Below are 57,671 nucleotides of genomic sequence, written 5' to 3' on the forward strand. Positions count from 1 at the left end.
TAAGTAATTCTTCTTTAGATATAAATGAAAATAAAAATCTTATTGTACAAAAGATAGAGGAGTTATCTGCAATCTCTGAGGAAGTATCTGCCTCTGCAGAAGAAATAGTAGCTTCCTCTATGGAAATGAACTCTTCAACAGAAGAAGTTTCTTCTACAGCTGAAACTCTATCAAAAATAACTAAAGAAATGATAGAAACTGTAGATAAATTTAAACTTTAGTTCAATTATAGTTTATTTAGCCCCATAATTGAAAAATATTTAAATTAAAAATAAAGCCATGTATAAAAGGATATAAGAATATTTTATTCTCTCCTATTTATACATGGTTTTATATTATTCACGAACTATATAAAATTTTTTTGAATTAATATATAAACAATTTAATTATAGTTAATAATATAGTTAATTTTACCTAATTGGTTTAAACCTCTTTAACCTTAATGCATTTAATAGTACAGATACTGAACTAAAACTCATTGCAAGGGCTGCAATCATAGGATTTAATAATTTTCCTCCAAAAGCATACCATACTCCCATAGCTACAGGTATTCCCAAAGAATTATAAGCAAAGGCCCAGAATAAGTTTTCCTTTATATTTCTTATGGTTTTTTTACTTAAATCAATGGCTGTTGGAACATCCATTAAATCACTTCTCATTAAAACAATGTCTGCAGATTCTATAGCAACATCTGTTCCTGAGCCTATAGCTATTCCAATGTCAGCCATAGCTAGTGCTGGAGCATCATTTATACCATCACCTACCATGGCCACAACTCTTCCTTCCTTTTGTATTCTTTCAACTTCTTCTGCTTTATTCTCTGGAAGCACCTCTGCAATAACCCTGTCTATTCCTACTTCTTTTGCTATGGCTTCTGCTGTACTTTTATTATCACCAGTAAGCATAGCCACTTCTATACCCATATTGTGAAGAGTTTCTATAGCTTTCTTAGAACTTTTCTTTACTGTATCAGCTACAGCTATTATTCCTATTATCTTTTCACTATTTGATATAAACATAGGAGTTTTTCCTTCCATAGCTAATCTATTTGCATCTTCTTTAAATTCCTCAAGATTAATACCGTTGTCTTCCATAAGTTTAAGATTTCCTAGCAATAACCTTTGAGACTCTATTACTGCTTCTATTCCTTTACCTGATATAGCTTGAAATTTTTCTACACTTTTTAACTTTAATTTCTTTTCCTCTGCAGCAGTTACTATAGCTTCCCCTAAGGGATGTTCTGAAGCCTTTTCTGCACTAGCTGCAAGATTTAAAAGTTCAATCTCATTTATATCTTTAGTTATTATATCTGTTACCTTTGGTTTCCCTTCTGTTATAGTTCCTGTTTTATCAAAAATTATGGTTTGTATTTTGTGAGCCCTCTCTAGAGCTTCCCCACTTTTTATTAAAACTCCATTTTCCGCTCCTTTTCCTGTCCCAACCATTATAGCTGTAGGTGTAGCAAGCCCTAAGGCACACGGACAAGCTATAACAAGTACCGATATAAATATAGTCAAAGAGAAAACATAATCCTTCCCTACAATATACCAGACCAAAGCTGATATTATAGCAAGTCCTATTACCACAGGCACAAAATAACCTGAGATTATATCTGCCATTTTAGCAATTGGAGCCTTAGACCCCTGTGCTTCTTCTACAAGTTTAATTATCTGAGATAAAACTGTATCTGCTCCAACTTTTTCAGCTCTATATTTTACATAACCGTTTTTATTTATGGATGCACCAATAACCTTTGATCCAACAGTTTTTTCAACTGGAATGCTTTCCCCTGTAAGCATAGATTCATCTACAGAAGTAGCACCTTCAATAACTTCCCCATCGACGGGAAACTTCTCTCCAGGTTTAACTATTACAATATCATTAACTAAAACATCCCCTATTTTAACCTTAAGCTCTTTTCCATCCCTTAAAATTACAGCTGTTTTAGGAGCAAGGCCCATAAGTTTTTTTATGGCTTCTGATGTCTTTCCTTTAGTTACGCTTTCTAAATACTTTCCTAAGGTAATTAAAGTTAATATAGTAGCTGCAGACTCAAAATATAAGTCCATAGTATAGTGATCATATCCTTTACCTATTTTATATATGGCAAATAACCCATATATAATAGCAGCTAAACTTCCTATGGATATTAAAGAATCCATATTGGGGTTACCTGAAAATAATGACTTAAACCCAACTTCATAAAACTTTTTTCCAGCTAATACAACAGGTATTACAAGCAAGAGCTGAATTAGTGCAAAATTCATAGGATTCATATGTGGATTAATTATATCTGGAAGGTGCAACCCCATCATATGCCCCATAGAAACTATAAGTAGTGGAACTGCAAATATAGCAGAAACTAGAAATCTTATCCAAAGACTTTTTATCTCCTTATTTTTTTCATCTTCATGACTATGTTTTTTTATACTCTCCTCTTTCTCTTCAATAGCTCTATACCCTGCCTTTTCCACTACAGCAATTATATCCTTAGTTTTAATCTTATTATTATCATATTTTATAGTTAATTTTTCTGTGGCAAGATTTACAGAGGCCTCTTCTACTCCTTCTAACCTTCCTGTAACCCTCTCTACTGCCCTTGAACATGCAGCACAAGTCATGCCTTCTATTTTTAAAACATCCTTCTTCATTACTCTACCTCCTATTTGGTTAACTTTTCTATAATATCACCTATCTCCTTCATCTTATCATCAGCAGTATTATTTAAAATTGCATCCTTAACACAATGATCAAGATGAGCTTTTAAAACAATACTATTAGATTTTTTTAATAATGCTATACATGCCATTATTTGATTTGAAATGTCTATACAGTATCTATCATCTTCCATCATTTTTATAATTCCATCTATTTGACCTCTTGCAGTTTTAAGTAACTGCAGGGTTTTATGATTTTCACAATGCATATAACTTCTCCCTTCACCCTCCCCCCGTAGGGGGTGTCTATATATTATATATACCACTATAAATAATTATTGTCAAATAGTATTTATTTATATAATTATATTATTACTAAAGGTATTTTAAAAAATAAAAGGGATAGACTCCCTTACTTATAGGTTAAGAGAGTCTAACCCAATTCCTTATTAAACCTATTACAAAAGTTTTAAAACCTTAAATTATAAATTATAAATAATAATTTATATATTATATAACTTAAAATAAACTTATTATAATGATTTAACTCTTTTTCTTTACTGCCTTAATTATAGATAATAAAATTACAGCTCCAATTACAGAGACTATTGCACTCCAAATATTAAAACCTGTAACTCCTTTTCCACCAAAAAATCTAAATATAGCTCCACCTATAAAAGCACCAATAATACCTATTACTACATTGGCAGGAATCCCCATTTCAGATTCATTTCCTGTAAACATACTTGCAATCCATCCTGATAAACCACCGAGGATAATCCATGCTAAAAAGTTCATATAAATTCCTCCTCTATATTTTCTAAATTGTTTAGCAAAAATTTTTAAAACTTGAAAATGTTTATTAAACTACAATAGTGGTAAATATATAAATATAAATATGCATAGTATTAAAATTTAAAATTTATAATACTATGATATTGTAGTTTCTTAATGCACCACATCTTTTAGTCAGCATATTATAATTAAATTTCTTTGTAAAATTAATTTCTCCAAAAAAAAATTTATTATACATTCTATAGCCTAAAGAATTACAATAACATATACGTTAATTATAAAGGGGTATTTAAAGTCTTTAAAAAGATACATATTTATACCTAATATATTAAATAAGAGGAAGGGGATTAATTATGATTAAATCTGCAGAATACTTTATTAAAAACCTAAATATGAAACCTCATGCTGAAGGTGGTTATTATAGGGAATGTTTTATATCAAATGAAAATATATCTATACCCTTAGATACCCTAAATTTAAACGAAAAAGAAAAGAATTTAGAAAGGACTCTTTGGAGTAGTATTTATTTCTTACTTCAAAATGGAGAAGTATCACATTTTCATAGATTGCAATCTGATGAGATTTGGTATTATCATGGTGGTTCTCCTCTTACTATTTATATAATAAGCCCTGAAGGACAACTAACTAAAAAATTCTTAGGACTTGACATAGAAAATGGAGAAGCACCACAAGTTTTAGTCCCTAAAAACTACATATTTGGTTCTGCTATGAATCATGACGGTTATTCCCTTGTGGGATGTATGGTATCACCAGGATTTCATTTCGATGATTTTGAATTATTAAAAAGAGAAGATTTGTTAAAAATGTATCCTGACTATAGATACATAATAAATAAGTTAACTAGAGATTAAAGAGTTACAAAAACATATATAGTACTTAATATAAAAAAACAAGCTTTGTTAGACAATTTGTTGATATGATTATTGATATAATCACATATAATGAAGTTTTTAGAATTTGATTATTTATGTAGTAAATATTAAATTAAAAGTTTTAATATCTAAACATAGCTAATTTTAAGATTTTAGTAATATTTATGAAATAAATACTAGAAATTCTTAATGCATCAACCTGATGATTAAGTAACTTTCATATCAACATTTTCCCCTAACATAGGCAAAAGAAAAAATTTTCCTATGCCTTTTTAACTATAAATACATAGCAATAGGAATAACTTGTATAGCAGGATATTCAACATCAATTATGAAATTTTTAGGTGTTATTATATTATTTTCATTTAAAATCTCTAAATAAGGTTGTAGATAATCTAGAAACTCCCTATAATAATTAACCATTCCTGTTTTTGAAAGAAGGCATATATTTTCATTGTTTACAGGTGTCCTTATTACCTTTCCAAAAACCCTGCAATCTGTGTCACAAGTATCATATACATAAGAATTTTTATCTGAAAAATAATTTAAATTAACATTTAATACTGCACGACATTGCCCCATATCCATTACCATATTTATTGTGTTATTTTTGCATAGGTAAGAACTTAGAAGTTTTAATTGCTTTAATATAACTGAATAATTAGTACATGGTATATCCGTAATTAATTTATCTAACTCTTTACAATCATAGCACTCCAAAATATCAATAAGATTATTCACATCATTTAGTAAGCAAGTAGAAGACATACAACTGTTAAATTCAACATATTCACCACATTGCACTTCTTCATTTATAATATTTTCAGCTGTTATTTTTCTAAACATATTATCTTTAAGCATAGTATTTTTTAAATTATTAAATATAGAAAAATTTGTACTTATTTTCTTTAAGGTTATTTCATTTCTATTTGTATTTCTCCCTTCCACATTCCCCAAAAATTCATTATTTGAAAATCCTGAACACTCTTCTGTAAAATTACACTCTTTCTCAAGGCTAGGTATCACTTTACTTCCCGATAATTTTTCTCCGCAAGCTTCCCCTCTCTTATTAAGCTTTTGAAGCTTTAGAAGTTCAGCATTATCTCTACTGAATCTTACAGATGTACTTTCTATGGTTCCATTTATGAAAAAAGAATAAAGATCTAAAAGTAAACCTTTATTTAAATATATAGGCATAAAAAAATCACTTTTCAAAAAATATTCACTCCTTAACTATGTATCCTATAATTTAGTCCTCTTATATAGATTCTTAACTATATCTACATGGTATATTTAGGACTGCTTAGTATATTAAATATTTAATAATCCATATTATATATATGTCTTAAAACTCTAGTTTATTAAGCAAAAAGGTAACTAGTCCCCCAATTACTAACTACCTCCTATATCTTAAAACTTATATACTTAGGATTAAAATTTAATTTAAGAAATTAAAAGCTGATAACAGTTTCCTCTGTTATCAGCTCTAATTTTTTAAGTAAATTTTTATCTATTAAATAGAATTACATAAACCCTTTAATAATTCTAATATATGTTTAAACTTATCTAAAGAAGTTTTTCTATATATTCAATCATATCCATAGGTTCTGTAGTAGATTCAAATCGCTCCACAACATTTCCCTCTCTATCAACTAAAAATTTGGTGAAATTCCATTTTATAGAGTTTCCAATTAAATACTCTGGATATTCATCTTGTAAAAATTTATAAAGAATTTTACTACTCATATTATTCATGTCAAATCCCTTAAAAGGACATTGTTCAACCAGATATTTAAAAAGGGGATGTTGTTCTTTACCTCTAACATTTATTTTTTCAAATAGGGGAAAGGTTACTCCATAGTTTACCTCACAAAACTTCTTTACTTCCTTATTGTTTCCCGGTTCCTGTTCTGCAAACTGGTTACAAGGAAACCCTAAGATTTCAAAACCTTTATCCTTATATGTTTTATATAAACTTTCTAGATCTTTATACTGCGGTGTAAATCCACATTTACTTGCCGTATTAACTATAACTAAAACTTTTCCTTTATATTCTTCAAGTGTCATTTCTTCTTCGTATATAGATTTAACCTTAAAATCGTATATATTCATTTTAACTCACCCCACTTACATTATTTCTTCATCCCGTAATCTATACCAAATATGTCTATATTTCAAATTTAACATATTATTTCTATAATGTAAATATAATTTTCTTTAATTATTTTTTAAATTATTCTAAACTTTTAAATTACATAAACTTTATATTAAAACAGTCCTAAAAGTTTTGTCTCTTAGGACTGAATTTATATATTTATAACCTTATTAATTTAACTAAACAATCTAATTATATAAGTTTTTATTTAGATTAAATTTAATTACTTCTCTTCTACATAATATCTAGGATATAATGTTGTACCCCATATTGATACTTTTCTCTCTTTTACAAGTGGTACATTTTTAATATCTAAAACATCTCTCCACCATTCCCATGCAAGGCCTGTACACTCTTTTGCCTTTATAGATATATTTCTTGCATTTCCTTTTAAATATATTTCTGTGTTAAAATGAGCTGTTCTATCACTATTATTTCCTGACCAAGCCTTATGCTCAATTACTTCATTTCCTTGTTTATCATAACTAACTTCATCCCATGTTACTTGAAATTGAGCTACATATGCACCACTATGATCAAGTATTATTTTACCACTATCATATTCTGTTGCAGTTGTTTCTATATATTCTGTTTTATTATTTATAGTTGCTATCTTATTGTCTTTTAAGAATGTGCTAGTATACGAAAGAGGGTACGCTGGATTTTGTGGGCTATATACCGAATTATCTTTTATAACATTTCTTATTACATCAAAATCCTTAGTAACTACCTTATTATGTTCTTGAGCTCCTCCACCTAATACAGTAGCTGTAAATGAACTTTGATTTATTATATCCTTATATTCTGCATTGCTACTTATATCTTGATTTTCTATTAATGCCTTAAATGCTGCTTTAACCTTTGCACTCTTAGATGTTGTTTCAAGCTTTACATAAATTGTTCTTCCATATGCAACATTTGAAACATATGCAGGTGGATTATCCTTATTTACACCTTTTAAAGCTAAAGTGTTGTAAGTTACATTATCTCCAAATAAATCAGATGGGCGATTAGGTCCATCTACACTTACTGTGTAGAAAATTTGCTTATATGCTAAAACCATAGCCTTTTTTTCACCCTTATATATAGAATCAAAGTCTATATTTAAAGCTTTGCTTAGTCCTTTAAAATTACATCCAAACATTGTAGATAATTGTGATTTACTATACACCATAGTATCAGAATAATTTATTCTTGTAGGTATACTATACTTAGATGCATATTTAGAATTCCATGTTTCTAATAAAGAGTTTATTGCTGCATTAACCGAAGAATAAGTAGGAGAATTAACAACTTTTGTTCCATCCTCACTCATACCAGGTAGATCAATACTTATGGTAATAGGCTTTCTTTCACATGAAATTATATCTGGTTTATTTTCTATAAGATTTCTATTTGCTAGTTGTATAGCACCAGGATAAGTTCTATCGTTTATTGAATCCGTAATTGAAATATCTGCAGTAGAATCTGAAATATTTTTCTTTTCACGTTTTACTACAATAAACTTATCGGAATTTTCAAAACTTTCAGCCGGTACAAAACTTTCAACTTTTTCTCCGTTATATGATAATATCTTACGTGGGTCATAAGATAGCTCATAAATTTTTTCGTCTAACTCTTCACTGTTACTTTTAACTAAGTTATCCTTTATTTTTGTATTATTTTCATTCTGTATATTTGATTTTACTTGTCCGTCATTGCTAGATAATAAAATTCTTGATTCTTTATCCTCTTTATTCTGATTAATATCAGCATTTACATTATAATTGTATGCTAGCCCTGTTAGCCCAACAATTACCATTACTCTTGATATCATTGTTGCAATCTTTTTGGAATTTTTCATACTGCATGCCTCCTTTAGTCTTTAGCGAATTCAATAATTTTATTTTTAAAAATATTTTTTTATTTTTGAAATGAAATACTTAATTTAATTCTTTCTTTAATATAATTATACAACATATTCCAACTTTAAACAATATATTATTGTGAAATTTTTCCCAATGCATCTTTAACAAACAATATTGCACAAAATACTGTAACTAACTGTAAATTTAATACTGATTTTATAGAGCAATATGAATAATTATTTGGTTTTATATAAAATCTAATATTTTACTATGCTTTTAAGTAAATATAATTTATAATAATAGTAATTAAACAATAACTTTTTTTACTAAAGGAGATTATTATGGAACATAAACATGTACACGGTGGAAAATATGTAGGCGAAAGATTAGATGGAAAAATGCATGGTGAAGGAACTTTTTTATATAAGGATGGAAGCAAATATGTAGGTCAATGGGAAAATAACATGGCGCATGGACATGGTGTCCTAACTTGGGCATCTGGTGAAAAATATGTGGGCTTCTGGAAAAACGACTTAAAACATGGCTACGGAATTTATATTTGGCCTGATGGAGAAACCTATGTAGGCGAATGGAAAGATGATTTAAAACATGGAAAAGGTATTTATACTTGGAGCGATGGAGAAAGCCATATGGGTGAATGGATAGAAGACGAAATAATTAAATAAGTAAAAAGCTTTTAAAACATTTATAGGGACATGTAACTGCTCCTATAAATGTTTTTATTTTTTATAATTATTCTCTACTTCTGTGCTACCTTCATTCTTCCTACAATTAACTTAACCCATACTGCACATAAAATTAAAATAATTCCTTGAATATAAAAAACCATTGCGCTACCTAGGTTATCATAAATTAAAGCTCCAACTATTGGTCCTAAAGCTGAAGCTATGCCTGCTATCATACTTCTTATACCATAGGTTACTCCCCCTGTATCTCTTCCACAAAATTCACTTGTCATAACACCCCATACTGGCGATACTATTATATCTCCTAAGGAAATTATAGTATAAACTATGGTATAGATTAAAATCCCCTTAGAAAAGGGTATAAATAATGTAAATATAGCACTTATTAAAATTCCAATTGTCATCATATTTATATTCCCAAATTTATCACATAATTCTCCAAATTTTTGCGGGAAAATAATACTTAATAAAGCTGAAGGTATAAACATCATACTAATTTTACTAATACTACTAGTTATATTGTCCCTTATATACACAAAAAATATAGGTGCTGTCATAGAGCTTAAAAAGCATATTGTAAAAGTAAATATAAGATAAATAATGAAATTCTTTTTAAATACCTCCTTTAAAAGATTTTTATTTATTTTTCTTTCTAATCTCACATTATTATTTTTATTTAAAGTCTCTTTACCGTATTTAAAAGCTTTATAAATTCCTAAAATCACAAACAAAGCATAAATTCCAAATATATAATTTATATTTTCTATTATTTGATTAAAATAAAGATTGAAGCCAATGAAACTTCCTAATAATTCACCTTTGTTTAATATCTGTTGAACTCCTCCGAAATTTTTACCCCTTTCATTACTGGTGCTTACATCTGATATCATAGTATCTAAACTTATCCACATAAATGCAGCTGCTGCACTTTGTAAAATTCTACTTGCTAATATAAATTCATATGCTTTTCCTAAAAATAAAGTAATTAATGCACAAGCATATAATATTCCACCAATTAAAATTCCAGTCTTTCTACCTCTTAAATCAATTAATTTCCCAACGAAAGGTTTTATTACTATAGTAATAACAGAAAATACTGTATATATCATTGCCATTTCCATAGATGATGCCCCCATATCTATAGCATATATAGGTATCATAAATCCTATAAAGGATAAGGGAAAAGAAATATAATAAGCACCTTTAATAATTCCATTTAAATCTTCTATGCTTTTATTATTCTCCATAAAATCACTTACTTTCATTTTAACTTTATAAACAGACTTTCTAGTTTTAGATTAAGCTTTTAATCCCGCTAAAGTTAAAAAACTATTATCTGAGGAAGTACATGACCTTTACTCCAACTTTTAATAATATGAGAATATTAGAGTTGATAGTCCTGGGATAAAGTTCTTAATGTAATTTTACCTATTATACTCATTTAGTACATCTATCTTAAGTAATGCTTTATGGCATAAAAAATAGATCAAGAATCCTATAATCCTTGACCTATCTATTACTTTAGTCACATATTTATATTATTTAAATACAGTGTTAGCTGAGTTCTATCTCTTACCCCTACTTTACTTAAAACCTTTGAAAGATGATTTTTAACTGTTCCTTCTGATATAAATAATTTTTCTGCTATTTCCTTATTACTATATCCATCTGCTACTAAATAAGCAATTTCAGTTTCTCTCTCAGTTAATAGCCCATAAACACCTTCAATTTTCTTCTTTCTATTTGTATTTTCTTTTATTTTTTCTGATTTTCTTTTATTTATATTATTTTCATCTTCTATTATCTTGTCTGACTTTTCCTTATTTACATTATTTTCATTGTACATGCTTGAAAATTCTTTTACTACTATGGATGCTATTTCAGGCTGAAGAAGAGTTTGTCCTTTATAAACAGTTCTTATAGCATTTACTATATACTCACTTTTAGAATCCTTTAACATATATCCATCTGCACCATTACTTAAAGCTTTAAATACATACTCATCTTCCTTAAATGTAGTAAGTACAAGAATTCTAATTTCCCTATCTTTTTCTTTAATTATTCTAGTTGCTTCAACACCATCCATATTAGGCATACGTATATCCATTAAAACTATATCAACTTTATTTTTAGCTACAAACTCTACAGCTTCTTGTCCATCAGCACATTCCCCACATATATTTATATCATCATGTAAACTTAGCATTAAAGAAAGTCCTTCTCTTATTATGGCTTGATCATCTACTATAAGAACATCAATCAAAGTATCATCTCCATCTCTCTTGGTATGCTTATGTCCATCCTAAATCCCTTATTGGGTAAAGTTGTAAGTGCTACCTCTCCCCCAACTTCATCTATCCTATCAATAATTCCTTTTATACCATTACCATAAGTAATTTGCTCACAACCTAATCCATTATCCTTCAATTTAATATGTATTTGATTATTTTGATCTGTGATTTCTATATTTATTTCAGTGGCTTGTCCATGTTTTATACTATTAGTTATAGACTCTTTGATGGTTCTATACAATATGTTTTCCACATAGGGCAATAAGTTTTCCACATTTTCTGAATATTTAAAGTGAATTTGTATATTATCTGTGACTATTATGTTAGATATAAGCTTATTAATAGACTCTATAAATCCATCTTCAGAGTTTTCTTTAAGCGAATATACAGTATTTCTTAATTCCATCATACTTTCTCTAGCTAAATTTTGTGATTTATTTAAAATTTCTTTTGCTTTCTGTGGATTATTTTCTATAATTTTATCCACAAATTCAAGTTGCATTATAAGTGCTGTAAGAGAATGTCCCAAGGAATCATGCATTTCACTAGCCATTCTATTTCTCTCATTTTTAATAGTCAATGATTGTACTTCTTTTGAATACTTTTCTAGCTTATTGTTAGCTTCCTCTAATTCATAATTGAGTTTTTTTACCTTTTGTTTTTCGTCACTTTGCTTCTTCATATAATAAATCATTCCAGCATTACTTAAATACCAAAAACATAAGATTAAAACATCCAAGAACATTGCCTTATAAAGAACATTAGCTCCATATCTTATAAATATATGTATCATAATAGAAATTATATATAAGGAAAAATGAAAAATTAATAAGGGTTTACGATTCTTATTATAACAATAGAATATCTCACCTATACTATAATAATAATACATATATGTGTTTCCCCCCACACAAACAATTAATATAGAAAGAATTATCGTTGAAAAAATATATGATATTACATAACTTCTCCTATTTTTATAAAAATTACTTATTCTAAGATAATCATTTAAAATTAAAATAATAAATAGAATTAAAATGAAACTCAAATTGTACACATTTGATTTATACTTACTATAAATGTCGCAGAATATAACAATTATTAATATTCTTTTTATAATCTCATATATGTCTAAGTTATTTAAGCTTCTTTTCAGAAACCCATTTACTATTCCTTTATTAAAAGACACTTTTAAATTATCCCCCTTATGTTTCCGAATACATTTTCCTAGTATTCTCAATTTCCCTCTTTATTTCATCTACAAATTCAGGAGGTGAAGTTACCCTTACATTACTACCTTGACTTAAAACCCACATTTTTATCCCTGTTCCATATACCTCTGCTTGGACTGAAAATACCCCTTCATGCTCATCTATTACTTCCGCTGTAGGTAACCTATCTAAAACTGGTTCAATAGAACTACCATAGAACTCAAAACTTATTTTCATAAGCTCTCCTGTATACATAAATTGAACTCTTTTTCTAAATTCACCATCTTCAAATCTTTTTGAGTCCTCTATGTGAAATTTCTCCCCAACTTTCTTATAGGTTTTAATCCTATCAACCCTAAATACCACTGGATCATCATATTTAGATTTATTAAAATATGCAATCAAATAAAAATAATATTCTGAAAAAATTATAGCTACTGGTTTCAAGATTCTTTGAACTTCTCTGCCATTAGTTTTTGCATAATTTATTTCTATAATTTCTTTGTTTCTTATAAATTCACTAAGTTCCCATAGCTTTGATAGTAATCTACCATTATGTTGCAGAGGAACAAAATTAAACAATTCATTTCCTATAAGTTCTTCTACAGCTTTTCTTTGCTCACTACTTATTTCTCTTAATATAGATTTTACTAAATGATTTATTTCATCCTTACAAAAGGCTCTACTTTCTAATAATATTTTACTTATAGCTAGTACATCTTCTCTAGTTAAAATATCCTCTTCTTTTTTTGTAATGCAGTACCTCTTCTTCCTCCTTACATATTCTATATTCATATCACCTTTAGATTCCATATTATCTGCTAAATACATTCTAATATCTTCTATATCCCTCTGTATGGTTTTTGGATTTACATTAAAATATTCTGCCTCTTCCTTTTTATTTATAGATTCCCCTTGCATTAATCTATCATATAAATCTAAAATCCTATTTACCTTACAATCCTTTTCTTCTACCAAAATTATCACCATCTATCTTTATTTTATATAAAATTATTATATTAATACTTAATATATATTTTTTCTTATATTTTACAATATAATTATACACAAGAATTCAATAACTTTAAATGCTATAATAATCCTTTTTGGCTCTGTAGCTAAAGGAACTTTTAGAAAAGATAGTGATATTGATTTATGTATAATAAAAGATACCCTTGATAAAAGCAATTTTGCCCATAGCATTAATAATACAGGAGTGAAAATATATGGTTGATACTTTGAGTTATAAAGATTGGATAGAAAAAGCAGTAGCTAAATTTTAGCTACTGCTTAAACTTACATCACACTTACTTTGTTGAAATATAGCAGATTTTATTTTTCTAATTTAATTTTATAATAATCTGCTCATCTTCCTTAAAAATATTATCTTTATACAACAATTTTAATCCCTTATCCCCCTTTGGAGCTTCAAAAGCTAGTGTTCCTGTTATCTCTCCATTAGGTGCTAATTCACCAGAATTTAATGCTGTATCTTGATTTATTGTTGTAAAACTTTCATCCGTTATTTGTCCCTTGCTATTTTGAATTTTAACACTTACTATAACAAATTCATTTCCTTCCTTTGGCTTATCAAAGTCACTTCCATTACTTATCTCTACTTTAGTTATGCTAAGATGCATCCCTTTTAATTCAACAGTTTCATTCGCTGCAAATTCTTTTTTTATTTCTTTTTCTTCCTTTGATTTATCTGTTTTTGTAGTTTCTTTTGAAGCCTCTTTTTTAGGTTCATCAGGACTTCCACACCCTACTAACCCACCTAATAAAGATAGCATAATCATTGCAGTAATTAATACACTTTTACAGTTTTTCATATCCATATATCCTCCTTGAAACTCATATAATATAAAATAATCAATGAAATTTTATTAAGCCCTATTTTTCTTCTATGTTCTTTTTACTATATAACTCTTTATTTTTAATTAGATGAAATATTAGTAATCCAGCGAATATTAAGTTTAAAACGGACCATATTTGTAAATCCGCAAAAATTCCTACGTTTACCATGCCAACTATCCCACCTAATACATAAAATACTATAGAAGTTATAACTAAACTCTTTTTATTTTTAGATACAAGCAATATAATTCCAGCAATTAACATACATACACTTAGGAACATTCCAGAGCCACCACTTCCAGTACTATCATTAGTAATAGCTTCTCCTAAGCCTGCAGCACAAGATTGAAATGTAACAATAAAAAATAAAACAATACTTATAATCCCTAAAACTTTTTTCATTTCTACTCCCCCGTTTAATAGTATTTTTATAAATATTTTACATTGAGCTCATGTGAAAACACCTAAAAACGTCTCTCCCCTTAATCAAAGTAAAATACATTCTTTATATGTCTATTATAAGTATAACTATGGACACTTAATGTCTATGTATAAAAAATTTTATAAAATTTTTATACTTTTTATAGAAAAAAGTAATATAAATAAATACTTCTATAGTTAACATCTATTAGAAAAATACACTCTTAAAGTTTAAAATTAGAACATATAAATTTAAAAATATACAACAATAAACAAAGGGGGAATTATCTTATGCATAAAGATGATGAAATGACACCGATAGAAAGAATGGAGGGTTTTCTTACAGGAAAATCAATTGATCGAAGTTTAGCAATGCCTTTTACAGTATCTATGGCAGGTAAAGCTGCTGGAATGACGCACAGAGAAAAGCGTAGCAGTGCAAAAAATCAAGCTATGGCTCAAGTTGCATGCTATGAAAGGTTTGGTCATGACCTTATGATTATGGAATATGGTCTACATGGTGTTGGAATTGCACTTGGTAGCAAAACAAATAATCCTGAAGATGCAGTGCCCGCATTAATAGAATATGCATTAAATGATTTAAATGATGTGGGGAAACTAGACATGTCAAAATTAGAATTAAAAAATGATCCTTGGTTTAAATTAAATTATGATGCTTGCCAAATTGCCTATGAAAAAACTAAAAATGAGGTTCCTATAGGAGTTTTAATATCAGGTCCATTTACAGCTGCTTCTAGTGTGTACAAGACTGAAAATTTTTTAAAAGCTACAAGAAAAAATCCTGAAAAAGTTCATGAACTACTTAGATTTTGTACTGAAGCTTTAAAAATGATTTGTAGAGAATTCGCAAAATTAGGAGCAGTTACTGTTATTTGTGATCCAATTGCGTCTGGTACCATTTTAAGAACTTCTCAATATAGGGAATTTGCTCTTCCTTATGCTAAAGAAATAATAAAATCTGTTCATGATGCAAAAGGTATGGTTTGTTACCACATTTGTGGTGACACAAAAAATATGTTAACAGATATGCTGGAATCAGGTTGCAATATGATTAGTGTAGACAATAGAGTTGATTTAGAACATACTAAAAAAACTATTGGTGATAAAATTTGTATCTTAGGTAATGTAGATCCTGTTCAAACACTTATGCTAGGAACCCCTGACAAAATAGATCTAGCAGTTAAAGAATGTTTTCAAAAAGCATACGATAGTCCTTGTGGATATATTTTAGCCTCTGGATGTGATATATCACAAGCACCATTAGAAAATATTGATCAATTTATGGCTTCAGCAAGAAAATATGGCAAATGGCCTTTAAATCCTAGAAATTTTTAGAATCCCTTTTCTTGATATTAGTTATGAATGTATGATATCATTAAGTCTTACTAATAATATAAATAATGATGTAAAATGAAGGGAACTAAATAATGAATTTTAAAGACTTAAATATTAATGATAATATAATAAAAAAATTAAAATCCATGGGTATTACTGAACCAACTGCAATTCAACAAGAGTGTATAGGACATATTAAAGAAGAAAGAGATGTTATAGCCGAATCTCAAACTGGTACTGGCAAAACTCTTGCATTTTTACTTCCTGTCTTTGAAAATATTGTACCTGATATAAATGAAATTCAAGTATTAATCATAACTCCTACAAGAGAGCTAGCAATTCAAATAACTGAAGAGGCTATGAAACTTAAGGAAGCTAAAGATATAAATATCTTATCAGCATATGGTGGAAAAGACATAGGCTCTCAAATAAAAAAGCTAAAGAAAAGCATTCACTTAATTATAGCAACACCTGGCAGACTTCTAGATCACATATCCAGAGGGACAATTGATATTAGCAAATTAAAAACAATAATATTAGATGAAGCTGACCAATTACTCCTTATGGGATTTAAAAATGAGATTGAAACTATTATAAGTAAAACATCTAAAAAACGCCAAACATTATGTTTTTCTGCAACTATGAACTCAGAAGTTAAAAAACTAGCCTATAGACATACAAAAGATCCTATAATGGTTTCTATTAAAAAAGAAGAAATTACTCTTAGTAATATTAAACAAGAAGTAATAGAAACCACGGATAGAAATAAACGAGATGATCTATGCAAGGTTTTAGAAGAAGATAATCCATTTATGGCTATTATATTTTGTAGAACAAAAAGGCGTGCAGATGAACTTGAATTAGCTATTTATAAAAAAGGGTTTAATTGTGTTAAAATACATAGTGATATTCCTCAACCCAAACGTGAAAGAATAATGAAATCTTTTAGAAATGCAGATATTCAATATTTAATAGCTACAGATGTGGCATCTAGAGGATTAGATATAAGCGGAGTTAGTCATATATATAATTACGATATTCCTGAATCTCCTGAAATCTACATACATCGTATTGGAAGAACAGGAAGAGCTGGTGAAGAAGGATACACCTGTGTTTTTGTAACAGATAAGGATAAGAAAACCCTAGAAAATATAGAGAAGGCTATAGACTTCAAAATACCTAGAAGAAATTTAACTGCTAAATAACAAAGTATAAGAACTATTTAAAAATTATCTTATAATCAGCTGAAGTTCCTTATACTTCTAAATAACAAAGTATAAGAGGCTGTCGCATTAATAATAAACACCACAATATATCCTGCTAATTTTAAATTTGCAAATTAATATATTGTACGTAAATTTATTAGCGCACAGCCCCTTCAGATTATTAACCCCCCCATGTTGAAACCCATGGGGGGTACTTTTTGCTTAAATCTATAATTCTGTATAATAAATAGATATAAATAATAAAAGTTTTCTAGACTTTACATAAATAATTTTATAAAGTCCTCATCACTTACATTTAAAATGTAATTAGATATTCCGATATTTTTTATAATATCCTTTATCTCTAATATATCAAATCTTTTATCAATAAAGAACTTCTCCAATTCTCCTACAGGCTTTTCCTCAAAGAAATCACCGTATACTTTAAAATTCTTTATAACTCCATCAACCACATTCATATTTACAGATACAGTTCCTGCTTTAAATCTCATTTCTTTCTTATAATTAAATTTAGGTGAATTTCCGAAATTCCATTCCCAAGTGCTATATTTAGTTTCGACTAATTCATTTATTTTTTCAATATCTTCATCAGTCAAAATATAATTTTTAACCTTCTCATTCCTATCTTCAAAAATGCTTTGTACAAGTAATTCTTTAAATTCATTTACTGGTATATTTTTTTCAAGATGATCATTTATATTTGCAACTCTACTCTCCACAGATTTAATTCCCTTAGATTCGAACTTCTCTTTTTTTACCTTTAAGGCTTTAGAAAGCACTGTCAAATCACTCATAAGCAAGATTGTCCCATGATGTAGCAATTTATCTCTATGAAAATATTGTGCATTTCCTGAAAACTTTTTATTATTTATTAAGATATCATTTCTTCCGCTAAAAGTAGCCTTAACTCCAAGTTTATCTAAACAAGATATTACTGGTAGAGAAAAAAACGTAAAATCATTTCTATGTTCTCTTGCATTATTTTCAATTACAGTAAAGTTTAAATTGCCAAAATCGTGATATACAGCCCCTCCTCCTGATAACCTTCTTACTACTTTTATATTGTTTGAATCTACATACTCAAGATTTAATTCCTCATAAGTATTCTGATTCTTTCCAACTACTATAACAGGTTCATTTTGCCACAATATTAATATATCTTCTTTTAAATCCTTATGCTTTAGGAAATATTCCTCAAGAGCAAGATTAAAATATGGATTATTAGAATTATTAATTACGTTTATCATGTATATCCCCCTCTACTTGTAAATATTAATTTTAAAAATCTAGTTCTTAAGTTTAAGATACTACAAGCTTTATAATATATTCAAAATACAAAATACCCTTACTCTTTATTTTGTTTTCTTTTCATACCACAACCCTTAGGCTCTACATAATCAAAACCAAATTGATAGTACAATTTATCTGCAGGTTTATTTGCAATTAAACATACATAGGCATATTCATCTGTGTTTTTGTTTAAATAAGAGTCAATTTCCCTCATAATCACTTTTCCTAGACCCTTTCCTTGATAATCAGGATCCACCATAATGTCAGAAATAACATAGGTTATCCCTTCGTCACCAACAATTCTGCCAAAACCTACTAATTTATCATTATCCCATAATGAAACAATAAACAATGAATTGTTTAAAGCAATCTTTGTTTTTAACAAGTCTTTTGTTCCCATTCCAGTTTTTATCCTCAAAGAAATATATTCTTCCGCTGATGGCGAACTATATTTTATGTCCATATAAACTTTAACCTCTCATCATACAATCTTTTCACATTAATTTATTTATATCAAAATTAATCATTTGCAGAACTAACTCCATAAAGTAAATACATTTTTATATTTTTGTAGACATATAGTTTAAGATATTCATTTTCAATTACTTATTATAATCATTATAATATTTTAACAGTATATTAGCAATAATATGTTGTTCTTTTATTTATAAATGCACTATTGTAATGGATTTTTATAAGTTCAGCAATAGTATATATTATTTTTATAGATATTATTTGAAAAGATTAGTTCTTAAACTATTATTTCTTCTATTTCTATAGAACTTTTTAATACATCCTCCAATTTTCCTTTTAATTCAACAACCCCATTTTTTAAAAAAATTATATTGTCTGCCTTTTCAAGTATAATCCTTCTATTAGATACAATTATACAGCTTACTCCATCTTCAGCAAATAACCTTGTCCAAAGTAATCTTTCTGTCTCCACATCAAGTGCACTAGAAATATCATCAAAAACAAGCAACTGAGGATTTCTTACAAACATACGGGCAGCAGCAACTCTTTGCATTTGTCCACCTGATAACTTTGTACCTTTTGCCCCTATAATCGTATCTAACCCATTCTCTAATTCCATAAGATCTTTTTCAAAAACAGAAGAATTTATGGTTCTATGTAAGTCTACATCTTTATCAGAAAGGCCCATAAGTATGTTATTTTTTACAGTATCACTAAAAAGATTAGGTAGTTGTGAGGTGTATGCGCTTATTGGTGGAATAAAGAAATTCTTTGGCTCTTTAATTTCTTCACCATTCCAATAAATTGTACCTGATTGTATTGGAAGTAACCCTATTAAAGACTTAAGCAAAGTAGTTTTTCCTGAACCTGTGCCTCCACATATCACTGTAATTTCACCCTTTTTCAGCGTGAAGCTTATGTCCTTTATTCCTTTATCTGAACCTCCATATAAATAAGTTAATCCCTCTACTTCTAAGATTTTAAATTCTTGTTCAGGTTTCTTATTAATTTCTTCATTATCTATTGAATCTTGAAAAAATTCTTCATTATATTTATTTAAATATATATCTTTATGCTTTACTAAATCCTCTGGTTTTCCTTTCATATTTATTTTACTTAATATATTTTTATATCCTACCTTTGTTTGTTTAAAATAAACAATAAAATTCCCTAAAGACTCAAAACTGTCAGTTACAAAAGCTAAATAATATACAAATATACTAAAATCCCCCACTGTAAAATTACCTGTGCTTATAGCCCCTGCACCTAAAAGTAAAATTACTCCTGTTCCTAGATTTATTGCATTATTATATATTGAATCTATTAATTGAGTTACCAATGAATCTTTTATCATAGTCCTATATCTTTTTTCATTCAAGTTACTTAAACTCCTCATTAAATCCTTTTTGGCTCCTGATACTTTAATTGATAAAATTGAGTCAAAAATCTCCCCAACGGCTCCATTAACAGCTCCTGTTGCCTTTCTTCCTTCTTCTCTATTACATTCAATATTTTTTTCTGACTTTTTAGCTATTTTAATTACTAAAATTAATGGTATAAAAACTAATAATGTTATCTTTATATTTATAAAAAGTAAAATAAATACAGCTCCTAAAGCACGTATAATTTGCCCTATAACTGTAGCAAGCCAAGAAATACTTGTTTTAATTTGTAATACATCATCTCTAAAAGAATTTATAGCCTCTCCTACTGAACTGTCTATAGCCGCTCCTCCATGCTTTTTCAATATGGAATTTAGCATATTTCTTCTTAATAATGTACTTATATAAAAGTTATGTAAAGTACTCTTTCTAAAATATAATCTCACTATTAAAATATGAATTAATGATGCTATTGCCATTAATACTATTAGTTCATATGAATTAAATATTAAAGTACTCTTTCCTCCCATAATATCAAAAAATTCTTTTATAATCATACCTTCTATTAATGGTATAACCCCTCCCACAATCTCCATGGAAATTATAAATATATAGAGAACAGGTTTATACTTTATTAAACTCCACATATAATGATTTTTATTTAATTTTTTTTCCACTAAGTAAGCGCCTCCCCTATACCATTTTGAATTAAATTAGAATATTTAGAATCTTTATTTTCTAAAAGAATCTTCTTTTCTCCAATTTCAATAATCTCCCCATTTTCAAGAATCAAAATATCATCTGCCCTATTTAAGGTTGATAATCTATGGGCAATTACTATGCATGTCCTATTCTTTAAAATTTTATCAAAGCCTTTTCAATAAGTTTTTCAGTAAGGGAATCTATTCTAGATGTTGCTTCATCAAGAATTATAAGATTTGGATTTTTAATAAACACCCTAACAAAGGAAAGTAACTGTGCCTCACCAGCTGATAAACTTTTACTTCCCATTTCAAGTTTAGTATCTAAACCCTTTGGAAAACTCTCATACCATTCTCTAAAACCTAAATCCTCTATTACACTTATAATCTCTTCATCTTTAATCTCTTTTTTAAACATTGTTATATTCTCTCTAATAGTAGCTGTAAAAATTTGAACATCTTGAGTTACATAAGCTATACTCTTTGTAAGTTCCTCTTCCTTTATAGAACTTATATTTTTATTATTTAATAAAATCTCACCATTTTTTACGTCATATACTCTTGCAATAAGTCGTGCTAATGTGGTTTTTCCACTGCCAGTACGACCTAATACCCCAAGAACTCTACCCGGATACACTTCAATAGAAATATCTTTTAATACATCTATGCCCTCTTCATATTGAAACTCCACATGATTTAGCTTTATTTCTAAAGGTTTTGATTCTACTAGTTTTTCTTCTCCATATTTAAGTTTTGATTCTACTCTAAATAAATCATTTACTCTTACAACACTTGCACCTGCTGACTGCAACTCTTGAAGGTTTACTCTAATTTCTTCTATAGGTCTTCTTAAAGTTTGAGTATAATTAAATATTAAGTAAGCTGTACCCACTGTTATAATACCTTTTTTCCATAAGTATATAGATATTAAAAAAGCTATAATATTTCCAAAAGCAAATATTATTAATGTAACTGACCATAAGGTAGACCATGTTAACTCTGCCTTACGGATTACAGGAAACATTCTTCTACTCATGTCATAAAATTTTTTCATTACATACTCTCTAGCTCCACTAGATGCAATATCCTCTGTACTTGAAATATATTCTCCTAAGAATCCATAAAGTTCAGCATTTGTTTCACTTGCTTTTACCCAATACTTTTCCGTCTTTGACTTTACAATCCATAAAATCCATATGGAAAGCATTGAAAAAATAGTTAAACTAACTCCAACGATTATATTCTCTCTAAAAAGCATTATCAAAACACCTAAAAGAAGTATTAAATTATTCACTACATTTAACATAATACTTGAAAATAATGAAAATAATTGAGATACATCACCATCTACTCTTTCTATAAGCTCCCCTGACCTATGCTCCTTATGAAAAGACATATCTAAGTCTATACAATGTTCGATTAAATCTACTCTTATATCATTAGTAGCCTTCCAAGCTACCTTCTCCCCTAAATAATTCACTAAAACACTGAATATCTGCGCTAAAACTGCAATTAAGATAAACATTAAAGCTGCATATATTAGATTTTTTCCTACACTACCCTTCGCTGCTTCATCTATAAAATATCTTGTTATTTGAGGATTTATAAGATTCATAACAATCTTTAATATTGATACTAGCATAAGCATCACAACAGTAGTTTTTTGTATTTTTAAATATTTTAATAAAAACTCCCCATTTCCTTGTGTCTTCACTTTCCTACCCTCATTCTTCCTAGAAATTTAATAAACAACTTATTTTACCTAATCTTTTTTCTCACTTGAAAAACTTAAATCCTTAATCAAATTATAGCAATTTCTATATTCATTTAAAGAATTTTCTCCCATTAATGCAATAAGCCCTGTTGCAAGCTTCTCTCCCCAACATAGATAATCATGCCCTGATGGAAATTGTTCATAAAAAACCTTATATCCCTTAGACAATAAAACATCCCTCATTTTATCTATACATTCCTTCATTACTGGCTCATCATCGTAAGGTCTGTCTTCTAAAAATCCGACATTTAAGTATAACTTTAGTGGCATTAACTCACTGTTTTTATACTTATTTATTAACCACTCCTCGTTCCACCAAAAGGAACCTGATTGAGCAAGTACATTCCCAAATATATTGGGAAATTTAAGAGCTATATATGCTGCTGACAATCCCCCTAAGCTTACCCCACCTATAATTGTTTTTTCTGGTTGGGTATTTACATTGTAATTATTATAAGTCCATGGAATTATTTCCGTTGCTATGAAATCAGTAAAACTTTCATTACAGGTTAACTCCTCAAATCTATTATCATTACTATCTACAAAAACACATATGCTTTTGGGGATTAGTTGCTTATCTATTAGATTATCTAATACATTTTTTATATTTAGAATATTTACATGAATAAAACCATCTGTAAGTACAATAAGATTATTCTTCTCATTATTTTCTTCATATTCATATGGTTTATAAACCCAAACCCTTCTAGTATTATTTAAGATATTACTGTTAAATCTATGCAAGTCTATAGTACCTTTTTTAGCCCCTTCCATAGGTTTTATCCACATATCAGGCTTTACATTACGTAATTCTATTAAGGATTTTTTAGTTTCTATATCCTCTTTATTTTCTTCATCTTTTTTAAAAATTACTACATTAGGATTAAATTCATCTACTATCAAATTCTTGGATCTTTTCTTATAATCATTATTTAAAGCATCATTTACAGAATAATTATATGAAAATATAATCACCTGCAATTATTGAATTATACAATTCTTTTATTCTAAGGCTTTCTATTTTGCTTATATCCATGATTATTACACCACCTTTTTATTTTAATCAACAACATTATTCAGATTACTGCTATTGAATACTATCTATTTTCCTTCAAATGTCCAATAGAATGAAAATAAAAAACTTTGATTCCAAATTTATCCACGCTTAATCCGACCCTTCTTATAAAATTATTACTACAATTAGTTTAAACTTTATAATCAATAAATAAAAAGATAAAAAACATTTCTGGGCTATTTATTATCTAAAAAGCTACCACCCATAAGAGCAGTAGCTTCAACTTACTTATTTTTATTATATACAATTTTCTTTATGCTACTTTCTGAAAGAAAAAACTCTTGTGCTAAATCACTAATACAATCGCCACTTATAAAACGACTTTGTATCTCGGAATTCCTAATAAGCAAATACTCTCTACTTTTAGTATTCTCCCCCCATTTTTTCTTTTTCTCAGGCATAACAGGAATGTAAATATATTCACCTTGTATATATTTTTGAATTTCTTTAATTAAATTATCTGGTAAAATCTCGTCAACACTTACGTATTTCATTAAGCTCAGCCCCTTATATTTTGTTAAATCTAAGGAAGCAAAGCCTGTAACATATGAAACGACTTAAGAAAAGCGACTAAATATTATCTCTGTGCAAATTGCCGCCTAAAGTCATATCTACAGACTTTGCACAGAGTAAAATACCCACAGCTTTCATAATACATCTACACATAATATCACTCTCCAATATATCTCTCATGAACTTTATACTATTAAATTTTATATTACCATAAATTCCTTAATTATTCAATTCCACTTAAGACTTCAAAAGATTTTGCTATATAAACAGAAAATACTTATTGCAATAAGCACTATGATTAAATCATCTTTTCTAAATATTTATTGCAAAACTCACATAGTTTATCTTCTTCAAGAATTATTCTTTCCATAATATTTTTCATTTCATTATAAGCTAAGCTATATTGTTCCTTGCTTATAATATTCTCAATTAATGCATTCTCAAGCTCATCTTCATCTAATAAAAAAACCTCACAATTAGGTAGCAAAACTATATCCAAATACAAGTCATCAAAGAATGGTATACCTTCTTTGCTAATGCCTATATTTTCTACTATATCAAAATACCATTGAACTATTTCTAATTTATTATTATACATAGTTGTTATACAGTATTTTGCATTTTCAGGATAATGTTGCAGCCAGATATAACCATCATCTACAATACATACTTCTTTTTCTACTATTGTTTTAATTAAAGGACTAAGTACCTTTTCTAATTTCAAAATAGCTACATGTCCTTTAAAATCTTCTTCATTAAAGTAAGCAACTTTAAATTGTTTTTTTGCAATCCTTGACCAGCCAGGCCTATTAGCAAATTTTCTTTCCAGCATAAATTTCTCCTCCATAATCTATTTAAACAATAGACCACTTTGTTTCTATTATAAAAGAAATGCAACAAACAACAGAGTCTTCACTAACTACTTAATCTTAGCCTTAATAATCAATCTATGAGTTGCAACTCTAATAGGGGTGCATGTAATTAAGGTAAGTTCCGCATCCTTAGTATTATTCAGAACAGAAACTTCTTCTGGTAAAACTACAAATTTTTCATATACTTTGTATGTAAATTCACCTTTTTTTGTTTTAATTATTATTTGGTCTCCTTCTATAACCTCATCTAATCTATTAAAGTATTCATTGTATGTGTAACTTCTATGACCCGCTATAGCACTGTTCCCTTTTTCTCCTGGGTATGGGGTGCCTGTAAAATGTCCTACAGCATATTTTAGAGTGTTTACATCAACCCCCTCACTTATTGCTACCTTTAAATCTATTTTGGGTATTTTCATAATTCCTATAGCATTTTTAATCTCTGAAGAAGTAGAGGTTGAATTAGATGAATTTTTTTTCTGCTCATTATTGTAACTATTTAATGGTTGTTCTTTATTTAGATCTATAATAGTTTTTTCAAATTCCTCTATGATCTTTTTTTGTTCTATATATCCGTTATATCTCATAAAAATAGCAGAACCCATTATGCTTATTCCTATTATAATTAAAAGTATACCTATATGGCTTTTCTTCATAAAAGCACCCCTTTATTGTAAAAAGCTATGAAGCTTAGGCTAAAATAGCTCTCTTCATAGCTTTTAAAATCCTTAATTTTATAATTAGTTTTAACTATATTACCCTATTTCTTTTTTAATAACAATCCAATACCACCTAGTATTGTTAATGTTCCAATTAAAATCATAAATTTAAAGTCAAATAAAACACCAGTTTTAGGAAGAACATTGTCTATCTTTTCTTTTATATTATTAGTAACTTTATTACTATGCTTATCTTTTGGCTTATCTTTTGGCTTATTTTCTGGCTTATCTTTAATCTTTTCAACTTCATTCTTAATTGTAAAGTTTTGAGTTTCTGGGGAATTAACATTAACTTCTGTTTTTCTTTTCCAAGAACATACCCCTTAGGAGCCTTGGTTTCTTTAATTGTGTAATTACCATAATCCACATTGTTAAAAATTGCAACTCCATCCTTATCAGAAATTACTGTAGTTACTTCTTTGCCATCTGTATCATATAAAGTAAATTCTGCTCCTTGCAGTGGCTTTCCCTTCATATCTGTTTTTGTAATTATAATAACTCCCTTAATTCTATTATTTACTACCTCATAAGTGTACGATTCTCCGTCCTTATCCACAAATACATTTATAACACCTTCTGAAGCTAAATACCCTTCAGGAACTTTTGTTTCTTTTATAGTATATTCACCATAAAGAACGTTTTCAAATAATACAACTCCATCTTCTCCAGATACAGCAGTATTAATTCCTTCCCCTTCTGCATTGTATAGTGTAAACTCTGCTCCCTTAAGAGGATTATTATTCTCATCAGTTTTAAGCAGTTCAATTGTTCCTGTAATCTTTTTATTTTTATAATTATAAGTTATATTCTTTTTATCCTCAGTATTTTTAAGTTGAAATTTGTATAATTCATTGCTTACAACGTATCCTTTTGGCGCAAGCTTTTCTCTAACATAATAATCTATATCAAACTTTAACTTATTAAATATAACTTCTCCATTAGCTCCTGTTGGTTCTGATGTTTTTATAACGTTTTCATATTTATCAAGAAGTTCAAATACAGCTCCTTCTAACTTAGTGTTTTCATTATTTTGATCTACTTTTATAACCTTAATACTACCAGTTTCACCAACTCCACCACCACCAGCACCTTGGAATATAACGTCAACCTTGCTAGACCCTGATGATTCTGTAATTCCTGTTCCTTTAAAGTATATAGAGTTAGTAAATGGTGACTTTGTCTTGTCTACCACCTCAGTTCTAAAGGTTAAAACATAAGCATCTTCTATTTGAGAAGGCAATGTAAAAGTAAACTCTCTTGTTGAAGTATTATATTTTACACTATTTTGGTATAGATTAACTTCTTCTCCTTTTACCAAAATTCCATTTGGTTGTAAGGTCTGTTTAAACAATTTTACGGAACTAGTATCAAGTTCAAGACCTTCTTGAAGAATATCTATTAGAACAGCATCTTTAATTAATATTTTATTAGAGTTAATAGTTACGTTCCAATCAATATAAGAATTTCCTCTAGTATAGTCAGCTTTTTTATCTATTAATGTACTTTTTATCTTTCCTGTACCCGTACTTTCTACACTACCAGGTACTAAATCTGTTATTAATTTTGCTGTATTGCTAAATTCTTTTTCTCCATTAGTATTAAATATTGAATTATCAATAATCCTAGTTTTAAAACTTATTATCTGTTCATCTTTAATTTCACTAGGGAAATTATATCTTAAAGTTTTACTAGCTGTATCATAGACATAACTTGATGCTTCTGCTGTACTTCCATTAAGCATAATAGAATTAGTTACAAACTCCTGTCCTTCTTTTATACCATCTATAAAATAAGCATTTGGAAGAGTCATTTTGTTTTTGTTAACTACTACCTTCCAAGTAATTTCTCTTGTAACATAGTTATAATCTTGGCTAGACTTATTGATAACTTGACTCTGTACATTTTGCACCCCTTGAGATTCAGAAGGTATAATATTATCTCCTTTTAATTTAGCAGTATTATAATAGTTTTCATTTCTATTTCCTGCATATACATTAGGATCTGTTACTTTTGTTTTAAAAGTTATTACATAGGTTTCATTAATATCACCATTAAAAGTATAAGTTAATGTTCCAGTTTTTCCTGGATTGCTTGTTACAGGCACATAATTAAAATTTCCTCCAGTAGTATTTTTATCTATAGTAGCAGAACCTTGTACATATTCTTGTCCTAGTCTTATGTCATCAGTAACCACTGCATTTTTTATAGATATTTTATTACTATTTACAGTAACTCTCCAAGTAATTTCACCTGTAGATTTGTTGTACCCTATTCCTTGTTTGCTAATAATACTAGTAGGAACCCCTACCCCCTTATTATCTGAAGCATTGGCTGGTACACCATCACCAGTTAAGGTTACTTTATTATTATAGGTCTTTCCTTTGTTAGAGTTAAATGCCTCCTCATCAGTTACCTCTGTTGAAAATTCTATTTTATGTGGCTCATTTATAGCATTTGGAAAACTATATGTTAACCTTTGTCCAGATAGCGTATAATTATCATCAGTTAATTTTCCATCTACCTTAAGAGTACTAGGTATAAAAGTTAATCCATTTGGTATATCATCTGTAACTACAGCATTTGGAATACTTTGAGCATTATTGTTTACATAAATAACCCAATTAATTCTCTTTGTATTACTATCATAGGTTCCATCTTTTCTAATAAAGTCTGTAACAATCTTAACTGATGCCTCATTAGACTCTACAGTGGTTCCATCATGATTAAAGCTTGCTTTGTTATACTCATACACTGTAGCTCCTTCAGATTCAAAAACCTTTGGATTTATTACCTTAGTTTTAAAGGTAATTGTTTGCTGAGTATCTATTACACCGTGAAAATTGTAAGTTAGCTTTTTACTGCTATTATCATAATTATAATCAGTACCTTTTGCAATAACACCATTTATCATAACAGAACCTGGTACAAATTCTTGGCCACCTGGAATGTTGTCCACAATTTGAGCATTATTAACCTTAACCTCTTCTGGATTAAGAGTTACACTCCAAGTAATTTCATTTTTAGAAGCATCATAGTTTCCTTCCTTATTCACAGAAGCCTTAGGTGCTTCAGGTTGTTCAAAGTTTACATTAATTACAACAGGTGAAGAATTTCCTCCAACTTCAAACTTTATATGTACTGGACTAGGTCCCCCTATCTGGTCAGGATCAAATTGAGTATTAATATAAAAGAACCCTGAAACATTAGAATTATTCTCTGCAAATTCATTAAAAGTAATAGTAACTTTACCATCAGTATTTATCTTAACATTTGCAACAGTGTCACCATTATCAAGGGTAATAGGGAAATCTAGCTCACTTATTATTTCTATTTCCTTTGGTATTTGCATGGTGTAAGAATCGCCTTTTTTTACTGTACCCTTATTAGGAATGGCAAACTTATAAGTTAGCTTAACTTCTACATTCTTACTTATGGGATTTGATGATTCCTCTATAGGTTGTCCTTTACCATCGGTTAAAGTTACTTCGGTTATAAAAGGAAAACTACTTGTAATATCTTTAGCTTTAACCTTCATAATAGATGAAATAGGTAGAAGCTGAAAAATCATAGCAATTAATGCTATAAAAACAGCTCCCTTATTCCGTCGATTATAATTTTTTCTTTTTTTCATTGACAAAATTCCTTTCATAATTTTATTAGTACTCATTCTAATATATTTATATTTATAACTAGGTATCATTTTAATTAAAATGGTACTGATAAATATTTACATGTTATTTTATATTTTAGTATTGGGCTTACAATTCATAATAATTATTAACTAATTATAATTATTATGAATTGTTGCGGAATAATTATATCACTTTTCTATAACTAATTCTACTACTTTTTAATAAAAATTATTAGATGTTGATTGTTGGATTAAATATAAAATACATCATTATAAAATAAATATAACTACAAAATTCATCTCCATATCATATTATCCTAATTATAAAATTGTAGTAATAGATAATTCGACTTTTAGAAAAACGATTGCCTATAGTCCTTTAATTTCCAATTATCTCCGCACACTTCTCTTAAATTAATACCTTACAATATCCTTTAACACTTTATTAAATTTATCACTCTCTGTATATTGAGGGTAATGAGAAGATTTTTCAAACCATATAATTTTCTTTGAAGGTGCTTCCAGAAACTTATAATATTTCTCCACTAAACTAGAAGGAGTAGTGTAATCATATCTTCCCAAACAAAAGTATACTGGAACCGCTACACTTTTCATTTCACTAAATAAATCATAATCGGGATTTTGTCCCCACAATTTATCAGCTGAAAGCTTATTACCTAAAGCATATTTTATTCCATCCCATCCATTACACTCATATGAAAATAAATTCCCAAGCACAATATCTTTTTTAATATTTAAACCCTCCTTTATGGGTGAGTATTTAGATATTATTTTCTCCTTTTGTAGTGTTCCGTCTACAACCTCATTATAGGGTGGTATTCCAATTTTTTCTAATATTTTTAGTGCTTTATCATCCTTATTTTCTTTAGCTAACTCCTTAGCATAATTATATGAAATAAGCTCTCCTTCCCTTTGACTTATAACTTGTCCAACTCCCACATAGGCTAAAATTTTAGAAGAATCTTCTTTCAGTATTTTCATTGCTAATTCACTGCCCCAAGAATGTCCAACAACAATTATCTTTTCCTTTTTATAGGTTTTACATAGGTATTCAATTACCTCTATTCCATCCTTAACTAACTGCTCCTTGGTCAAGGTTTCCTTATCCATAAAAAGTGAGTATGATTTTCCTGATCCTCTTTGATCCCAATTCACAACAATAAAATCCTCTTCTAGCTTTGACTGATACTTTCCACCATAACAAATTTGAGCAAGTCCAGGTCCCCCATGTAAAAACAAAACTAATGGATTATCTTTATTATGTCCTCTTATCAATAGGGCTTGATTTTGTCCACCAATATTAACATTTTTTAATTGGCTAATACTTTTATTTCCATTGATACTTTGTGTAAATGTAGGTCTAAATAAGAAAATTATTATTGATATAGTAACTAATATTACTATTATTTTTTTTATTTTATATTTCATATGCGACCTCCAAAATTATATTATTTCGATATAAATAACCATTTATTTTTTTGTCAAAATAACCTGGCCTTTTTTTATAATTCATAAGCTTAGTGTACTTTCTGTAAATACTACTTTATCACTAATATTTCTTTTACAATATAATAAATCGCCATTAGCTGAAATGTAAATATTAATCACATTTTTATAGCCTCCAACCTTAAAATAATTAATTGTGCTTTATTTATACTTATATGAATGAATAAAGTATAACTTTTTACCTATTAGTAATATTGTAGCAATTTTAATTTATTTACACAATATTTATAATTTTTATCCATTACTAAAAAAGTTTATATCAAAGTTTGATTATTATAATAATTGCTTCCTATAATAAAAAAATACCTGACAAATGCCAAGTATTAGTCTAATCTATTAATAGTTCATTTAAATCCTTAAGTATTGATATTTTACCTCTTTGTAATTTTATATATCCCCTCTTTTCAATTCCTTTTAGCTTCCTGCTAACAACCTCTCTAACAGAATCAATTTCAAAGGCTAATTGACTATGTGTTATATAAATTACTTTACTATCTTTATTAATAAGTAACCTTATAAGTCTCTTATCTAAGGATTCATGGATTATTCTTTCTTTGTTTTCTATAATAATGTTTAACTTATTATATAAGTCTTTATATATATATGATAAAAACTCTTTATCTCCCATAAGATACTTTTCAACTATGTTAGCTGGAATTATGCATATTTCAGAGTTCTGAATTGCCTTACCTACTATTTTTAAAGATTCTAAGCTTGATAAACAACTAAGGGCTTCATGGCAAAATTCTCCTTGTTCTATATTATAAAGATTAGTTTCATCTCCACTTTCATTAATTTTTTGTATTTTTATTGTTCCTTTTATGACAAATAAAATTCCTTGGCATGTTCCCACTGTTAATTTTACATACTCATTAAAATGCATAATTCTAAAAATTGCTTCCCTTTTTATTATTCCATCATTATCCATATCAATTTTCTCTAAGACTGGATATGCTTTATATAGAGATTTTATATTTTTTAACCTATTTCTTAAATTTTCATCATGATGAGTCATTTACTTTCCTCCACAATTTTCTAATATATAAGTATTAATAAATAAACTTTATTAATTACATATATTATAATGTATGAAAGGGAGAGAATGAATTACTATATAGTATACTCTTTTTTAATAGTTATAATTATTTTAAATTAATCTTATTATAACCTATTGATTTTTTAGGACATGCACTTACACATTTTCCACATTGTATACAATCAGGATGACTAAGTAAATCACCTTTATATTAATAAGGAACTATTCCTAGGGAACATTTTTTTTCGCATATCTTACAAGAAACACAATTAGATGATACCTGTAATACTTTTTTATTAGTGCTAAACTTTGATACAATTGCCGCTATAGTTCCCATAGGACAAAAACTGCACCAAGTTCTATGGTTATAGAATAGTGATAATACTATACCTATTATTGTGGTTACAACAATAATTCTATAAAACACCATTCCAATACCATAAAGATTTCCCCAATTTTCTTTAATTCCTAATGTAAACATAGTCATCATAAATATTACAACTAAAGCTCGAAAAAAATAAGATTTTAAAAACTTCGGCACTTCTCTCTTATTACTAAATTTAGAAACTATATTATCGTAAAAATTTCCTCTTGGACATAAATTACCACACCAAAACCTTCCCCTAAATATAGATAGGATTATGGGTGCTACCATACAAATAATAGCTACTAATGAGAATCTTAGATCAATTAATCCTAATAAAATAAATGCAATCAATACTGTAAATGAATACTTTTTCCACAATTTAAAAATAAATTTCATAAAACCCCTCCATTGGCTTAGTTTTTATGAATTTATTATAAATTAATTATTTGAATATTTAAGTGACTTAGTCACAGATTCTGTGCTCTTGCTAAATGTTTCTCTTTTACAATATGAACACAAATCTAATGCCATTTCCACCTTAATCATTAAAACTCTTATAATCCCAATTATCCAAATAACAGTAATAAATATTTGTGTTGTCCATATGTTCATAAAAAAACTCCCAGTTTTCTCTGGTTAGTGTAAAGTTTTTTACACTATATTTTTTACTTTATCTTTATATATCAAGCGTTCCAACGTTTTTTTTGAATAAAAAAACAATAACCCCTTTTTTCTGTTATAATTGAGTCTACCACAACACAAAAAACAGAAAGGATGTCATTGCTATGGATTCAATTATAACTTATTTACTTTTATATATTCAATACCAAAACAAAATTATTTTAGAACTTTTTTTATTTATATCTAAATATATTCCTCTTAAACAATTGGTTTTTGAGGATTCACATAGTCCCGAATATCAGAAGTTTAAGGTGGATAAACTACCTAAAATTGTTCTTTTTGAAAAGGTAGACTATCAACTTCTTTTAGCTTACTATAAACATAAATATAATAAACTAACCAAACCTGTTCAGAGACGTAGTTGGAAGTCCATCCCTGAAAATATCCTATGGCCTAAATGCGGTGCTCCTCACCAGTATATCTATGATAATAATGGTTCTAGAGGGCAATACCAATGCAAGATTTGTGGTGAAAATTTTAATGAAAGTAACCACACTACTAAACCTATAGTATTTAGTTGCCCTTATTGCGGACAAACTCTTTCTCCAAAGAAAGATCGTAAGCATTTTAGAATACATAAGTGTGTTAATCCTAAGTGTTCCTACTACCGCAAGAACTTAGACAAGCTGCCTAAAGGCTTAAGTGACGCTGATAAACACAAGTACAAGCTCCACTACATCTATCGTGAGTTCACCATAGATGTCTTTAAAATGGACTTACATGAACTTCCTTCTAGAGCAATTAACTTTAAGTATAAGAAGTTTAATGCCCACATTATGGGGCTTTGCCTTACTTATCACGTTAATCTTAAGCTATCTACTAGACAGACAGCACATGCCTTGGAAGAAGTACACGGAATAAAGATTTCACATACAATGGTTGCTAATTATGCTATGACTGCTGCCGCAGTTATAAAGCCTTTTGTTGACACATTTGACTACAAACCATCTAATATTCTTTCAGCTGATGAAACCTATATCAAGGTAAAAGGTATAAAACATTACGTTTGGATTATCATGGATGCCTGTAAGAAGTCTATCTTAGGCTATCAAGTATCTGATACTCGTGCTGTAGGTCCATGTATCCTCACTATGCGTATGGCTTTTGAGAAGTTTAAAAAATCCCCTAATAAAGCCTTAAAATTCATTGCAGACGGCTATAGTGCCTATCCTCTTGCAAGTCAGCAGTGAAAAATCGTTAATGGATGGGACTTTGATGTTACTCAAGTTATCGGACTCACCAATGATGATGCTGTATCCACCGAATTTCGTTGGGTAAAGCAAGTAGTAGAACGGCTTAACCGTACCTTCAAATCTTCTTATGGCGTTACCTGTGGTTATGGAAGCGAGAATGGTGCACTTTATGGCGTTTCCCTTTGGGTTGCCTATTATAACTTTCTACGTCCTCATCCTTATAACTACTGGAAGCCACTAAATGAGATAGATATTTTAACTAATGCGGGCAATATGCCTGCTAAGTGGCAATTACTTATTTATCTTGGTCAACAAACAATATTAAAGATGCAATCTGAAAATTCTGCTTAATTTAGTTATAAAGTAAATATACGATATTTCTGAGCCACTACGTGGATAAATTAATGTGGCCATTAGCAATATCAAAAATTTTCCTTCTCTAAAAAGGATTTTTTGTCATGCTCAAAATTCGTTGTTTTATCTTAAAATCATAATGCATTTTACTATTTTACACCCTTCGGGCAAATCATTTTTGAACTTGGCTTTTTCATATTTCACTTTACACTATCAAAACTTAATAATTTAATTATACTAGAAAAGATTTTCTTTGACTACTATATATTAAATATATAGTAATTAGTTCCAAATTCCTAAAATTTTCTTAGGTATATAATTGCTATGAAAATGCCCTGTAAGTATTTAGACTTTTTGAATCTTTCCTATTTTTCCATTTCATTGGTTGTAATCTTTAACAATATCTATACGATATACATTGTGCTTGTTTGAATAATTACAATTTAAAATCTAATAGATTTTAAACATTCTAGGCGCACCACAAAAAAAGAGCCCCTAATAGAACTCTTTTTCAGTAATGCCTTAATTATTACTTTTTCTCATAAATAACTTTTCCAGCTCTTGTGATATGTTCCTTTAACTCATTGTGTTCTGTGTGGGTAAAATCTACTATATCAAATAAATATGGCATTGGACTTTCATCTTCAAGCATTGAATGAAGTCTAGCTAATATATCAAAATTTATATCCTCACCATAAATAGCTATATCAATATCTGATCCTGACTTATAATTGCCTTTTGCACGTGAACCAAAAATTACTGCTTTTTTAATTTGTGAAAATCTACCTATAACATCAATAATATATTCTAAGTCAGAATCTTTTAATCCAAAACTCATAGTTCTGCCTCCAACTTATATAATAATTCTTTAAGCACAGGATAATATTTTTCTTTAATAAGGTTCTCTGCTTCTTTTGCAACATCTTCATCATAAGTATGAGCCATTAAATTTCTTTTGTTTAATGCATCAATCCATGTATGACCATCTGTAATTAATTCTATTTGAAAAGCTGTTTGTATAGATGACCTAGGACTTTTCACTTCAAATCCTTCCTGCTCCAGATAATCTTTCATGGTTTTCCATGCTAATTCAAATGTATATTCAAAGCACTGAATTAATCCTTGAACTTCAAATTTGTTAAGCTCACCTTTTTCTATAAATTCTGTTAGTTGTATAGTAGCTTTTTTATAGTTAGAAAACCTTTGTTTCCAACGAATATCTTCATTCATCTATAAACACCTACTTTCTATAAATGTTTTTCTAAATAAAAGTCTTTGAGTGTACTTAACATCTCAAAGACTTTTATTTGCCACCATGCTCTGAACTATGATGGCAAATAGATGGTAAAATCATTTATTTAAATTTAAAATCCTTATCTAACCATTGGTAACTCTAACTAATTTACAAACACTTTCAATATGTGCAGTCTGAGGGAACATATCTACTGGTTGTACTTCTATAGTCTTGTATCCCATACCTTCTAGTATTCCTAAATCTCTCGCAAGGGTAGCTGGATCGCAGGATACATAGATTATTTTTTCTGGAGATGCTTCTGCTATAGCTTTTAATAAGTCTATATGGCATCCCTTTCTTGGTGGGTCTACCACCACTACATCTGGTTTAACTCCTTTTTCTATAAGAGCTGGAATTTCTTTTTCAGATTCTCCTACTATAAATTCTACATTGTTAACCTTATTTTCTTTTGAGTTTCTAATAGCATCTTTTATAGCATCTTCTACTACTTCTACACCATAGACTTTTTTAGCCTTTTGAGATAAGAATAAGGATATTGTACCTGTTCCACAATAAGCATCAAATACAGTTTCTTCTCCTGTAAGACTTGCATATTCTAAAACCTTACTGTATAACTCTTCTGTTTGAACAGGGTTAATTTGAAAGAATGACAATGGGGATATATTAAATTTAAATCTTCCTATATAGTCTGTTATATAAGAACTACCCCATAAGGTATTATTTTTATTTCCTAAAATTACATTAGTATTTTTAGGATTAACATTTTGAACTATGCTTTTTACTCCTTCTATATTTTCTAGCATAAGGGATACGAACTCTTCTGCATGTGGGAGTTCTTGTTCCTTAGTTACTAGAACTATCATTATTTCTCCTGTTCTAAAGCCTTTTCTTATCATAATGTGCTTTATTAATCCTGTGTCTTTTTCTTCACTATATGGGGCTATGTTATATTTTTTCATCCATCTTCTTGTAAGTTTAATTACCACATCTGATGCCTCATCTTGAATATAACATACATTCATATCTATTATGTTATGGCTTCTTTGTTGGTAAAAGCCTATTGACACTGGATTGTTAGGATTATTACTTTCTCCTACTGGAAGTTGTACTTTGTTTCTATAAGAATAAGGTTCTTTCATTCCTATGGTATGGTGAATTATTACATCATTTACCTTACCTATACGATTTAATGTATCCATTACTCTATTTCGTTTATACTCAAGTTGTCCCTCGTAGGATATGTGCTGAAGATTACATCCTCCACAACGCTCATAAATTCCGCATCTAGGAACTTTTCTTGAAGGAGAATTTTTTATTGTTTCTACTACTTTTCCAAAAGCAAATTTCTTTTCAATTTTTAATATCTTTGCTCTTACTTTTTCTCCTACTATTGCCCCTGGAATAAAGACAGTGAAATTATTTACTTTTGCTACACCTTCTCCTTGGAATCCCATACTCTCAATTTCTAGTTCATATTCTTTGTTCTTAATTACTGGTATTGTTTCCTTCATTCAAAAATTCCTTCCTTAAAGTATTAGTAACTTTATAAAGAGATAAAATACGCTCTAAAGACATACTATTATAATTATAACAATTCTAATATTTTTTACAACTAAAATAAATCTCTTTACGTTTTATCCTACATTTATCACGTACTTGCAAATCTTAGTTTTAAATATAGTGTGCCAAAGTGATACTATACCTATGCAAAAAAAAGAGCACCCTTAGGTGCTATTAATAAAATCAGTTGCCAAATTTTTTTATATAGTATTTACTATCTAATATTATATCCACTATTATAATATTCTATCTTATAATTGTTAAAATACACAGGGTTATATTGTTAATTTTTTGTTAATTTTATTTTATATTTTTGTAAATCTTCTATTTTACACTTGCTTTTCCTGAATAAACTACTCCACGACTTGTGTCCATAGTTATAAATGTACCAGTTTTAATTATATTTTTAGCTCCTTCAGCATTATATATAATTGGAATATCTTCAGATACACATTGTGTTAATATGCTTATATCTGCTTCACCTTCTACTATAATTCCATTAACTCTCGGTAATATCTCTTTAAAGTTTTCATCTATTTCTTTTAATATTAATATATCTCCATTTTCTACGGTGTCTAAAGCCTCTGCATAGGTATTTGCAATTTTTGCTGTGCCATATCCTGATACTCCGCCTTTTCCTTTTCCTTGGACTAATATATCACCTATAATGTGAACTTTAAGCATATTAGTACTTCCTACATAGTTTACTGGTATTCCTGCTGCAATAACTACTAAGTCACCTTTTTTAACAAATCCTTCTTCGAAAGATTTTTCTGCTGATTTTATAATAAGTTCATCAGTAGTTTCAACCTTTTCTGAGCATATTACATATACACCCCAGTTTAGTGCTAGTTTTCTTGCTACATTTTCATATGGTGTTACTGCTATTATTGGACACTCTGGCCTATGTTTTGAAACTATTCTAGCAGAATGGCCACTTTGAGTTGCAGTTATAATTGCAGTTGCATTTAGTTCCTTTGCTGTAGTACAAGTTGCAAGACTTATGGCATCCGGTACTGTGACCTTTTTGCCATTATGTTTTCTATTTAAAGCTTTTTCATAGTCTAAGCTATTTTCTGTTTTTTCTGCTATTCTTGCCATAGTATTAACGGCTTCTATTGGATATTTTCCATTAGCTGTTTCTCCACTTAGCATTATTGAATCTGTTCCATCAAGTATAGCATTGGCAACGTCTGAAGCTTCTGCCCTTGTTGGTCTTGGGTTTCTAATCATAGAATCTAACATTTGTGTTGCTGTTATAACTGGTTTTCCTGCTATATTACATTTTTCTATGATCATTTTTTGAACTATAGGCACTTCTTCTGTTGGAATTTCAACTCCTAAGTCTCCTCTAGCTACCATAATACCGTCTGAGAATTTTATTATTCTGTCTATATTGTCTACGCCTTCTCTATTTTCTATTTTAGAGAATATAAGCACATCTTCTCCTCCAAATCTATTTAAAGTTTCTCTTATGGTTAAAACGTCTTCTGCAGTTCTTACAAAAGAAGCTGCTATCATGTCAACACCTTGTTCTACTCCAAACTTTAAATCACTAATATCCTTTTCAGTAAGAGATGGTAATTTTATTGAAACTCCTGGTACGTTTATGCCTTTATGATTACTTACAACTCCACTATTTGTAACTACACAGTTAATTTTATTTCCTTCAACACTCTCTACCTTAAGACCTACTAAACCGTCATCTATAAGAATTGAATCTCCTGGTTTTACATCCTCACATAAATTGTCATAAGTTACATAACATTTACTTTCATCACCTAGGATTTCTTCTCTACAATAAATTGTGAATTTACTTCCTTCTTTTAATTCCACCTTATCTACATTAAAGTCCCCTGTTCTTATCTCTGGTCCTTTTGTATCTAAGATAATTGCAATATTCTTATTTAACTCTTTTCTAACTTCCTTTACCATATCCATATTTTCTTTATGGGTTTCATGAGTTCCATGAGAAAAATTATGTCTTGATGCGTTCATTCCAGCTTCCATTAATTTTTTTATAACTTCTTTAGTGTTGCTAGCCGGTCCTATAGTACAAACAATCTTAGTCTTTTTCATAGTATCACTCCTTTAATAATAAGAACCTTTTTAAAATTTTTAGTAAGATAATATATCTGATAAGTTATATAGATATTCATTAAATTTGCTTTCAATAGAAAGTGCTTCGTCTATATCCATGTCAGTTATTTTTCCGCCTCTAACGCCAACTACTCTGGAAGATTTACCCTCTAGTAAAAGTTCAACAGCTCTAGCGCCCATGGTGGATGCTAAAACCCTATCAAAAGCTGAAGGGCTTCCTCCTCTTTGTATGTGTCCTAAGGTTGTAGATCTTGTTTCTATACCTGTAACTGTTTCTACTTTTTTTGCAAGTTCAGTTGCTCCTCCTACACCCTCTGCAAGAATTATAAGATTATGAATTTTGCCGTTTAGCTTTCCCTGTAATATTTTCTTGCATAGATCATTTATATCATATCCTTTTTCAGGAATAATAACTTTTTCAGCTCCTCCACCAATACCAGCATGAAGAGCTATATCTCCACAGTTTCTTCCCATAACTTCCAAAATACTAACTCTTTGATGGGATGAAGATGTATCTCTTAATTTATTTATAGCATCTAAAACTGTGTTTACAGAAGTATCAAAGCCTATGGTGTATTCTGTATAAGCAAGGTCATTATCTATGGTTCCTGGAATTCCTATAGTAGAAACTCCAAGTTTAGATAATTGCTGAGCTCCACGGAAGGAACCATCTCCTCCTATTACTACTAATCCATCTATTCCAAATACCTCTAAAACTCTTGCACCTTTTTTTCTTCCCTCGTCAGTTCTAAATTCCTCACATCTTGCTGTTTTTAAAATTGTTCCACCTTTATGGACTATGTCAGACACACTATGTCTTTGCATTTGAAATATTTCCCCATTTATAAGTCCACTATACCCTCTATTTATCCCCATTACCTTTAATCCTTGCGATAATGCCATTCTTGTCACCGCTCTAATAGCTGCATTCATTCCTGGAGCATCTCCACCACTTGTTAGTATACCTATGGTTTTCATTTTTCTTCCCCCTGACGTTTTAAAATATAGTAGTTAGTTTAATACCTTAACATTTTCTTCTCCAAACTTATTTTTAAGATAAGTTATAACTTCAATTTCACAATTAACCCAAAGGTTTCTATCTATTAAATACTTTTTTCTCTCTTTCTTAGTACATATATATATTGGAGTATTTCCTAAGTATATATATAATTCATCTTTAAATTCTTCTATGGTCTTTTTCATTTCTTTATTATCTTCTACAAGAACATATATCTTATCTTTGTTTACCTTTATTAAGGGCTGAATATCTTCACATATAACCTTTGGTTCATCTTCTTTTATGCTTATTCTTCCCTTTATAATAACCAAACTATCTTCTTCAATAAGATGACGATATTTTTCAAAACTTTTAGGAAATACTATGCATTCCACACTAGCTTCCATGTCTTCTAAATTTACAAAGGCCATAAATTCATTTTTTTTAGTTACTTTTTTCTTAACCTCAGATAAAATCCCACCAATTACAACCCTATCTCCATCTTTTACATTAAATGCTTTATCTATTTCAACGAGATCTGATTCTAAGGTTTCTTCTGGCTTACATATATCTGATATTTTAGTATTAGTAAAAGTTTCAAGGCTTTCATCATATTCCTGTAAGGGATGACCTGAAATATATATTCCCGTCATTTCTTTTTCCATAATAAGTAAATGTTTATTTTCAAATTCCTTAATATTAGGATACTCAATTTTTAAATTATTATAAGCTTCAAAACCAGAATCAAACAAGCTTATCTGTCCATCTATATTTCTCTTTTTCTCATTACCAACACCATCTAAAACTTTTTCATATATAGCTAAAAGCTGAGATCTAAAAATTTTAAATTCATCAAAAGCTCCTGCTTTAATTAAACTTTCCACTGCCCTTTTATTTATTGCAGAAACATCTATTTTGCTAGCAAAATCCATAAAATCCTTAAACTCGCCTTTATTCTTCCTAGCTTCTACTATGCTATTTATTACATTTATTCCAACATTCTTAACTGCTCTCATACCAAATCTTATACATTGATCTTCAACAGTAAACTTAGCATAACTCTTATTTATATCTGGAGGAAGTACTCTTATACCTACATTTTCTGCAAACTTTGAATAAAAAGCTATTTTCTCACTAGTTCCCATAACACTATTTAACATAGCTGCAATATACTCTGTTGGATAATATCTCATTAAATAAGCAGTTTGATAAGCAACTACAGCATAAGCTGCTGCATGGGATTTATTAAAGGCATAGGAAGCAAAATCCATCATGGAATCATATATTTTATTAGCTACCTTTTCGCTTATACCATTTCTTATACACCCAGGAACTACTACTTCTCCTTTATCATCTACTATTCCATAAATAAAGTTTTTTCTCTCTTCTTCCATAACCTTGTGCTTTTTCTTTGACATAGCACGTCTTACAAGGTCACTTCTTCCCATGGAATAGCCTGCAAGGTCTCTAACAATCTGCATAACCTGTTCCTGATATACCATACACCCGTATGTAACATCTAGAATATTTTCAAGTTGTGGTGTATCATATTCTACTTCCTCTGGATTTCTTTTATTTTTTAAATATCTAGGAATTTCAGCCATAGGACCTGGTCTATAAAGACTTATTCCTGCTATTATATCCTCTAGACTATCTGGTTTTAGTTCCTTCATAAAACTTGTCATACCTGGGGATTCTAACTGAAATATACCTGCTGTCTTTCCTTCTCCGATCATGCTATAAACTTTTTTATCATCATAATCTATACTATCTATATCAATTTCAATTCCTTTAGTATATTTAATAATATCTACAGTATCTCTTATTACTGTAAGAGTTCTAAGTCCAAGGAAATCCATTTTTAAAAGTCCAAGCTCCTCAAGGGTTACCATATCAAATTGTGATACTATAGATTCTTCATTTTTAGATAGTGGCACATAGTGGACTAAAGGTTGTGATGCAATAACCACTCCTGCTGCATGAGTTGAAGTATGTCTTGGCAGACCTTCTAGTGAACGAGAAACATCTATAAGTTCCTTAACCCTTTCATCTTCTTCATAAACCTTAGCAAGGTCAGGATTTAATTCTAATGCCTTATCTATGGTTATACTAAGCATGGTTGGGATCATTTTTGCTATTTTATCAACCTCTGTATAGGAGTAATTCATAGCCCTTCCAACATCTCTAATACAAGCTCTTGCTGCCATGGTCCCAAAAGTTATAATCTGTGACACATTACCCTTACCATACTTTTCAACCACATAATCTATAACTTCTCCTCTTCTTTCATAACAAAAGTCGCTATCTATATCTGGCATAGAAATTCTTTCAGGGTTCAAAAACCTTTCAAATATAAGATTATACTTTATAGGATCAATTTTCGTTATTCCTAAGGTATAGGCTACCATGGACCCGGCCCCTGATCCTCTCCCTGGGCCAGTCATGATCCCAGATTCCTTAGCAAACTTTATGAAGTCCCAAACTATAAGAAAATAATCTATATATCCCATTTGATTTATAATATTGAGTTCATACTCTAATCTTTCCTTTAGTTCTTCTGTAATATGTTCATACCTTTCTTTAAGCCCCTCATAACATAAATCTCTCATATATTGAAATGAGTCTACTCCAGGTTCTAAAGGAAATTTTGGAAGTTTAGATTGGTGGAATTCATAATCAAAATTACATTGGTTTGCTATTTTTACTGTATTCTCTAAGGCTTCAGGAATATATGAAAAGTTCACCTTCATCTCTTCTGGAGACTTTAAATAAAATTCATGAGATGGGTACCTCATTCTATTTTCCTCTTCCACCGTTTTTCCTGTTTGAATACATAATAATATATCGTGAGCTTTCCAGTCTTCTTTATTTATATAGTGAACATCATTACTACAAATTAAAGGAATATCTATTTCTTTTGAAAGCTTAACTAACATTTCATTTACTTTTAATTGTTCCGGTAAACCGTGATATTGAAGTTCTAAGTAAAATCCATCTTTAAATATTTCCTTATAAAAAAGAGCTGTTTCTTTTGCCTTTTCCAAATTACCAGAGAGAAGATATTTCTGAACCTCTCCCCCCAGACAGGCACTAGTTGCGATTATTCCCTCACTATGTTCTTTTAAATAATTATGATCAACCCTAGGCTTATAGTAAAACCCTTCTAAGGAAGCTTTACTTACAATCTTCATTAAGTTTTCATAACCTTTTTCATTCTTTACTAATAACACTAGGTGATAAGTTTCATTTTCTCTATCTAAATTTTTAATATACATGGATTTAGGAACTACATAAATCTCACAGCCAATAATAGGCTTTATTCCAACTGCTTTAGCTTCTTTATAAAAATTAACGCAACCAAACATAGCTCCATGATCAGTTATAGATAGTGCTTTCATCCCTAGTTCTTTTGCTCTTTTAAGCATTTTAGAAATATTACCAGAACCATCTAAAAGACTATATTCCGTATGTGTATGAAGATGAACGAACTCTCCTAAATCTTCTTCTAAATCCTCAGTATTTGGGTTCCCTATTCCCTTGTCTTCCACTTAAAACTCCCTCCTCTCTATATATGATTATTGACAATATTAACTTATTTATAAATCATATAATAAATATATACTTATATTATACATAAAAATTTAGTTTCTTGCATTTATATATTATATCCTACAAAAACCCCTAAAATATTCTCATATTTCATTAATTGAATATACAAATTACTGAATAATTTAATAATTTTAATTTATTATTGAAATTATTAAATTTATTAAATCCTAAGTTTCATAGAAGGTTCTAACCTTTACTAAGACTAAGAAAACCTGATATAAGGAAGTATTCATCTAATATTTTCCCTTTAAAAACTACAGAAATATTAAAAATAATAATAACGAAATAAAAAGCAAGGTAAACTTTTGATATAACACATATTAAGATTGTGTATATACTATTTGCAAACCTTGCTCTTATTTTTCAATATAAATTTATTAAATTTTTTTATAATTCTATCTAAATTTTTTATCTTATATTAATCTTTATATATTACAGTGACTAATTCATATTACACCAACTTAAGCTTCTTAAGTTAAATTATTTTAAAGGAAATTTTTCTATAGTCTCAATTAATTTTTGCACAAATGCTTCTTTATCAACTTCAAATAAAACCTCTGTATTTTTAGGTTTATCTGTAACATTAAAATAATCTACTACGGTTTTTCCTCTAGTAAATTGTCCTTTTAATTCTATTTCTACGTTACACTTCTTTGTCTTATATATCTCTGGTGCAATTAAATACATTACAGCGCTTAAATCGTGAACCACCACACCCTGAAGTCCTATTACGCTCTTTTGAAAAATAGAATAGAAGTCAAAAAGCTTCATTAATGTATTTGAAAGTTCTGAGTTTATATTCCTAATTCTTTCTGCTTCTTCATCTAGTATCATAGTTTTCATTGTCACATCAAGTCCAGCCATAATTATTGGAATACCTGAATTAAATACTATGCTCGCAGCCTCTGGATCGGAATTTATATTTGCTTCTGCACAAGGAGATACATTTCCTCCAAAGCAAGCGCCTCCCATTAAACTTATACTATTAACGTAATCTTTTAAGTCTGGATACATTCTTAATGCCATAGCTATATTAGTTAATGGTCCTAAAGCTACAATTGTAATTTCTCCTTCCTTTTTAGCAACTTCATATATAGTGTCCCAAGCATTTTTTTCATATAAGCTAGCATCACTCTTTGGAAGCTTTAAGTCGCCAAGTCCTGTTTTTCCATGTACAAAATCTGCAATATGTAATGGTTGGTTAAATGGAAGCCCTGCACCCTTAGCTACTTTAATATCCTCTCTATTAAAATAACTTATTAATCTTAAGGCATTTTCTGTAGTATACTCTATAGTGTTGTTACCATGGACTGTTGTAATTGCTTTAACATCTAATTCTTCTCTACCTAATGCTAACATAAGGGTAAAGGCATCATCTATACCAGGGTCTGTATCTATTATTATAGGAATTTTATTAAGTTCTCTTTTCATTTTCCACACTCCTCATTTGTTTTTATAATTTAAGTTTAAATTTATAACTAGACTTTGTCAATAATAGAGACTTTTTATAGTGAGATCTTCATAGACATTTACTTACTTTACTTAATGATTTTCATGTTATAATACCAATAGAATTCCTTAATAAAAATATATTTTAAAAAATATTTTCTTATTAATATTCTTAATAATACACCTTTACAATTATCAATTGACATTCTTTTTCAAATCCTTTTTGTAAATACTCTAGATTTATCAAGGCTTTTGCATTAATAAAAACTTTTTAAAAAAACTTTTAAAAAACACTTGATAAAAATAATAATTATTGTATAATAGTAATTGTTAAGAGATTAATCTACCAATTAATTATAAATTATCTAATTTAGGAGGAATTATTTATGAAGAAATTTGTTTGTACAGTATGTGGATATGTTTATGAAGGAGAAACTGCTCCAGAAAAATGCCCAGTATGTAATGCACCAAGCGATAAATTTGTAGAAAAAAATGAAGATTCAATGGCATGGGCTGATGAACATGTAATAGGTGTTGCTAAAGATGTTGATGCAGAAGTTATCGAAGGATTAAGAGCAAACTTTACAGGAGAATGTACAGAAGTTGGAATGTACTTAGCTATGAGCCGTCAAGCTGATAGAGAAGGTTATCCAGAAGTTGCAGAAGCTTATAAGAGAATAGCTTTTGAAGAAGCTGAGCATGCAGCTAAATTTGCTGAATTATTAGGTGAAGTTGTTGTAGCTGATACTAAGACAAACCTACAAATGAGAGTAGATGCTGAGCATGGAGCTTGCCAAGGTAAAAAAGACTTAGCTACATTAGCTAAAAAATTAAACTATGATGCAATTCATGATACAGTTCACGAAATGTGTAAAGATGAAGCAAGACATGGTATGGCATTCAAAGGCTTATTAAATAGATATTTCAAATAAAATGCTTAAATTTACTTATTAAATATGATGTATTTTAAATTTATATAGATTTAAAATATAATCCCCTAAATATTTTAAATAACCCCGAAAAGAACTTGGATATCCCCCCAAGTTCTTTTAATCATATATAAATTGAAAATAAAGTGAAAACAATTTATATATTTTAATAAACATAGAGTAAAAGACAAAATTATTATGTATAATATTGTACATAAGGATAATCTACAATAGTAATGTAATTATATGTAGAAGATTTCACTTTATTTTAAAGGAGGTTTTTTCTGTGAATAAGAAAACTTTAAAGAGAGTAGCTATTATAGGTGCTGCCCTAGGATACTATATTTTCAGCAAACAATGTAATAATAAATCTTGTGAAGATTTATGCTCACATTCTGAAGATTGTTGCCAATGTGACGACTGTTGCGACGGATTTATGCAAATCCCAAATTCAAAAGAAGTTTAATCCAAAATACACTATATTTATAACTTTTAAATATAGTGTATTCTTTTTCTATAGATAAAATCAATAGCATTTTATACAAATATTTACTTAATAAAATTGATTATATAATAATTGTTTGTTATAATTTAAATAGTATGATTAACCTATGGGGGGTATAGTATTATGCAAAAAAATCCAAGAGAAATGTTAGAAGAAATAAAAAAAGGTCAACAAGAAGTATTTTCTGTAGTTCCAAATGAAATGAAGAACTTTGGAAATTTTATAGGTTCTGTGTTTAAAGATGGAAAAGTTGATTTAAAAACTAAAGAATTAATAAGTATTGGAATTTCTGTATACAGCCGCTGTGAATACTGTATAGTATCGCATGTATACAATGCATTAAAAGCTGGATGTTCAAGAGAAGAGATTGTAGAGGCAGCAATGGTTGCTGTTGGTTTTGGAGGCGGACCTGCTTCTGCTTATACTGTAACTTTATTAAATGCATCTCTAAATGAATTTGAAAAAGACTTTCAATAATATATAAAATAATATATTTACTAATATTACTTAAAACAAGAATCAGGAATATGCAAGATTAATAGCATTTCCTGATTCTTTATTTATTTATTCAAAATATTAATATTCATAGCTAACAGTCTTAAAGTTGTGCAGTAATTCTGTTGATTGTTTGATTAACATTATATGATTATTATTCATAGCCATTATAGACTTATATTCTTATAGAACCAAATACTCTATTATTTGATATTTATATTATGTAATGTTAAAATTACTATGAGGTTTTAGTATAGATAAACAAAGTAAACTTAATTTTTTATAGTTGTTTTATATAAGTAAAGGATATAACTTAAATTTAGTTTTTATACAGAGTTTCTCCCATTAAGCTTTAAGAAGGTGATATATATGAAAAAATACTTAGAAATATTTTTAACTTTTTTTAAAATAGGAGCTTTTACTCTAGGTGGTGGGTATGCCATGGTTCCTTTAATTGAAAAGGAAGTGGTAGAAAATAAATCTTGGATAGCAAAAGATGAATTTATAGATATGTTGACTTTAGCTCAATCCTCTCCTGGACCTATTGCTGTTAATGTAGCTGTTTTTATAGGTTATAAAGTTGGTGGGGTTGTAGGATGTTTATTTACAGTATTGGGTTCTATTTTACCATCTTTCTTAATTATTTTAGGCATTGCGTCTGTATTTACTAACTTTCAAAAGCAACCCTTAGTAAAAAAAGCCTTTTTAGGTATAAGACCTGCTATTGTTTCTTTAATAGTAGTCCCTGTTATAAATATGATAAAGCAATCTAAATCTCCCAAAACTTACATCCCTATTGTTATATTAGTTTCATTTTTAGTATATGTACTAAGAATTACTCCTATTATAATAATCATTTCATCAGCATTAATTGGAATAATATTTTTTAAATATACGGAGGTAAAGAATAAATGATTCTATTAAAAATTTTTCTAACCTTCTTCAAAATAGGTCTATTTAGTTTTGGTGGTGGATATGCAATGTTGCCATTAATACAAGAAGAAGTAGTTACTATTAATAAATGGCTAACAGCTAATGAATTTATAGATATAGTTGCAATATCACAAGTTACTCCTGGACCAATTGCAATAAATTCAGCTACATATGTAGGATATAAAGCTAGTGGCATACTAGGTTCTATCTCTGCAACCTTAGGAGTAAGTTTGCCTTCTATAATAATAATGCTTATAATTTCTAAGTTCTTTTTCGCCTTTAAAAATAATGATTATATGGAGAAAGCCTTTAAGGGACTAAGACCATGTACTGTAGGACTTATAGCTGCTGCAGCTATCTTAGTTGCTAAATCAGCTTTTATAGATTATAAAAGTATACTTATATTTTCAGGAGCTTTCATAGCATCGTATAAATACAAACTAGATCCTATATTACTAACTTGTATAGCTGCAATTTTAGGTATAATTTTATACTAAATTAATTATTTTTAACTTCATCTATTTTATGTAAGGTAATATCTATCTTATAAAGTGGATCATACAAGCTCATATTTCTTACTTAATTTATATAATTTTTTATGCTAATTATTGACATAAATTATAAGAATATTAACTATAAAAATTCACTTAAATTTTATAGTTAATATTCTTTGTTTTTTATTTGTTATTATGTTTTACTTGTTAATATATTTTGTTAATGCATTTTATTAGTGTATTTTGTTAATTATATTTTATTTACTGCCTTTAAGTTCACTTGCTATCTTTTCAATTCTTCTAAGTCTATGATTTACTCCTGATTTTCCTACTGGAGGGTCTAACATCATTCCTAAATCTTTTAGCGATTCATCAGGATACTTTACCCTAAGTTCTGCAACTTCCCTTAGGTTTTGTGGTAGCCTTTGAAGTCCTATTTCACTTTCTATAAGCCTTATACTTTCAATTTGACGAACTGCAGCATTTACTGTCTTACTTAAATTAGCTGTTTCACAGTTAACAAGTCTATTTACATTATTTCTCATCTCTTTCATTATTCTAACATTTTCTAAATACAAAAGATTGCTATGAGCACCTATTATATTTAATATATCTACTATTTGTTCACTTTCTTTTATGTATATTACATAACTACTTTTTCTTTGAATAACCTTTGAATTTAATCCATAAGTATTTATAACCCTACTAAGTTCATTAGCATATTTCTCATTATGAGTTACAAACTCTAAATGATATGTTTTCTCTGGATTACTAATACTTCCTCCTCCAAGAAAAGCACCTCTTATATATGCTTTTCTAGTCAAATCCGTATTTATTAATTCATCTGGTATTGTATAATTTAAAGATATAAATTCTTCCTTATTATCAAAAACTTTAATATCTACTAGAAAGTTCCTAAGCCCCATTTCCTCAGTTATTATAACCATATATACATTGTTCTTTTTTAATGAATTACTACGTCTTACTATTAGCCTTGTATGAATCTTAAAATGTTCTTTTAACATCTTAAAAGTAAGTCTAGCTATAGCTGGATTTTCAGTAGTAACTTTAAAGCTTAGTTTTCTGTTAGCACCAATGGATATGGAACCACTAACTTTCATAATAGCAGATAATAAGGATCTCGCCTCTTCCTTTGATATATTAGTAATTCTGCAAACTTCACTTTTAACCTTTGCTGAAAATGACATGGCTCAACTCCTATTTAATAAATATTATGATTTTTTTCTTAAGCGACCTAGAAGATAAAAATATTCCATCATCTTCTTACGATCATAGCATAGTTTTTTTTCCATAATTGTTTTTATGATTATACGGCACATTCTTACATTATCATGTCTAATGTAACCATCTTTAACCTTTACAAGATTTGACTCTACAACCTTAATATTAAGCTTTTCTAATTCCTCTTTATTAGTCTTTACCAAAGTTGCTCCTTTGTCCTTATATTTTTCTTCTAAATCCTTATCCACTGTGCCCTTATTTACTATGGCGTATTCTATTATGCCTTTCCCTGCATGGCTATGGATAGCTTTTATATGGTCTTCAGTGGCATATCCTTCTGTCTCACCCTGTTGTGTCATTAGATTGGATATGTAAATTTTAATGGCTGAAGACTTATGTATTTCTTCTTTTATTTCTTTAACTAAAAGATTTGGAATTATACTTGTATATAAACTTCCTGGCCCTAGTATTATGGCATCTGCATCTTTAATAGCTAAAAGTGCTTCCTTCAATGCTATTGCATCTTTTGGGTCTATAAATATTCTCTCAATACTTGAATTTTGCTTTATAGCTTCCTTTGGTATATTAGATTCTCCTTCTACAATATTCCCATTTTTTAACCTTGCCTTTAACTTAACATTTTCTAAAGTAACAGGTAATACTTTTCCTGTTACTGCAAGAACAGAACTTACCTTTTGAACTGCTTCCATGAAATTTTCTGAAATCCCATCCATGGCAGCTAAAAATAGATTTCCAAAGCTTTGTCCTTTAAGCCTTCCATCTGTAAATCTATATTGTAATAATTCCTCCATTACAGGTTCTGTATGTGCTAAGGCTAATATACAGTTTCTAATATCCCCTGGAGGTAACATTCCTAAGTCATCTCTTAGGACACCAGATCCTCCACCATCATCAGCTACCGTTACTATAGCTGTAATGTTTGATGTAAATCTCTTCATCCCTCTTAAAAGATTTGATAGACCTGTACCTCCCCCAATTACAACTACCTTAGGTCCCTTTACTAGAAGCCTTTTTTCATATATTTTATCTGCAATTTCTTTAGAGTCTACAGTAACATTGTCACATTCTCTATTTACAAAAGTTATTACAGCATCTACTCCCTTTATAACAGAAATGAATACAGAGAAAATACCGAATGATATAATCCCTGTATATAAATATATTTCATATAAGTTTGTAAGTCCAGTCATTATGGCTTTTGAAATACCTAGTATTATAATCATAAAACCTATAAAACCCAAAGTTATCCATCTTTTTATTCCAGTGGTTTCTTTTAGCCAAAATTTTAAATTCATAGCTTTAATACTCCTCTATTGGCATCTTCATTAATATCTCTGTGATCTATGTTAGCTTTAAACCCTCTCATAGATAAAGTTTCATAAACCCTATCTGCAATAGCTACAGATCTATGTCTTCCACCAGTACATCCTATAGATATAATAAGTTGTCTCTTTCCTTCCTTTTTATAATTAGGAATTAAAAACTTAAGCATATCAGTTAACTTTTCTATAAACTTATTTGTCTCATCAAAAGAAAGAACATATTCTTTAACAGGATTATCTAATCCTGAATAAGGTTTCAATTTATTTATATAGAAAGGATTAGGTAAGAATCTCACATCAAATACTAAGTCAGAATCTACTGGAATTCCATATTTAAATCCAAAAGATAAAACTGTAACTATTATTTCTGTTTCAGTCTGTCCTTCCTCTGCATAAATTTCAGTTATCTTTTCTCTTAAAACTCTAGTTGAAAGCTTTGTAGTATTTATAATATTGTTAGCCTTATCTCTAATCTTTCTTAACTTTTCTCTTTCACAGGTTATTCCTGTTAATATTCTCCCATCAGGAGCTAAGGGATGTTTTCTTCTACTCTCTTTATATCTTTTCACAAGTGCATCATCATTAGCTTCTAAAAATAAAACCTCATAATTATATCCTTCTCTTGTTAAATAATTAAAACTCTCAAATATGTCCTCGAAAAACTCTCCTCCTCTTATATCAATGGCAAGAGCTATTTTCTGTATTTTTCCAGAACCTCTACCACAAGCCTCTGCAAATTTAGGCACTAAAGTAGGAGGTAAATTATCCACGCAGAAATAACCTAAGTCTTCTAAAGCTCTCATAGCCTGAGTTTTTCCTGCTCCTGAAAGTCCACTTACTATTACAAATTTCATATTTATCCCTCCCTAGATACTCATGAAAAAATACTTTTTCACTAATGTTTCTAACTTTATTTATCTCTATAATTAATCATAATTATACCATAGGGTTATGGTTTTAAAAAGTTATTACTTAAAATTAAAAGAGGCTGTCACATTAAGAATAAATACTACAATATATTGTGCTAATTTTAAATTTGCAATTTAATATATTGTATGTAAATTCTTTAACTCGACAGTCTCGCTTTAAAATTATTCTTTTTCTTCACCAATTATTCTAACTTCTGTTTCTAGTTTTACATTATGCTTTTCATATACGGTATCTTGTACATGTTTTATTAAACTTAAAACTTCAGTAGCTGTAGCTTCTCCATTATTAACTATAAACCCTGAGTGTTTTTCAGATACCTGAGCTTCTCCTAGCTTAAAACCTTTAAGACCTGAATCTTGTATTAATTTCCCTGCAAAATGTCCTTCTGGTCTTTTAAAGGTGCTACCAGCAGATGGCTTTTCTAAGGGTTGCTTTTCTACTCTTTTTCTAGTTAAATCGTGAATTACATATTGTATATCATCATGATTTCCTTTTTTTAATTTAAAAGTTGCCTCTAAAACTACATATCCTTTTTTTAGTATAACACTATTTCTATAAGAAAAATCCATGTCTTCTAGTTTAAGTTCTTTTAATTCAATATTTTCATCTATGACCAAGACTTTATGAAGCACTTGACATATCTCTCCACCGTAGGCCCCTGCATTCATTGCTACAGCACCACCTACACTTCCTGGAATACCACATGCAAATTCTAGTCCTGTTAAGTTATGTCTTGCGGAAAATAGAGATAAATCTATTAATGATGCTCCTGATTGTGCAACTATAACGTCTTCATTTTTTAAAGATATGTCTTGTAACTTTGAAAGTTTTATTACTACTCCCCTTATTCCCCCATCTTTCACTATTATATTAGACCCTTTACCTAATATATAGTAATATATATTTTTCTCTCTACAAAGCTTTAAGATCTGAATAAGTTCTTCATAGTTTTCTGGAGTTACAAGTATATCTGCTTTTCCACCTAGTTTAAAAGTGGTATGCTCTTTCATAGGTGCTTCAAATTGAATGTTATCGTTGCTTACTATTTTATGAAGTTCTGTTAAGAATCCATCCATTTGATACATCTTCTACTCCTTAAAAATTAATTTATTTTTTTATATATTACTTAAATATTTTTTATCATTATAAGTATAAGTGTATTGTTTAGATTTATCAATACTTATATCATTTAATTTTCCTTTTTCCTTTAAATATTCTATGATTTTCTCTTCCCTAATGTTCATAATTAGTTCTTCCGGCATTTTTATAGCCTCTAGTACCTCTCTTACCTCATCAAAAACACCTATATAAGAGCAGAAGTGAGAATCTGTTCCTGCTATAACTTTAACACCATGATCCTTACATAATTTTGCAAGCCTGATACAGTTAGGTGCACTACCTTTCCTAGAATTCATAAAAGAACTATTATTCATCTCTATTAATATATTTTTTTCTTTTGCCTTTTTAACAATTTCCTCTTCATATATTTCATAAGCAGGATTTCCTGGATGTCCTATTATGTGGACATATGGGTTTTCCATTACATTTAAAATCGCCCTTGTATTCTCTTCTTTTGTTCCAGGTTTAATACAACTTTCATGCAAGCTAGCTATAACTAAATCCAAATTTTCTTGGGTCCATGTTGAAATATCTATGTCTCCGTTGCTGTTCATTATATTAGCTTCACAGCCTCTTAATATGGTTACACCATTAATCTCCCTTGGTAGAACCCTCATGTTTCCAAAATAACTTTCAGTTGGGGCACCCACCATTTTAGGTCCATGTTCTGTAGTAGCTAAGACTTTAATACCTTTTTTATAAGCTTCTTTAATATTTTCCATTAATGTGCTATATGCATGACCACTCATTATAGTATGAGTGTGGGTATCTACGACAAACTTTTTCATTCTATTTCCTCCAAAATTAATTATGATTTTTCTTTTGTTTGTATATCTTCTTATATATTTTTATTCTTATCTCTATACCTATACGGCTATTTACTTTCTCTTTCTTTAAAACAGGATAAATTTCTATATTTAATTATAACACTTTATTATTAATCTGTAATTTATCTAATTAATTTGTAACTAAACCTTTACTAATTTTATTACCTATTACTTTTTACCTATTACTTCTTATTTATTTTTACCCTTAAAATATTCAACTATACTCTCTGCCGCTTTTTTACTTATAGTAGGAGTATCTAGCAATTCTTCTAAAGAGGCCTTTTTTATATTCTCTACACTTCCAAATTTTTTTAATAAGGCTCTTCTTCTTTTTTCTCCTATATTCGGTATGTTTTCTAAAATAGAGTGTAGAGTCCTCTTATCTCTTAAACTTCTATGGTACGTTATAGCAAACCTATGAACTTCATCTTGAATTCGAGTGATTAAGTGCATAAGCTGAGAGTTACTTTTTATAATCAATTCTTCGTTATTATATATTAAGCCTCTAGTTCTATGGTTATCATCCTTTACCATTCCGCATACGGGTATATTTACATTTAATTCTTTTAAAACTTCTAAGGCTATATTTATTTGACCCTTTCCTCCGTCCATAAGAATTAAATCTGGAAATACACTAAACTTTCCCTCTATAAAATTAATTTCTCTTTCTGTTATCTTTTTTATTTCTTTTAGTCCATGCGAAAACCTTCTATACAGTACTTCCCTCATACTATCATAATCATTAGGTCCTTCCACTGTATTTATTTTAAATCTTCTATAATCACTATTCTTAGGTTTTCCTCTTTCAAAAACTACCATAGTTCCAACAGAATCCATACCCATAAGATTAGATATATCATATGCCTCTATTCTTTCAATTTTGTTTTCTAATCCTAATATATCAGCTAGCTCTTCCATAGCAATTCTTTCTAATTCTTTTTCTTCTAATATCTTTTGTTTAAAACTATCTAAGGTTAACTTAGCATTGCTCTTAACCAATTCAAGAATTTTCTTCTTTTCACCTATTTGAGGTATTTTTATAGAAACCTTAACTCCAGATTTTAAGCTTAACCAGTCTGAAACTAATTCCTCTTCTTCCATTGAAGGGACATAGATAACTTTAGGTATAAAGGCCGTTCCACTATAGAAAGATTTAATAAAATCATATATTATATGACCATCACTTAAATCCGCTGTATTTTCTAAAGTAAAGTTTTCTCTCCCTATAATCTTCCCATCTCTTAAAAAGAATATTTGAACACAGGTATCTTTTTCATCTTTATATAAATTGATATAATCCTCATTATTAAAATTATTTGATACAATTTTTTGTTTTTCTAAAACTACTTCTATAGATCTTATCTTATCTCTTAAAACTGCAGCCTTTTCAAAGTTAAGTTCCTCTGAGGCTTTTTCCATATCTTCCTTTAATTTATAAAGCATAGCCTTATCTTTTCCATTTAAAATATCTATAATTTCATGAACCATTTCTCTATACTCATTTTTACTTATATATCCTGCACAAGGTGCTTTACACTTACCTATATGATAGTTTAAACAAGGTCTTATGGGATCTTTACCCTCTTTTATAGAGAGTTTACACGTTCTAAGAGGAAATATTCCTTTTAAAAGCTCAACCACCTCATATACTGATTTTGAATCTGTATAAGGTCCGAAATATTTAGCTCCATCATTCACATAATTTCTAGTAACAAAAATTCTTGGAAAATCCTCTTTTAAGGTAATTTTAATAAAGGGATAATATTTGTCATCTTTTAATAATATATTATATTTTGGACTATATTTTTTAATTAAATTACATTCTAATATTAAGGCTTCCATTTCTGAATCCGTTATTATATATTCAAATTCTGCAATATTTTTTACCATTGCCTTAACTTTTTCTGAATGGTTTTTAGAGTTTTGAAAATATTGTCTTACCCTATTTTTCAAAATTTTAGCTTTTCCTACATAAATAACTTCACCTAATCTATTTTTCATTAGATAAACCCCTGGCTTATCTGGAAGGTTTTTTAAATGGTATTCAAAATCAAACACTATATCACCTCTTTCTCCCTATTCTACATTCCTATTTAAAACTTATAGGTAGAAGTTCCCAAGGCATTAAAGCATACATAATATATAAAAGTAATACTATATTTATAAATCCCTCTATCCCTTTTCCTAATTTTGAATTTAGTGAATAATTTAGGGGGAACTTTATCTTTTTCTTATTTATAGGATAAAACAAGGGTATCCCTGCTTTAGTAAGCATATCACAAAGTAAGTGTCCACCATATCCTAAAACTATATAAAAAGTTAGGTAGGGCTTTGAAAACTTAGTTTCCCAAAGTGCTCCTATTACACTAAAAATTAAAAAACCTAAAAAACTATGAGAAAATCCATTTCTGTGAGAGTTTAGAGATATAACAATAAAAGAAATCCCTAAGGCCTTAAGTGCTAAATCATTCCAGTATATATAATCAAACCAAAGTATTAATATTCCAATGCATGCGTAAAAAGTTCTTTTAGTATTTTCATTTTTTATGGGAAGTATGTATTTATTTAATATGCTTTTAGGGTGGTCAATATCTGGTAAAAGTGCTGCTCCAACAGTTACTATTAGACCTAAAACTTCAAATTTCCCGGGTAATTTCCCACAAAAAAACACATAACTTGATAACCCCACCATAGCATGAGTTTTTCCTTGCATAATAGTCTCCTTATTAGGTAATAATTTTACCAAAAAACAACTTGATCATTCCCCATTATACCACAATTATAGACATATTATAAGTTTAAACACAACATACGTTCGAAGCCTTTTCACTATACAAATTAAAAGGAATTTTCTAATGAAAACTTTAATTTCAAATTAGA

The 57,671-nt window shown here is 29.0% G+C and carries 50 protein-coding genes and 2 pseudogenes (1 of these 52 only partly in view); 12 read left to right on the forward strand and 40 right to left on the reverse strand.

Annotated elements, in window-relative coordinates; all coding sequences use genetic code 11:
- Positions 1-221: the final stretch of a methyl-accepting chemotaxis protein gene (locus FNZ64_RS11655; protein WP_142415075.1), read on the forward strand. The gene continues 1,477 nt to the left of window position 1, outside the view; only the last 221 of its 1,698 coding nucleotides appear in the window; the start codon falls outside the window, past its left edge; its stop codon occupies positions 219-221.
- A 189-nt stretch (positions 222-410) separates the two neighbouring features.
- On the opposite strand, the gene FNZ64_RS11660 is transcribed toward FNZ64_RS11655, so the two are convergent.
- The 3 genes from FNZ64_RS11660 to FNZ64_RS11670 form a co-directional block, all read right to left on the reverse strand.
- On the reverse strand, positions 411-2,651 hold the full coding sequence (locus tag FNZ64_RS11660; RefSeq protein WP_142415076.1) for a heavy metal translocating P-type ATPase: 2,241 nt from the start codon (positions 2,649-2,651) through the stop codon (positions 411-413).
- Positions 2,652-2,662: 11 nt separating this feature from the next.
- Entirely contained in the window at positions 2,663-2,926 is a 264-nt protein-coding gene (locus tag FNZ64_RS11665; protein ID WP_142415078.1) for a metal-sensing transcriptional repressor, read from the reverse strand.
- A gap of 274 nt (positions 2,927-3,200) precedes the next feature.
- Positions 3,201-3,455, reverse strand: a complete 255-nt coding sequence (locus tag FNZ64_RS11670; protein WP_142415080.1) for a GlsB/YeaQ/YmgE family stress response membrane protein — start codon at positions 3,453-3,455, stop codon at positions 3,201-3,203.
- 350 nt (positions 3,456-3,805) lie between these two features.
- On the opposite strand from FNZ64_RS11670, the gene FNZ64_RS11675 reads away from it, so the two are divergent.
- Positions 3,806-4,324 (forward strand): cupin domain-containing protein, encoded by a 519-nt coding sequence (locus FNZ64_RS11675; protein WP_142415082.1) that lies wholly within the window; start codon positions 3,806-3,808, stop codon positions 4,322-4,324.
- Positions 4,325-4,621: 297 nt separating this feature from the next.
- Here the strand turns inward: FNZ64_RS11675 and FNZ64_RS11680 are convergent, their stop codons facing one another.
- From FNZ64_RS11680 to FNZ64_RS11690, 3 genes are all read right to left on the reverse strand, one after another.
- Entirely contained in the window at positions 4,622-5,560 is a 939-nt protein-coding gene (locus tag FNZ64_RS11680; RefSeq protein ID WP_142415084.1) for a DUF6414 family protein, read from the reverse strand.
- A gap of 351 nt (positions 5,561-5,911) precedes the next feature.
- Positions 5,912-6,457: a glutathione peroxidase gene (locus FNZ64_RS11685; RefSeq protein WP_142415086.1), complete on the reverse strand. Its 546-nt coding sequence runs from the start codon at positions 6,455-6,457 to the stop codon at positions 5,912-5,914.
- Between the two features lie 266 nt (positions 6,458-6,723).
- The gene (locus FNZ64_RS11690) at positions 6,724-8,343 is read right to left on the reverse strand and encodes a thiol-activated cytolysin family protein (RefSeq protein ID WP_142415088.1); all 1,620 of its coding nucleotides are present in this window, start codon (positions 8,341-8,343) and stop codon (positions 6,724-6,726) included.
- A gap of 345 nt (positions 8,344-8,688) precedes the next feature.
- Between FNZ64_RS11690 and FNZ64_RS11695 the strand changes: the two genes are divergently transcribed.
- Entirely contained in the window at positions 8,689-9,033 is a 345-nt protein-coding gene (locus tag FNZ64_RS11695; RefSeq protein WP_142415090.1) for an MORN repeat-containing protein, read from the forward strand.
- Positions 9,034-9,107: 74 nt separating this feature from the next.
- On the opposite strand, the gene FNZ64_RS11700 is transcribed toward FNZ64_RS11695, so the two are convergent.
- The 4 genes from FNZ64_RS11700 to FNZ64_RS11715 all read right to left on the reverse strand — a co-directional run bounded on the left by FNZ64_RS11700 (position 9,108) and on the right by FNZ64_RS11715 (position 13,534).
- Positions 9,108-10,319: an MFS transporter gene (locus FNZ64_RS11700; RefSeq protein WP_142415092.1), complete on the reverse strand. Its 1,212-nt coding sequence runs from the start codon at positions 10,317-10,319 to the stop codon at positions 9,108-9,110.
- A gap of 260 nt (positions 10,320-10,579) precedes the next feature.
- Positions 10,580-11,317 (reverse strand): response regulator transcription factor, encoded by a 738-nt coding sequence (locus FNZ64_RS11705; protein ID WP_142415094.1) that lies wholly within the window; start codon positions 11,315-11,317, stop codon positions 10,580-10,582.
- On the reverse strand, positions 11,314-12,138 hold the full coding sequence (locus FNZ64_RS11710) for a sensor histidine kinase (protein ID WP_185903761.1): 825 nt from the start codon (positions 12,136-12,138) through the stop codon (positions 11,314-11,316). Before FNZ64_RS11710 ends, FNZ64_RS11705 begins: the two co-directional genes overlap by 4 nt.
- Before the next feature lie 412 nt (positions 12,139-12,550).
- Positions 12,551-13,534 (reverse strand): helix-turn-helix transcriptional regulator, encoded by a 984-nt coding sequence (locus FNZ64_RS11715; protein WP_185903762.1) that lies wholly within the window; start codon positions 13,532-13,534, stop codon positions 12,551-12,553.
- A 121-nt stretch (positions 13,535-13,655) separates the two neighbouring features.
- Here FNZ64_RS11715 and FNZ64_RS11720 point away from each other — a divergent pair, with 121 nt between their 5' ends.
- On the forward strand, positions 13,656-13,790 hold the full coding sequence (locus FNZ64_RS11720; protein WP_243129267.1) for a nucleotidyltransferase domain-containing protein: 135 nt from the start codon (positions 13,656-13,658) through the stop codon (positions 13,788-13,790).
- Between the two features lie 106 nt (positions 13,791-13,896).
- Here FNZ64_RS11720 and FNZ64_RS11725 read toward each other — a convergent pair whose 3' ends face one another.
- Both FNZ64_RS11725 and FNZ64_RS11730 read right to left on the reverse strand, forming a co-directional pair.
- Positions 13,897-14,388: a DUF4352 domain-containing protein gene (locus tag FNZ64_RS11725; protein ID WP_207705525.1), complete on the reverse strand. Its 492-nt coding sequence runs from the start codon at positions 14,386-14,388 to the stop codon at positions 13,897-13,899.
- A gap of 61 nt (positions 14,389-14,449) precedes the next feature.
- Complete coding sequence (locus FNZ64_RS11730; protein ID WP_142415099.1) at positions 14,450-14,815, reverse strand: hypothetical protein; 366 nt, start codon at positions 14,813-14,815, stop codon at positions 14,450-14,452.
- A gap of 309 nt (positions 14,816-15,124) precedes the next feature.
- Here FNZ64_RS11730 and FNZ64_RS11735 point away from each other — a divergent pair, with 309 nt between their 5' ends.
- Both FNZ64_RS11735 and FNZ64_RS11740 read left to right on the forward strand, forming a co-directional pair.
- Positions 15,125-16,189 carry a uroporphyrinogen decarboxylase family protein gene (locus FNZ64_RS11735; protein WP_142415101.1) on the forward strand — a complete coding sequence of 355 codons (1,065 nt, stop codon included), beginning with the start codon at positions 15,125-15,127 and terminating at the stop codon, positions 16,187-16,189.
- A 92-nt stretch (positions 16,190-16,281) separates the two neighbouring features.
- Positions 16,282-17,394 carry a DEAD/DEAH box helicase gene (locus FNZ64_RS11740; RefSeq protein WP_142415103.1) on the forward strand — a complete coding sequence of 371 codons (1,113 nt, stop codon included), beginning with the start codon at positions 16,282-16,284 and terminating at the stop codon, positions 17,392-17,394.
- 278 nt (positions 17,395-17,672) lie between these two features.
- Here the strand turns inward: FNZ64_RS11740 and lplA are convergent, their stop codons facing one another.
- The 14 genes and pseudogenes from lplA to FNZ64_RS14740 all read right to left on the reverse strand — a co-directional run bounded on the left by lplA (position 17,673) and on the right by FNZ64_RS14740 (position 33,388).
- On the reverse strand, positions 17,673-18,662 hold the full coding sequence (gene lplA, locus FNZ64_RS11745; RefSeq protein WP_142415105.1) for a lipoate--protein ligase: 990 nt from the start codon (positions 18,660-18,662) through the stop codon (positions 17,673-17,675).
- 98 nt (positions 18,663-18,760) lie between these two features.
- Positions 18,761-19,123 (reverse strand): GNAT family N-acetyltransferase, encoded by a 363-nt coding sequence (locus tag FNZ64_RS11750; protein ID WP_243129263.1) that lies wholly within the window; start codon positions 19,121-19,123, stop codon positions 18,761-18,763.
- Positions 19,124-19,456: 333 nt separating this feature from the next.
- A complete protein-coding gene (locus tag FNZ64_RS11755; protein ID WP_142415107.1) occupies positions 19,457-21,238 on the reverse strand; it encodes an ATP-binding cassette domain-containing protein in 1,782 nt (593 codons plus the stop codon).
- A 178-nt stretch (positions 21,239-21,416) separates the two neighbouring features.
- Positions 21,417-22,976 carry an ABC transporter ATP-binding protein gene (locus FNZ64_RS11760; RefSeq protein ID WP_207705526.1) on the reverse strand — a complete coding sequence of 520 codons (1,560 nt, stop codon included), beginning with the start codon at positions 22,974-22,976 and terminating at the stop codon, positions 21,417-21,419.
- A gap of 48 nt (positions 22,977-23,024) precedes the next feature.
- Positions 23,025-24,011: an alpha/beta hydrolase gene (locus FNZ64_RS11765; protein ID WP_142415109.1), complete on the reverse strand. Its 987-nt coding sequence runs from the start codon at positions 24,009-24,011 to the stop codon at positions 23,025-23,027.
- Between the two features lie 324 nt (positions 24,012-24,335).
- Positions 24,336-24,605, reverse strand: a complete 270-nt coding sequence (locus tag FNZ64_RS11770) for a CD3324 family protein (RefSeq protein WP_142415111.1) — start codon at positions 24,603-24,605, stop codon at positions 24,336-24,338.
- A gap of 317 nt (positions 24,606-24,922) precedes the next feature.
- Entirely contained in the window at positions 24,923-25,456 is a 534-nt protein-coding gene (locus FNZ64_RS11775) for a ribonuclease FAU-1 family protein (RefSeq protein WP_185903764.1), read from the reverse strand.
- 87 nt (positions 25,457-25,543) lie between these two features.
- Positions 25,544-26,152 (reverse strand): class D sortase, encoded by a 609-nt coding sequence (locus tag FNZ64_RS11780; protein WP_142415115.1) that lies wholly within the window; start codon positions 26,150-26,152, stop codon positions 25,544-25,546.
- A 104-nt stretch (positions 26,153-26,256) separates the two neighbouring features.
- Complete coding sequence (locus FNZ64_RS15145; protein WP_185903770.1) at positions 26,257-26,472, reverse strand: hypothetical protein; 216 nt, start codon at positions 26,470-26,472, stop codon at positions 26,257-26,259.
- Positions 26,376-29,846, reverse strand: coding sequence for a collagen binding domain-containing protein (locus FNZ64_RS11785; RefSeq protein ID WP_185903765.1), 3,471 nt, complete (start codon positions 29,844-29,846; stop codon positions 26,376-26,378). The genes FNZ64_RS15145 and FNZ64_RS11785 overlap by 97 nt, the downstream gene beginning before the upstream one ends.
- A gap of 414 nt (positions 29,847-30,260) precedes the next feature.
- On the reverse strand, positions 30,261-31,295 hold the full coding sequence (locus FNZ64_RS11790; RefSeq protein WP_142415118.1) for an alpha/beta fold hydrolase: 1,035 nt from the start codon (positions 31,293-31,295) through the stop codon (positions 30,261-30,263).
- Between the two features lie 406 nt (positions 31,296-31,701).
- Complete coding sequence (locus FNZ64_RS11795) at positions 31,702-32,388, reverse strand: Crp/Fnr family transcriptional regulator (protein ID WP_142415120.1); 687 nt, start codon at positions 32,386-32,388, stop codon at positions 31,702-31,704.
- Positions 32,389-32,515: 127 nt separating this feature from the next.
- Positions 32,516-33,172 (reverse strand): annotated as a pseudogene (locus FNZ64_RS11800) (4Fe-4S binding protein).
- A 42-nt stretch (positions 33,173-33,214) separates the two neighbouring features.
- Positions 33,215-33,388 carry a hypothetical protein gene (locus FNZ64_RS14740; protein ID WP_185903766.1) on the reverse strand — a complete coding sequence of 58 codons (174 nt, stop codon included), beginning with the start codon at positions 33,386-33,388 and terminating at the stop codon, positions 33,215-33,217.
- Between the two features lie 173 nt (positions 33,389-33,561).
- Here FNZ64_RS14740 and FNZ64_RS11805 point away from each other — a divergent pair.
- Positions 33,562-35,001, forward strand: a pseudogene (locus FNZ64_RS11805) (IS6 family transposase).
- Positions 35,002-35,533: 532 nt separating this feature from the next.
- Here the strand turns inward: FNZ64_RS11805 and FNZ64_RS11810 are convergent.
- From FNZ64_RS11810 to FNZ64_RS11840, 7 genes are all read right to left on the reverse strand, one after another.
- Entirely contained in the window at positions 35,534-35,842 is a 309-nt protein-coding gene (locus FNZ64_RS11810) for a nucleotidyltransferase domain-containing protein (protein WP_142415124.1), read from the reverse strand.
- Positions 35,839-36,234 carry a nucleotidyltransferase substrate binding protein gene (locus FNZ64_RS11815; protein ID WP_142415126.1) on the reverse strand — a complete coding sequence of 132 codons (396 nt, stop codon included), beginning with the start codon at positions 36,232-36,234 and terminating at the stop codon, positions 35,839-35,841. Before FNZ64_RS11815 ends, FNZ64_RS11810 begins: the two co-directional genes overlap by 4 nt.
- 147 nt (positions 36,235-36,381) lie before the next feature.
- On the reverse strand, positions 36,382-37,770 hold the full coding sequence (gene rlmD / locus FNZ64_RS11820) for a 23S rRNA (uracil(1939)-C(5))-methyltransferase RlmD (RefSeq protein ID WP_142415128.1): 1,389 nt from the start codon (positions 37,768-37,770) through the stop codon (positions 36,382-36,384).
- Between the two features lie 373 nt (positions 37,771-38,143).
- Positions 38,144-39,898 (reverse strand): pyruvate kinase, encoded by a 1,755-nt coding sequence (gene pyk, locus FNZ64_RS11825; protein ID WP_142415129.1) that lies wholly within the window; start codon positions 39,896-39,898, stop codon positions 38,144-38,146.
- 39 nt (positions 39,899-39,937) lie between these two features.
- Positions 39,938-40,897: a 6-phosphofructokinase gene (gene pfkA / locus FNZ64_RS11830; protein ID WP_142415131.1), complete on the reverse strand. Its 960-nt coding sequence runs from the start codon at positions 40,895-40,897 to the stop codon at positions 39,938-39,940.
- A gap of 33 nt (positions 40,898-40,930) precedes the next feature.
- Positions 40,931-44,464: a DNA polymerase III subunit alpha gene (locus FNZ64_RS11835; RefSeq protein ID WP_243129264.1), complete on the reverse strand. Its 3,534-nt coding sequence runs from the start codon at positions 44,462-44,464 to the stop codon at positions 40,931-40,933.
- Positions 44,465-45,005: 541 nt separating this feature from the next.
- Positions 45,006-45,956, reverse strand: a complete 951-nt coding sequence (locus FNZ64_RS11840) for a nucleoside hydrolase (protein ID WP_142415133.1) — start codon at positions 45,954-45,956, stop codon at positions 45,006-45,008.
- Between the two features lie 404 nt (positions 45,957-46,360).
- On the opposite strand from FNZ64_RS11840, the gene FNZ64_RS11845 reads away from it, so the two are divergent.
- From FNZ64_RS11845 to FNZ64_RS11865, 5 genes are all read left to right on the forward strand, one after another.
- Complete coding sequence (locus tag FNZ64_RS11845; protein ID WP_142415135.1) at positions 46,361-46,906, forward strand: NADH peroxidase; 546 nt, start codon at positions 46,361-46,363, stop codon at positions 46,904-46,906.
- Between the two features lie 283 nt (positions 46,907-47,189).
- Positions 47,190-47,369 carry a hypothetical protein gene (locus FNZ64_RS11850; RefSeq protein WP_142415137.1) on the forward strand — a complete coding sequence of 60 codons (180 nt, stop codon included), beginning with the start codon at positions 47,190-47,192 and terminating at the stop codon, positions 47,367-47,369.
- 162 nt (positions 47,370-47,531) lie between these two features.
- Positions 47,532-47,885, forward strand: coding sequence for a carboxymuconolactone decarboxylase family protein (locus tag FNZ64_RS11855; protein WP_142415139.1), 354 nt, complete (start codon positions 47,532-47,534; stop codon positions 47,883-47,885).
- A gap of 387 nt (positions 47,886-48,272) precedes the next feature.
- The gene (locus tag FNZ64_RS11860) at positions 48,273-48,818 is read left to right on the forward strand and encodes a chromate transporter (RefSeq protein ID WP_142415141.1); all 546 of its coding nucleotides are present in this window, start codon (positions 48,273-48,275) and stop codon (positions 48,816-48,818) included.
- Positions 48,815-49,333 (forward strand): chromate transporter, encoded by a 519-nt coding sequence (locus FNZ64_RS11865; RefSeq protein ID WP_142415143.1) that lies wholly within the window; start codon positions 48,815-48,817, stop codon positions 49,331-49,333. The genes FNZ64_RS11860 and FNZ64_RS11865 overlap by 4 nt, the downstream gene beginning before the upstream one ends.
- A 254-nt stretch (positions 49,334-49,587) precedes the next feature.
- Here FNZ64_RS11865 and whiA read toward each other — a convergent pair whose 3' ends face one another.
- From whiA to FNZ64_RS11900, 7 genes are all read right to left on the reverse strand, one after another.
- Entirely contained in the window at positions 49,588-50,538 is a 951-nt protein-coding gene (gene whiA, locus FNZ64_RS11870; protein WP_142415145.1) for a DNA-binding protein WhiA, read from the reverse strand.
- Positions 50,539-50,562: 24 nt separating this feature from the next.
- Positions 50,563-51,888, reverse strand: coding sequence for a gluconeogenesis factor YvcK family protein (locus FNZ64_RS11875; protein ID WP_142415147.1), 1,326 nt, complete (start codon positions 51,886-51,888; stop codon positions 50,563-50,565).
- Positions 51,885-52,769 (reverse strand): RNase adapter RapZ, encoded by an 885-nt coding sequence (gene rapZ / locus FNZ64_RS11880; protein WP_142415148.1) that lies wholly within the window; start codon positions 52,767-52,769, stop codon positions 51,885-51,887. The genes FNZ64_RS11875 and rapZ overlap by 4 nt, the downstream gene beginning before the upstream one ends.
- A gap of 237 nt (positions 52,770-53,006) precedes the next feature.
- A complete protein-coding gene (gene murB, locus FNZ64_RS11885) occupies positions 53,007-53,930 on the reverse strand; it encodes a UDP-N-acetylmuramate dehydrogenase (protein WP_142415150.1) in 924 nt (307 codons plus the stop codon).
- A gap of 30 nt (positions 53,931-53,960) precedes the next feature.
- Positions 53,961-54,752 carry a phosphatase gene (locus tag FNZ64_RS11890; RefSeq protein WP_142415152.1) on the reverse strand — a complete coding sequence of 264 codons (792 nt, stop codon included), beginning with the start codon at positions 54,750-54,752 and terminating at the stop codon, positions 53,961-53,963.
- Between the two features lie 228 nt (positions 54,753-54,980).
- Entirely contained in the window at positions 54,981-56,849 is a 1,869-nt protein-coding gene (gene uvrC / locus FNZ64_RS11895; RefSeq protein ID WP_142415154.1) for an excinuclease ABC subunit UvrC, read from the reverse strand.
- 31 nt (positions 56,850-56,880) lie between these two features.
- Complete coding sequence (locus FNZ64_RS11900; RefSeq protein ID WP_142415156.1) at positions 56,881-57,504, reverse strand: metal-dependent hydrolase; 624 nt, start codon at positions 57,502-57,504, stop codon at positions 56,881-56,883.
- Between the last annotated feature and the right edge of the window lie 167 nt (positions 57,505-57,671).

Source organism: Hathewaya massiliensis, from assembly GCF_902143515.1.
GTDB classification, from domain to species: Bacteria; Bacillota; Clostridia; order Clostridiales; family Clostridiaceae; genus Hathewaya; species Hathewaya massiliensis.

Bases quoted from the DNA above. Each gene is read 5' to 3' on its own strand.
- FNZ64_RS11685 (WP_142415086.1), bottom strand. From the start codon at position 6,457: ATGAATATATACGATTTTAAGGTTAAATCTATATACGAAGAAGAAATG.
- lplA (WP_142415105.1), bottom strand. From the start codon at position 18,662: ATGATAAACGTAATTAATAATTCTAATAATCCATATTTTAATCTTGCT.
- FNZ64_RS11840 (WP_142415133.1), bottom strand. From the start codon at position 45,956: ATGAAAAGAGAACTTAATAAAATTCCTATAATAATAGATACAGACCCT.
- FNZ64_RS11815 (WP_142415126.1), bottom strand. From the start codon at position 36,234: ATGAATGAAGATATTCGTTGGAAACAAAGGTTTTCTAACTATAAAAAA.
- FNZ64_RS11795 (WP_142415120.1), bottom strand. From the start codon at position 32,388: ATGACTCATCATGATGAAAATTTAAGAAATAGGTTAAAAAATATAAAA.
- FNZ64_RS11860 (WP_142415141.1), top strand. From the start codon at position 48,273: ATGAAAAAATACTTAGAAATATTTTTAACTTTTTTTAAAATAGGAGCT.
- FNZ64_RS11845 (WP_142415135.1), top strand. From the start codon at position 46,361: ATGAAGAAATTTGTTTGTACAGTATGTGGATATGTTTATGAAGGAGAA.
- FNZ64_RS11890 (WP_142415152.1), bottom strand. From the start codon at position 54,752: ATGAAAAAGTTTGTCGTAGATACCCACACTCATACTATAATGAGTGGT.
- pfkA (WP_142415131.1), bottom strand. From the start codon at position 40,897: ATGAAAACCATAGGTATACTAACAAGTGGTGGAGATGCTCCAGGAATG.
- rlmD (WP_142415128.1), bottom strand. From the start codon at position 37,770: ATGAAGGAAACAATACCAGTAATTAAGAACAAAGAATATGAACTAGAA.
- FNZ64_RS11855 (WP_142415139.1), top strand. From the start codon at position 47,532: ATGCAAAAAAATCCAAGAGAAATGTTAGAAGAAATAAAAAAAGGTCAA.
- FNZ64_RS11865 (WP_142415143.1), top strand. From the start codon at position 48,815: ATGATTCTATTAAAAATTTTTCTAACCTTCTTCAAAATAGGTCTATTT.
- whiA (WP_142415145.1), bottom strand. From the start codon at position 50,538: ATGTCATTTTCAGCAAAGGTTAAAAGTGAAGTTTGCAGAATTACTAAT.
- FNZ64_RS11735 (WP_142415101.1), top strand. From the start codon at position 15,125: ATGCATAAAGATGATGAAATGACACCGATAGAAAGAATGGAGGGTTTT.
- pyk (WP_142415129.1), bottom strand. From the start codon at position 39,898: ATGAAAAAGACTAAGATTGTTTGTACTATAGGACCGGCTAGCAACACT.
- FNZ64_RS11695 (WP_142415090.1), top strand. From the start codon at position 8,689: ATGGAACATAAACATGTACACGGTGGAAAATATGTAGGCGAAAGATTA.
- FNZ64_RS11690 (WP_142415088.1), bottom strand. From the start codon at position 8,343: ATGAAAAATTCCAAAAAGATTGCAACAATGATATCAAGAGTAATGGTA.
- FNZ64_RS11660 (WP_142415076.1), bottom strand. From the start codon at position 2,651: ATGAAGAAGGATGTTTTAAAAATAGAAGGCATGACTTGTGCTGCATGT.
- FNZ64_RS11770 (WP_142415111.1), bottom strand. From the start codon at position 24,605: ATGAAATACGTAAGTGTTGACGAGATTTTACCAGATAATTTAATTAAA.
- FNZ64_RS14740 (WP_185903766.1), bottom strand. From the start codon at position 33,388: ATGAACATATGGACAACACAAATATTTATTACTGTTATTTGGATAATT.
- FNZ64_RS11725 (WP_207705525.1), bottom strand. From the start codon at position 14,388: ATGAAAAACTGTAAAAGTGTATTAATTACTGCAATGATTATGCTATCT.
- FNZ64_RS11810 (WP_142415124.1), bottom strand. From the start codon at position 35,842: ATGAGTTTTGGATTAAAAGATTCTGACTTAGAATATATTATTGATGTT.
- FNZ64_RS11710 (WP_185903761.1), bottom strand. From the start codon at position 12,138: ATGATACATATATTTATAAGATATGGAGCTAATGTTCTTTATAAGGCA.
- FNZ64_RS11670 (WP_142415080.1), bottom strand. From the start codon at position 3,455: ATGAACTTTTTAGCATGGATTATCCTCGGTGGTTTATCAGGATGGATT.
- FNZ64_RS11665 (WP_142415078.1), bottom strand. From the start codon at position 2,926: ATGCATTGTGAAAATCATAAAACCCTGCAGTTACTTAAAACTGCAAGA.
- murB (WP_142415150.1), bottom strand. From the start codon at position 53,930: ATGTATCAAATGGATGGATTCTTAACAGAACTTCATAAAATAGTAAGC.
- FNZ64_RS11875 (WP_142415147.1), bottom strand. From the start codon at position 51,888: ATGAATTTAAAATTTTGGCTAAAAGAAACCACTGGAATAAAAAGATGG.
- rapZ (WP_142415148.1), bottom strand. From the start codon at position 52,769: ATGAAATTTGTAATAGTAAGTGGACTTTCAGGAGCAGGAAAAACTCAG.
- FNZ64_RS11790 (WP_142415118.1), bottom strand. From the start codon at position 31,295: ATGAAATATAAAATAAAAAAAATAATAGTAATATTAGTTACTATATCA.
- FNZ64_RS11785 (WP_185903765.1), bottom strand. From the start codon at position 29,846: ATGAAAAAAAGAAAAAATTATAATCGACGGAATAAGGGAGCTGTTTTT.
- FNZ64_RS11740 (WP_142415103.1), top strand. From the start codon at position 16,282: ATGAATTTTAAAGACTTAAATATTAATGATAATATAATAAAAAAATTA.
- FNZ64_RS11730 (WP_142415099.1), bottom strand. From the start codon at position 14,815: ATGAAAAAAGTTTTAGGGATTATAAGTATTGTTTTATTTTTTATTGTT.
- FNZ64_RS11780 (WP_142415115.1), bottom strand. From the start codon at position 26,152: ATGAAGAAAAGCCATATAGGTATACTTTTAATTATAATAGGAATAAGC.
- FNZ64_RS11900 (WP_142415156.1), bottom strand. From the start codon at position 57,504: ATGCAAGGAAAAACTCATGCTATGGTGGGGTTATCAAGTTATGTGTTT.
- FNZ64_RS11675 (WP_142415082.1), top strand. From the start codon at position 3,806: ATGATTAAATCTGCAGAATACTTTATTAAAAACCTAAATATGAAACCT.
- FNZ64_RS11775 (WP_185903764.1), bottom strand. From the start codon at position 25,456: ATGCTGGAAAGAAAATTTGCTAATAGGCCTGGCTGGTCAAGGATTGCA.
- FNZ64_RS11700 (WP_142415092.1), bottom strand. From the start codon at position 10,319: ATGAAAGTAAGTGATTTTATGGAGAATAATAAAAGCATAGAAGATTTA.